This is a genomic window from Kribbella sp. NPDC056951 (assembly GCF_042674205.1).
In the GTDB taxonomy this organism is placed as follows: Bacteria; Actinomycetota; Actinomycetes; order Propionibacteriales; family Kribbellaceae; genus Kribbella; species Kribbella yunnanensis.
The window spans coordinates 167,614-223,621 of sequence record NZ_JBHUQZ010000012.1; the positions used below are offsets into that span (position 1 = coordinate 167,614).

The 56,008-nt window shown below is 68.2% G+C and carries 53 protein-coding genes (2 of these 53 running past the window's edge); 21 read left to right on the forward strand and 32 right to left on the reverse strand.

What is annotated here, in order from left to right; genetic code table 11:
• Window positions 1–1,320, forward strand: the final stretch of a protein-coding gene (locus ACFTSF_RS33960) for a BTAD domain-containing putative transcriptional regulator (RefSeq protein WP_380158752.1). Its footprint begins 1,533 nt before the window's first position; 1,320 of the gene's 2,853 nt are visible here — the last part of the coding sequence; its start codon lies beyond the left edge, outside the window; the stop codon is at window positions 1,318–1,320.
• Here ACFTSF_RS33960 and ACFTSF_RS33965 read toward each other — a convergent pair.
• Window positions 1,317–1,835: a hypothetical protein gene (locus ACFTSF_RS33965; RefSeq protein ID WP_380158754.1), complete on the reverse strand. Its 519-nt coding sequence runs from the start codon at window positions 1,833–1,835 to the stop codon at window positions 1,317–1,319. The genes ACFTSF_RS33960 and ACFTSF_RS33965 overlap by 4 nt on opposite strands.
• Window positions 1,832–4,297: a hypothetical protein gene (locus ACFTSF_RS33970; protein WP_380158756.1), complete on the reverse strand. Its 2,466-nt coding sequence runs from the start codon at window positions 4,295–4,297 to the stop codon at window positions 1,832–1,834. Before ACFTSF_RS33970 ends, ACFTSF_RS33965 begins: the two co-directional genes overlap by 4 nt.
• A gap of 214 nt (window positions 4,298–4,511) precedes the next feature.
• On the opposite strand from ACFTSF_RS33970, the gene ACFTSF_RS33975 reads away from it, so the two are divergent.
• Entirely contained in the window at window positions 4,512–6,593 is a 2,082-nt protein-coding gene (locus ACFTSF_RS33975; protein WP_380158758.1) for a kinetoplast-associated-like protein, read from the forward strand.
• 72 nt (window positions 6,594–6,665) lie between these two features.
• Window positions 6,666–7,616 carry a DivIVA domain-containing protein gene (locus ACFTSF_RS33980; RefSeq protein WP_344150027.1) on the forward strand — a complete coding sequence of 317 codons (951 nt, stop codon included), beginning with the start codon at window positions 6,666–6,668 and terminating at the stop codon, window positions 7,614–7,616.
• A 49-nt stretch (window positions 7,617–7,665) separates the two neighbouring features.
• Here the strand turns inward: ACFTSF_RS33980 and ACFTSF_RS33985 are convergent, their stop codons facing one another.
• Entirely contained in the window at window positions 7,666–8,559 is an 894-nt protein-coding gene (locus ACFTSF_RS33985) for an A/G-specific adenine glycosylase (RefSeq protein WP_380158760.1), read from the reverse strand.
• Window positions 8,560–8,582: 23 nt separating this feature from the next.
• Between ACFTSF_RS33985 and ACFTSF_RS33990 the strand changes: the two genes are divergently transcribed.
• Entirely contained in the window at window positions 8,583–9,221 is a 639-nt protein-coding gene (locus tag ACFTSF_RS33990) for a hypothetical protein (RefSeq protein ID WP_380158762.1), read from the forward strand.
• Here ACFTSF_RS33990 and ACFTSF_RS33995 read toward each other — a convergent pair.
• From ACFTSF_RS33995 to ACFTSF_RS34045, 11 genes are all read right to left on the reverse strand, one after another.
• Window positions 9,192–10,691 (reverse strand): DHA2 family efflux MFS transporter permease subunit, encoded by a 1,500-nt coding sequence (locus ACFTSF_RS33995; RefSeq protein ID WP_380158764.1) that lies wholly within the window; start codon window positions 10,689–10,691, stop codon window positions 9,192–9,194. The genes ACFTSF_RS33990 and ACFTSF_RS33995 overlap by 30 nt on opposite strands.
• The gene (locus tag ACFTSF_RS34000) at window positions 10,667–11,239 is read right to left on the reverse strand and encodes a PadR family transcriptional regulator (protein ID WP_380158766.1); all 573 of its coding nucleotides are present in this window, start codon (window positions 11,237–11,239) and stop codon (window positions 10,667–10,669) included. The genes ACFTSF_RS33995 and ACFTSF_RS34000 overlap by 25 nt, the downstream gene beginning before the upstream one ends.
• 86 nt (window positions 11,240–11,325) lie before the next feature.
• Window positions 11,326–12,381 (reverse strand): DNA integrity scanning diadenylate cyclase DisA, encoded by a 1,056-nt coding sequence (disA, locus tag ACFTSF_RS34005; protein ID WP_380158856.1) that lies wholly within the window; start codon window positions 12,379–12,381, stop codon window positions 11,326–11,328.
• A gap of 219 nt (window positions 12,382–12,600) precedes the next feature.
• Window positions 12,601–13,539, reverse strand: coding sequence for a beta-ketoacyl-ACP synthase III (locus tag ACFTSF_RS34010; protein WP_380158768.1), 939 nt, complete (start codon window positions 13,537–13,539; stop codon window positions 12,601–12,603).
• Between the two features lie 156 nt (window positions 13,540–13,695).
• A complete protein-coding gene (radA, locus tag ACFTSF_RS34015; RefSeq protein ID WP_380158770.1) occupies window positions 13,696–15,093 on the reverse strand; it encodes a DNA repair protein RadA in 1,398 nt (465 codons plus the stop codon).
• Between the two features lie 42 nt (window positions 15,094–15,135).
• Complete coding sequence (locus tag ACFTSF_RS34020; RefSeq protein ID WP_380158772.1) at window positions 15,136–16,419, reverse strand: hypothetical protein; 1,284 nt, start codon at window positions 16,417–16,419, stop codon at window positions 15,136–15,138.
• Window positions 16,416–18,188 (reverse strand): sugar ABC transporter permease, encoded by a 1,773-nt coding sequence (locus tag ACFTSF_RS34025; protein WP_380158774.1) that lies wholly within the window; start codon window positions 18,186–18,188, stop codon window positions 16,416–16,418. The genes ACFTSF_RS34020 and ACFTSF_RS34025 overlap by 4 nt, the downstream gene beginning before the upstream one ends.
• Entirely contained in the window at window positions 18,188–19,426 is a 1,239-nt protein-coding gene (locus tag ACFTSF_RS34030) for an ABC transporter substrate-binding protein (RefSeq protein WP_380158776.1), read from the reverse strand. Before ACFTSF_RS34030 ends, ACFTSF_RS34025 begins: the two co-directional genes overlap by 1 nt.
• Complete coding sequence (locus tag ACFTSF_RS34035) at window positions 19,416–19,976, reverse strand: hypothetical protein (protein ID WP_380158778.1); 561 nt, start codon at window positions 19,974–19,976, stop codon at window positions 19,416–19,418. The genes ACFTSF_RS34030 and ACFTSF_RS34035 overlap by 11 nt, the downstream gene beginning before the upstream one ends.
• Window positions 19,977–20,068: 92 nt before the next feature.
• Window positions 20,069–20,764, reverse strand: a complete 696-nt coding sequence (locus tag ACFTSF_RS34040; RefSeq protein ID WP_380158779.1) for a class I SAM-dependent methyltransferase — start codon at window positions 20,762–20,764, stop codon at window positions 20,069–20,071.
• Window positions 20,761–21,969, reverse strand: coding sequence for an MFS transporter (locus tag ACFTSF_RS34045; RefSeq protein ID WP_380158780.1), 1,209 nt, complete (start codon window positions 21,967–21,969; stop codon window positions 20,761–20,763). Before ACFTSF_RS34045 ends, ACFTSF_RS34040 begins: the two co-directional genes overlap by 4 nt.
• Before the next feature lie 86 nt (window positions 21,970–22,055).
• On the opposite strand from ACFTSF_RS34045, the gene ACFTSF_RS34050 reads away from it, so the two are divergent.
• Entirely contained in the window at window positions 22,056–23,480 is a 1,425-nt protein-coding gene (locus ACFTSF_RS34050; RefSeq protein ID WP_380158781.1) for a beta-N-acetylhexosaminidase, read from the forward strand.
• An 84-nt stretch (window positions 23,481–23,564) separates the two neighbouring features.
• Window positions 23,565–24,998 carry a wax ester/triacylglycerol synthase family O-acyltransferase gene (locus ACFTSF_RS34055; RefSeq protein ID WP_380158782.1) on the forward strand — a complete coding sequence of 478 codons (1,434 nt, stop codon included), beginning with the start codon at window positions 23,565–23,567 and terminating at the stop codon, window positions 24,996–24,998.
• Here the strand turns inward: ACFTSF_RS34055 and ACFTSF_RS34060 are convergent.
• The 6 genes from ACFTSF_RS34060 to ACFTSF_RS34085 all read right to left on the reverse strand — a co-directional run bounded on the left by ACFTSF_RS34060 (window position 24,969) and on the right by ACFTSF_RS34085 (window position 31,072).
• Window positions 24,969–28,163 (reverse strand): BTAD domain-containing putative transcriptional regulator, encoded by a 3,195-nt coding sequence (locus ACFTSF_RS34060; RefSeq protein WP_380158784.1) that lies wholly within the window; start codon window positions 28,161–28,163, stop codon window positions 24,969–24,971. The genes ACFTSF_RS34055 and ACFTSF_RS34060 overlap by 30 nt on opposite strands.
• A gap of 70 nt (window positions 28,164–28,233) precedes the next feature.
• Window positions 28,234–28,716 carry a peptidase inhibitor family I36 protein gene (locus ACFTSF_RS34065; protein WP_380158785.1) on the reverse strand — a complete coding sequence of 161 codons (483 nt, stop codon included), beginning with the start codon at window positions 28,714–28,716 and terminating at the stop codon, window positions 28,234–28,236.
• A 54-nt stretch (window positions 28,717–28,770) separates the two neighbouring features.
• Complete coding sequence (locus ACFTSF_RS34070; RefSeq protein ID WP_380158787.1) at window positions 28,771–29,247, reverse strand: SRPBCC domain-containing protein; 477 nt, start codon at window positions 29,245–29,247, stop codon at window positions 28,771–28,773.
• Window positions 29,234–29,584: an ArsR/SmtB family transcription factor gene (locus ACFTSF_RS34075; RefSeq protein WP_380158789.1), complete on the reverse strand. Its 351-nt coding sequence runs from the start codon at window positions 29,582–29,584 to the stop codon at window positions 29,234–29,236. Before ACFTSF_RS34075 ends, ACFTSF_RS34070 begins: the two co-directional genes overlap by 14 nt.
• 49 nt (window positions 29,585–29,633) lie before the next feature.
• A complete protein-coding gene (locus ACFTSF_RS34080; protein ID WP_380158791.1) occupies window positions 29,634–30,266 on the reverse strand; it encodes a VOC family protein in 633 nt (210 codons plus the stop codon).
• Window positions 30,267–30,328: 62 nt separating this feature from the next.
• Window positions 30,329–31,072, reverse strand: coding sequence for a hypothetical protein (locus tag ACFTSF_RS34085; protein WP_380158793.1), 744 nt, complete (start codon window positions 31,070–31,072; stop codon window positions 30,329–30,331).
• Between the two features lie 87 nt (window positions 31,073–31,159).
• Here ACFTSF_RS34085 and ACFTSF_RS34090 point away from each other — a divergent pair, with 87 nt between their 5' ends.
• The 6 genes from ACFTSF_RS34090 to ACFTSF_RS34115 are packed head-to-tail and all read left to right on the forward strand — an operon-like array spanning window position 31,160 to window position 35,630.
• Window positions 31,160–32,092, forward strand: a complete 933-nt coding sequence (locus ACFTSF_RS34090) for a Ppx/GppA phosphatase family protein (protein WP_344150067.1) — start codon at window positions 31,160–31,162, stop codon at window positions 32,090–32,092.
• 5 nt (window positions 32,093–32,097) lie between these two features.
• Complete coding sequence (locus ACFTSF_RS34095; RefSeq protein WP_344150069.1) at window positions 32,098–32,967, forward strand: sugar phosphate isomerase/epimerase family protein; 870 nt, start codon at window positions 32,098–32,100, stop codon at window positions 32,965–32,967.
• A complete protein-coding gene (locus ACFTSF_RS34100; RefSeq protein WP_380158796.1) occupies window positions 32,964–33,581 on the forward strand; it encodes a TetR family transcriptional regulator in 618 nt (205 codons plus the stop codon). The genes ACFTSF_RS34095 and ACFTSF_RS34100 overlap by 4 nt, the downstream gene beginning before the upstream one ends.
• Window positions 33,578–34,144, forward strand: coding sequence for an HD domain-containing protein (locus tag ACFTSF_RS34105; RefSeq protein WP_380158798.1), 567 nt, complete (start codon window positions 33,578–33,580; stop codon window positions 34,142–34,144). The genes ACFTSF_RS34100 and ACFTSF_RS34105 overlap by 4 nt, the downstream gene beginning before the upstream one ends.
• A gap of 41 nt (window positions 34,145–34,185) precedes the next feature.
• On the forward strand, window positions 34,186–34,908 hold the full coding sequence (locus ACFTSF_RS34110; protein ID WP_380158800.1) for an ABC transporter ATP-binding protein: 723 nt from the start codon (window positions 34,186–34,188) through the stop codon (window positions 34,906–34,908).
• A complete protein-coding gene (locus ACFTSF_RS34115; RefSeq protein WP_380158802.1) occupies window positions 34,905–35,630 on the forward strand; it encodes an ABC transporter permease in 726 nt (241 codons plus the stop codon). Before ACFTSF_RS34110 ends, ACFTSF_RS34115 begins: the two co-directional genes overlap by 4 nt.
• Here the strand turns inward: ACFTSF_RS34115 and ACFTSF_RS34120 are convergent, their stop codons facing one another.
• The 4 genes from ACFTSF_RS34120 to ACFTSF_RS34135 form a co-directional block, all read right to left on the reverse strand.
• Window positions 35,631–36,671 carry a hypothetical protein gene (locus ACFTSF_RS34120; protein ID WP_344150077.1) on the reverse strand — a complete coding sequence of 347 codons (1,041 nt, stop codon included), beginning with the start codon at window positions 36,669–36,671 and terminating at the stop codon, window positions 35,631–35,633.
• Between the two features lie 11 nt (window positions 36,672–36,682).
• The gene (locus ACFTSF_RS34125) at window positions 36,683–37,186 is read right to left on the reverse strand and encodes a SigE family RNA polymerase sigma factor (RefSeq protein ID WP_344150079.1); all 504 of its coding nucleotides are present in this window, start codon (window positions 37,184–37,186) and stop codon (window positions 36,683–36,685) included.
• Window positions 37,187–37,249: 63 nt separating this feature from the next.
• Window positions 37,250–38,647: a M1 family metallopeptidase gene (locus ACFTSF_RS34130; protein WP_380158804.1), complete on the reverse strand. Its 1,398-nt coding sequence runs from the start codon at window positions 38,645–38,647 to the stop codon at window positions 37,250–37,252.
• 1,360 nt (window positions 38,648–40,007) lie between these two features.
• Window positions 40,008–41,042, reverse strand: a complete 1,035-nt coding sequence (locus ACFTSF_RS34135; RefSeq protein WP_380158806.1) for a DUF695 domain-containing protein — start codon at window positions 41,040–41,042, stop codon at window positions 40,008–40,010.
• Between the two features lie 163 nt (window positions 41,043–41,205).
• Between ACFTSF_RS34135 and ACFTSF_RS34140 the strand changes: the two genes are divergently transcribed.
• The gene (locus ACFTSF_RS34140) at window positions 41,206–42,135 is read left to right on the forward strand and encodes a proline dehydrogenase family protein (protein WP_344150085.1); all 930 of its coding nucleotides are present in this window, start codon (window positions 41,206–41,208) and stop codon (window positions 42,133–42,135) included.
• 3 nt (window positions 42,136–42,138) lie between these two features.
• Here ACFTSF_RS34140 and ACFTSF_RS34145 read toward each other — a convergent pair whose 3' ends face one another.
• Complete coding sequence (locus tag ACFTSF_RS34145; RefSeq protein ID WP_344150087.1) at window positions 42,139–42,579, reverse strand: hypothetical protein; 441 nt, start codon at window positions 42,577–42,579, stop codon at window positions 42,139–42,141.
• 104 nt (window positions 42,580–42,683) lie between these two features.
• Here ACFTSF_RS34145 and proC point away from each other — a divergent pair, with 104 nt between their 5' ends.
• The 3 genes from proC to ACFTSF_RS34160 are packed head-to-tail and all read left to right on the forward strand — an operon-like array spanning window position 42,684 to window position 45,025.
• Complete coding sequence (gene proC / locus ACFTSF_RS34150) at window positions 42,684–43,487, forward strand: pyrroline-5-carboxylate reductase (RefSeq protein WP_344150089.1); 804 nt, start codon at window positions 42,684–42,686, stop codon at window positions 43,485–43,487.
• A gap of 34 nt (window positions 43,488–43,521) precedes the next feature.
• Window positions 43,522–44,100: a hypothetical protein gene (locus tag ACFTSF_RS34155; RefSeq protein WP_344150091.1), complete on the forward strand. Its 579-nt coding sequence runs from the start codon at window positions 43,522–43,524 to the stop codon at window positions 44,098–44,100.
• Window positions 44,101–44,122: 22 nt separating this feature from the next.
• On the forward strand, window positions 44,123–45,025 hold the full coding sequence (locus ACFTSF_RS34160) for a TIGR03560 family F420-dependent LLM class oxidoreductase (protein ID WP_380158810.1): 903 nt from the start codon (window positions 44,123–44,125) through the stop codon (window positions 45,023–45,025).
• Here the strand turns inward: ACFTSF_RS34160 and ACFTSF_RS34165 are convergent.
• Window positions 45,022–45,765, reverse strand: coding sequence for an endonuclease/exonuclease/phosphatase family protein (locus ACFTSF_RS34165; RefSeq protein WP_380158812.1), 744 nt, complete (start codon window positions 45,763–45,765; stop codon window positions 45,022–45,024). The two genes, ACFTSF_RS34160 and ACFTSF_RS34165, sit on opposite strands and share 4 nt — an antisense overlap.
• Window positions 45,762–46,727 carry a tryptophan--tRNA ligase gene (gene trpS, locus ACFTSF_RS34170; protein WP_380158814.1) on the reverse strand — a complete coding sequence of 322 codons (966 nt, stop codon included), beginning with the start codon at window positions 46,725–46,727 and terminating at the stop codon, window positions 45,762–45,764. The genes ACFTSF_RS34165 and trpS overlap by 4 nt, the downstream gene beginning before the upstream one ends.
• Before the next feature lie 325 nt (window positions 46,728–47,052).
• Between trpS and ACFTSF_RS34175 the strand changes: the two genes are divergently transcribed.
• Window positions 47,053–47,547: a GNAT family N-acetyltransferase gene (locus ACFTSF_RS34175; protein WP_380158816.1), complete on the forward strand. Its 495-nt coding sequence runs from the start codon at window positions 47,053–47,055 to the stop codon at window positions 47,545–47,547.
• On the opposite strand, the gene ACFTSF_RS34180 is transcribed toward ACFTSF_RS34175, so the two are convergent.
• Window positions 47,544–48,680 (reverse strand): GDSL-type esterase/lipase family protein, encoded by a 1,137-nt coding sequence (locus ACFTSF_RS34180; protein WP_380158818.1) that lies wholly within the window; start codon window positions 48,678–48,680, stop codon window positions 47,544–47,546. The two genes, ACFTSF_RS34175 and ACFTSF_RS34180, sit on opposite strands and share 4 nt — an antisense overlap.
• A 119-nt stretch (window positions 48,681–48,799) precedes the next feature.
• Between ACFTSF_RS34180 and ACFTSF_RS34185 the strand changes: the two genes are divergently transcribed.
• Window positions 48,800–49,975 carry an acetoin utilization protein AcuC gene (locus ACFTSF_RS34185; protein WP_380158820.1) on the forward strand — a complete coding sequence of 392 codons (1,176 nt, stop codon included), beginning with the start codon at window positions 48,800–48,802 and terminating at the stop codon, window positions 49,973–49,975.
• A gap of 136 nt (window positions 49,976–50,111) precedes the next feature.
• Complete coding sequence (locus tag ACFTSF_RS34190) at window positions 50,112–50,327, forward strand: helix-turn-helix domain-containing protein (protein WP_012923942.1); 216 nt, start codon at window positions 50,112–50,114, stop codon at window positions 50,325–50,327.
• A 47-nt stretch (window positions 50,328–50,374) separates the two neighbouring features.
• On the opposite strand, the gene ACFTSF_RS34195 is transcribed toward ACFTSF_RS34190, so the two are convergent.
• Window positions 50,375–50,854 (reverse strand): MarR family winged helix-turn-helix transcriptional regulator, encoded by a 480-nt coding sequence (locus tag ACFTSF_RS34195; RefSeq protein WP_380158822.1) that lies wholly within the window; start codon window positions 50,852–50,854, stop codon window positions 50,375–50,377.
• A 65-nt stretch (window positions 50,855–50,919) separates the two neighbouring features.
• On the opposite strand from ACFTSF_RS34195, the gene ACFTSF_RS34200 reads away from it, so the two are divergent.
• Complete coding sequence (locus tag ACFTSF_RS34200; RefSeq protein WP_380158824.1) at window positions 50,920–52,173, forward strand: amidohydrolase family protein; 1,254 nt, start codon at window positions 50,920–50,922, stop codon at window positions 52,171–52,173.
• A gap of 194 nt (window positions 52,174–52,367) precedes the next feature.
• Here ACFTSF_RS34200 and ACFTSF_RS34205 read toward each other — a convergent pair whose 3' ends face one another.
• Window positions 52,368–53,228, reverse strand: coding sequence for an alpha/beta fold hydrolase (locus ACFTSF_RS34205; protein ID WP_380158826.1), 861 nt, complete (start codon window positions 53,226–53,228; stop codon window positions 52,368–52,370).
• 55 nt (window positions 53,229–53,283) lie between these two features.
• Here ACFTSF_RS34205 and ACFTSF_RS34210 point away from each other — a divergent pair, with 55 nt between their 5' ends.
• A complete protein-coding gene (locus ACFTSF_RS34210; RefSeq protein WP_380158828.1) occupies window positions 53,284–55,167 on the forward strand; it encodes a BTAD domain-containing putative transcriptional regulator in 1,884 nt (627 codons plus the stop codon).
• Here ACFTSF_RS34210 and ACFTSF_RS34215 read toward each other — a convergent pair.
• Both ACFTSF_RS34215 and ACFTSF_RS34220 read right to left on the reverse strand, forming a co-directional pair.
• On the reverse strand, window positions 55,164–55,376 hold the full coding sequence (locus ACFTSF_RS34215) for a hypothetical protein (RefSeq protein WP_380158830.1): 213 nt from the start codon (window positions 55,374–55,376) through the stop codon (window positions 55,164–55,166). The genes ACFTSF_RS34210 and ACFTSF_RS34215 overlap by 4 nt on opposite strands.
• Window positions 55,377–56,008, reverse strand: the 3' portion of a protein-coding gene (locus ACFTSF_RS34220; RefSeq protein ID WP_380158831.1) for a class I SAM-dependent methyltransferase. The gene runs 43 nt beyond the window's last position; the window shows 632 of its 675 coding nt (coding positions 44–675); the start codon falls outside the window, past its right edge; its stop codon occupies window positions 55,377–55,379. It abuts the gene before it with no gap.

Sequence of the window (56,008 nt, forward strand, 5' to 3'; positions counted from 1 at the left end):
GCGTGTCTTGGGTTGTTCCCTGGCAAGGATTTCGATACGAAGGCAGCGGCGGCGCTCGCCGGGATCGACGTGCCGGCGGCTGAGGTGCTGCTGGAGAAGTTGGTGGATGCGAGCTTGTTGCTGGCGCCGCGGCCGGGGCGGTACGAGTTCCATGACTTGTTGCGTGGGTACGCGGCCGAGGTCGCTGATGACGCGAAGGCAGTGAGTCGGCTCGTTGAGCACTACCTAGCGATGGCTGGTTGGGAGGACTCTGAGCGGCCGAATTTGCTTGCTGCGTTGGAGGTTGCGGAGGATGCGGCCGCGGTGCGGTTCGCGTTGGTGCTGGCTCCTTACCTGCACGACCGGAGCCGGTTGGACGAACTGGACGCCGTGCTGACGATCGGGCTGGCTGCTGCGGTCCGGCGGCAGGATGCGGTCGGTGAGGCGCGGCTGCTGTTCCTGCGTGGGAACTTCGGGCAGTTCCGTTGCGGGCCGCAGAAGGGATTGTGCGATCTGCGCCGGGCCGCGGAGCTGGCGCCGGAGGACGAACCGGGGTTGCGGGCGCGCATCCTGGGATCGTTGGGCTACACGCAGGGCACCCTGGATCCGTCGTCGAGTCATGCCGACCTACTCCGTACGTCGTTGCGTCTCGCGCACCTGGCCGGGGATCGCGAGGCGGTCGTCGAGACGCTGGGGCGGCTTGCTGCGTTGGCGGTTCGGCAGCACGGGTTCGCGATGGCTTTGGAGTACTACGAGCGGGCGTTGGAGCTGGCGCGTGAGATCGGTGATGAGCGGCTCGAACCCGAACTGCTGAACGGCATCGCGGTCTGCCGTCTCGCGGCGGACGACCCGCTGCCGGCTCTCGAAGCGACGCGCACCGCGCAACGCCTGGCCGCCATTCACGAGCTGGACTTCTCGATGAGCTACGCCTTGTGTCATCAAGGTGAGGCGCACCGCCGGCTCGGCCGCACGAAGCTGGCTGTCGAGATTCACGAGCAGGCGCTTGTGCTGGCGATCGGCAACTGCACCCACCTCGATGAGGTCGACGCTCGACTCCACCTGGGTCGCAGCCTGCTCAGTGCAGGTCGTGGCGACTCAGCCGCCGAGCAGTTCGATCTGGCGCTCCGCCTCAGCCAGGACCGCGATCACGCCCTGGGCATCGTCGAAGCCCTGACTGGCTTGGCGGACTGTGCGCCGGAGCCAGCCAGGGCTGACCGTCTGCTCCGCCGAGCCCGCGACGTGGCTACCGAGGCTGGGTACGACGCTCTGGCCGCCCGCTTGGTGTATTGCCTCGAGCACCGAGGTCGGGGCGTAGCAACGCGCTACACGCCGGCGATCTAGGGTTCGCGGCGCCGGAGCCGGCTGATGGTGCGGGTGATGGTTGCCGGGTCCGGTGTGTGGTGGCTGGTGCATTGGGCCAGCAGGTGGGCTGCAGTGGTCGCGAGCCAGCAGACTGTGGTCACGAGGGCGATGGCTGGGCCGGGTCCGGGCCAGGTGTTGCCCAGGGCTTCCACCTGACCTGCTTGGTAGGCGCCGGCCAGCAACAGCAGAGTGATGACGGCAACGATGCAGGCCGCGGCCTGGGCCTTGTGACCGGGTTTGAGAACCAGCAACGCGGCGGTGGCGAGCAGACCGACCAGCCAGGTCAGGGCTAGCTGTGGCTGGGTTTCTATGCCCAGTTGCCAGACAGAGAGACCGAGTCGGCGGCTGTAGGTCCACGGCAGGAGCAGTGTGAAGCCGGTGACCAGTGCGGCCAGCAGTCCGGCTCGGGCGAACCACCTGTGCTCGTTGACGGCCAGCTTCTGCTCGGCAGCCGTCAGACGGATCGGCAGCTCTTCATCCGGGAGTGCGCTCATCGGGCGACCTCCAGACGGACCAAGTCGTTGCCCAGTTGGAAGTACAGCGCTTGGCCGATCACAGTCACCTGATCCGCAGCCTGTGGCACACCTTGGGCCGGACCGGCGAGCACAGTGACCCGGCCGGCATCCACTCGCAGGAGGCGCAGCGCGTCGTACCCCCAGAGCTTTCCGTCGGGTCCAACGAACCAAGTCCCGGGCGCATCACTCAGCGGCCGTAGCTCACCGTTGACCACAACTCGTCGTACGCCGTCTGGTCCGTAGAGGTTCAGATCTGGGTGCACTGTGGTCCGGCCACGCAGCAGATGTACGGCACGTTTGGGATCCGCAAGGGTCCACCACACTCCGCCCTGGCCGTCGGGCGCCCAAACGTGGGCAGCGAGCGGCAGCCGGATCCGCACCAGCTTCCCGGTGGCATCGAGTCCGAGTTGCGTACCCACACCGGACGAACCAACCGTCTCGACGGGCGGCAGTACGGTCGCGCGGAAGTTCGTCGTACCGCGGACTGGTGTCCGTCGATCGCAGCGGGGCTGCGGATCCGGTGCGGGTGGGTAGGTCGAGGCTGCGCTGGCCGCATCGGGGATCTGCAGGATCTGACCACCACCGCCCGGCGAAGTCCCCAGCAGTACCGATCCATCCGGTCGCGCCTCGATACTGCTGACTCCGTCGGCGCCACCGGGCAGCTTCCGCAGTACGCCGTCCGGTGTGATCACCGAGGTCGGCGCGCCACCACCGAGCCAGACGTTGCCGCGCACATCGACCGCGAACGCATCGACCGTCATCGACGAGCTGGCAGCGTCCCTGCTCAGCAGGCAGCCGGCCGGAGCCACCCCGGTCAGCTGCTGAGTCGCTCCGCCTCGACGCGCCATCGCCAGACCCGTCTCGCTCGTCCGCCAGACCGTCGTACCGTCCGGGCCACTGGACACCGCATTGCCGGGCGCACCCGCTCCTGGGTTGAACGTGAAGTCCTGCAACCGCATCCCAGGACGCAGCTGGTTGGCGGGGATCTGCCAGGTGGTCGAGCCACCCCACACCACGATCGAGCGGTCGGCGTTCCGATGGCTGAGCGCCGGGCCGACACCGGAGGCAAGGACCTCCACCCCAGGAGTCACGTAGTACTTGCCGTCGGGGTCCTTGTGGCTGAGGCTGATGTCCGCCTGCGGCAGGTCGAGAGGGACGGACAGGACCGCCCACGGCTTGCCGCCTGCTCCACCGGCCAGCAGTACGAGGCGGTTGTCGGTGACACCCCACAGAGCCGGTGCGGTAGGACCGTGGTTCAGCGTCACCTCGGGGAGCGCGACACCGTCGTCGTACGCGAAGACTGTTGAGCTCTCCGACCCTGTCCGCCCCAACAGCCAGTGCCCGGGTGAACCGTCCAGGGTGCTTGCAAACGAGTCGAGCGGATCAGATGTGCCGATGGCGACCCGCATCCCGAGCCGGTCGACAAGCTGACCACCATGGAGGTCCAGCATCCGATGCGGCACACCCACAGTCGTCTCAGGCCCGTACGTCGTACCTGTCGCGGCCGGAACGAGTAGTCCGGCCACTGCGCCGCCGCAGCCGAGCAGAACCAGCAGGCGGCCACCGATCAGCGCAGTGGCAATCAGAAGAACCGCAAGCACCAGTGCGGTCCACGCGCCAACACCCGGGCGATACCCGACGCCGTTCGGCAGTATCGGTGGCAGCCACAGCAGGTGCGCGGCCAGCCCGGCCACGGTCGCCGTACCGCAGCCGACGGCCGCGAGACGTCGTACCAGACCGCTAGTGGCCAGGGTCGCGACAGCGAGGGCGCAGATGATCAGCGCCCAGATCCGGGCCGACGGGATCTCCCAGAGCTGCACCCGGATCAGCCCGGCGTCCGCGAGCCCGACCGCGACCGGATCCCGGAGCTCACGCCACGGCAGCACGGTCGAGAGCAGAATCAGTACGGCGAGGATGCCGGTCATGAACGGCATGATCCGGCCCCGGACCGGAGTCCACTTCGCGGTCTGGTCGAGCATTCGGACAAAGAGTGCCCGCAATTCGGACTGATTCAGCGGTTCAGCGGACGGGTTCGGCGAGTCGTTCCCAAGTGTTGGTTCAGGCGTCATCGGGCGCCGGAACAACTGGGTAGCCCAGTAACCGGCCACTGCTGTTGCGATGGTTCCGCAGACCAGTGTGCCGATCACAGCCGGTGAGAAAGAACAGCTCGGCCGACCCTGCTGGACGAATCCGGTCCAGGCCACCATGGTGACCACGGCGACCGCCGCCGTACCCCATCCGCGGACCGGCCGGCGAAGCTCGAAACGCTCGGCACACAAGCGATCCGCGAGGATCAGCAGCGCGATAACGACCGGCAGCAGGAGGGCCGCGGACCGGCCGCCGACCGGCTGGATGCTGGCCCGCCAGAGGTAACAGCCTGTGCCGGTCCGCCCTGGTAGCAGGACTGCGAACAGGGCTCCGACCGCAAGACACGCAAGCACTACACCGGGTTTGCCGGTTCGTCGTATGGTCCTACGATGCGTGAGCGATTCGATACGGATCAGTGCTGCCGCCGCCTGCGATTCGGTGGGCAGATCGCGCAGCGGCATGAAAAAGAAGTTACCTGGCACCCATGTATCGCGTTGTAACCCTGTGACCACGTTGATGGGACCCGGACTGTCGGAAAGGGGGCCGAGGATGGAATCATCTCGTCGCATGGACGCGCCGCGTCTGCCCCTGACCCAGGAACCGGTCGTCGACACCGGTTCCTTTGGTGTGCGGCAAGCGGGCGGAGTGCTCGAGCGCGCCCAGCGAATCGCCGACACCCTGCGCGAACAGGCGGAGTACGAGAACGACCTGGCTCGCGAGGAAGCCGAGCGCGCCCGGACCGAGACCGAGCAGCTCCGGGCTGCGGCCGAGGCGGCGGCGCAGAAGCTGCGGTCCGACGCCACCTCGTCCGCGCAGCGCCTGCTCAACGACGCCGAGCGCGCGGCCGAGCAGCTGCGCGTCGAGTCCGAGACCGAGGCGGAGCGCGTCCGGTCCGAGGCCCAGGAGATCGCCGAGCGGCTGCAGGCCGAGTCCACCGCGGAGGCCGAGCGAGTACGTCGGGAAGCGGCCGAGGCGGCTGAGAAGCTCCGCGCGGAGTCGACGGCCGAGGCGGAGCGCGTTCGTACCGAGGCGACGACGCTCGCCGAGCGGATGACCGCAGGTGCTGAGCACGCCGCCGAGCAGTTGCGCGTGACGGTCGCGGACGAAGTGGCCAAGCGGCGCAGCGAATCCGAATCGGCCGCCGAGCAACTGCGCAACGAGACCCAGGCGACCGCCGATCGGGTCCGCGCCGAGTCGCAGGCCGCGGCCGATCGCCGGATCCAGGGCGCCGAGACCGAAGCCGCCCGGGTGAAGGCAGAGGCAGAAGCCGAGGCCGATCGGGTCAAGCAGCAGGCCGAATCCGCGGCGTACCGGTTGCGGGAAAGCTCCGAGGCCGAGGCCAGTCGGGTCAAGGAAGAGGCCGACGAGCTGCTCGTCGCCGCCCGCGAGGCTCGTGAAGCGGCCGAGCTGATGGTCGACCGGGCCGGCCGCGAAGCACAGCAGCTGGTTGCCGATGCCGGTGAGCAAGCCGCGCTGGTGTCGCAGGCCGCCGTACAGAATGAAGCTGAGCTGATCGCTCGCTCCGAGACCGAGGCCGCCGATCTGCGGGCCGCGGTCGAGCTCGAGGTCGAGGCCGCCCGGGAGAAGTCGCGGGCCCAGATCGCCGAAGCGCATGCCGAGATCGAGCGGTTGCGCGGTGAGAACCGCGCCGAGCTGGAGCGCCGGACGGCCGAGCTCGAGGAGACCGAGCGGGCCAAACTGGCCGCGATCTCGCTGGAGATCGACAAGCTTCGGGCCGAGGCCGTGGCCGAGATTGCCGAACGCAAGGCCGAGGCCGAGCTGTCCAACGAGCGGCTGATGGCCGACGCGCGGGCGCAGGCCAAGCTGGTCGTCGACTCCATCGAGGCCGACCGGCGGAACGCGACCGGTGAGGCCCAGCGGATCGTCGAGGACGCGAACAGGGCGGCTGAGACGGCGATGGCCGAGGCCGAGAAGCAGACGCTGTGGAGCAAGAAGACTGTCGACGACCTGATCGGTACCGCCGAGGCCGAGGCACAGGCGATCCGCGAGCAGGCCGCCGCCCAGGCGAGTGAGCTGCTGCTCCAGAAGCGCGCGCACCTGCGCCGCGTGGTCGGCCGCTCGACCAGCCGGCTCAAGCAGACCCAGGAAGCGATCGCCAAGGAGAACGCCGAGCTCACCGCGCTCGCCGAGCACACCTTGGAGACGGCCTCCACGCAGGCCGAGGCGACCCTGTCGACGGCCCGGCACGAGGCCGAGAAGGTGACCGCGCAGGCGCAGGCCCGGGCCGATCGGGTGAAGGCCGCGGCCGAACTCGAGGCCAAGGAGATCGTCGACCGGGCCACCCGGCGCGAGACCGAGGCCCAGTCCAGCACCCAGGTTCTGCGCGAGCGCGCGGCCAAGGATCTGGCCGACGCCCAGCGCCAGTCCCACGAGCTGATCCGCAAGTCCCGTGCCGAGGCGCAGCAACTCGAGGCGCAGGCCCGCGAGCATGCGGACGATCTGCGCTCGCAGGCCCGTAAACTACTCGCCGATGCCGAGGCGAGGGTCGCGGCTTTGAACCAGCGCCGCGACGAGATCACCAAGGAGCTCACCCAGCTTTCGGGTGTGATCGAGGCACTCGCTGTACCGGGGTTCCGCCCAGGTGGTGGAATGTCCTCCAGTGAGGGTTCCACGGGGGAATCAGGATGAGGACGTGACAGTCAGATCCTTGTCAGTGACAATGTGTGATCCACCCACCCAATTAAGTGAGTATCGGAAAACATGAGCAGTGAAAGCCCAACCCCGTTCCGTACCGTTCTGCGTGGCTACGAGCCCGCTCAGGTGGACCAGCACATCCGTGAGCTGACCACCTCGCTGACCGCGCTGCAGCAGCAGTCCGAGCAGCTCCAGCGGCACGTCCAGGAGCTCCAGCAGCGCACCGACGCCGCGGAATCGGCCGTGATCTCCGCCCAGGAGGACCACAAGGACCGTGCCCCGACGTTCACCGAGTTCGGTGAGCGGGTCGCGAAGATCCTGTCGCTGGCCGATGACGAGGCCCGTGACCTGGTGACCCGTGCGCGTACCGACGCCGAGGCGATCGTCGCCGACGGTGAGGCGCACGCGAAGAAGGTCCGCAAGGAGGCCGAGCAGTACTCCCTGGACTGGAAGAGCGAGGTCGACGCGGAGGCGGCTCGCATCCTCGAGGAGGCCCGCACCCAGGCCGACGACATGCGTGACGAGGCCGAGCGCGACGCGACCGCCCGCCGGTCCGAGGCGCAGGCTCTCTACGAGCAGGAGCGGGCCAAGTCCGCTCAGGCCGCGGCCGCCTTCGAGACCACCCTGGCCGAGCGCCGGGGCAAGGTCGAGCAGGAGTTCGCTGCCCGCACGGCGCTCGCCGAGCAGCAGCTGGCCGCCGTCACCGACCGCGCCGCTCAGGTGCAGCGCGAGGCCGACCGGTCGCGTTCCGAGGCCGAGCGGTTGTCGCAGCAGCAGCTGGCCGACGCGAACCGTCAGGCCCAGGAGATCGTCGCCGCCGCGAAGGACAAGTCCGAGCGGATCCGCGCCGAGTCCGAGCGCGAGCTCGCGGCCGCGACGCAGCGCCGGGACAGCATCAACGCGCAGCTGACCAACGTCCGCCAGATGCTGGCGACGCTGTCCGGCCAGCCCGCGATGCCGCTCGACCTGCTGGCCGACGACGATGCCGAAGCCACCACCGGCAGCAAGAAGAACTGAAGTACGACGTCAAAGGGCCGGCTCGTGTTTGCGAGCCGGCCTTTGCGCGTTACGCAGGTAGCCGATAGCGGTTGCGGGGGAGCGGTTCGACGAGGCCGTCGGCGACCAGGCCGTCCAGGGCGCGTTCGCGTTGGACGTGGTCCTGCCAGCACGCGTCGAGTGCCTTCTTCGGTACGGCGCCGTGCTCCGACCGCAGTACGGCGAGCAGTCGGCCGCGCACCTGTCGATCCGTGCCCTCGTAGGTCTGGCCCTTCCGCGGCGGACCCTCGTACGGCGGACTCCCGGCCAGCACCCACGCGCACTGGCTGCGGATCGGGCAGTCGCCGCATCTCGGCGTACGGGCTGTGCAGATCAGCGCACCGAGCTCCATGGACGCCACTGCCCAGCGGGATGCGGTGCGGACGTCGTCGGGCAGAGCTGTGACGGCCAGGCGCTGGTCGGCCGCAGTGGGGGAGATAGTCGGCTGCGCGACGCCGGTGAGGGCTCTGGCGAGCACCCGGCGCACGTTGGTGTCCACGACCGCGTGGCGCTGACCGAACGCGAACGAGGCGATCGCAGCGGCGGTGTAGGTGCCTACACCCGGCAGAGCGAGCAGTGCGGCGTGGTCGTCCGGCACCTCTCCACCATGGCGCTCCACAATCGCCTGTGCTGCCGCGTGCAGCCGCAGGGCGCGCCGGGGGTACCCGAGCCGGTCCCAGGCCCGCACAGCCTCACCTGGCGGCTCTGCGGCCAGGTCTGCCGGTTTCGGCCACCGCTCCAACCACCTCTGGTACGCCGGGAGCACGCGTGCGACCGGTGTCTGCTGCAGCATGAACTCGCTGACCATGACTGCCCACGGTCCCGCAGCGGGGTCCCGCCACGGCAGTACGCGCGCATTGGCGTCGTACCACTGCAGAACAGAGGTGTGGAGAGAGGTGAGCGGCGAGCCTGACTGGTCGAGCACAGAGCCGATATTAAGGTGCCAGCATGAGCAGCCTGCTCCATCCGGTCGGGCACCTGCCCGCCAGCGTGTACTGGTTCCGTCGGGGACTGGTGCTGTTCGTCTTGGCGCTGCTGTTCTTCCTGATCTTTCAGCTGGTCCCTGGTGGCGGCGACCCGCAGAAGTCCGCGGCGGTCAACGACCCACAGCAGACCCCGACGCCGACCCCGGCCGCCAAGCCGTCGAAGACACCCACCCCGAAGCCGAGTGAGAAGCCGTCCAAGACGACCCCGCCCGAGGACGTGAAGTGCTCCGCGTCGAACGTCCGGGTCGAGGCGATGCCGGCCTCCCGCCGGATCACCTCCGGTGCGGCGCTGAACTTCGTGGTCCGGTTCGAGGCGGTCTCCGACGAGTGCAAGGCGACCATCGACCCGGATTCGCTGACCGTCTCGGTCACGTCCGGTGCTGATCTGATCTGGACCACGAGCCATTGTGGGCAAGCGATTCCGAAGGCCACGCTGGTCGTTGCCAAGGGCAAAGAAGCTGCCAGCACGGTGGTCTGGAACGGCCATCGGTCCGGCCCCGGCTGCCTGCCTGGACAGCCGGTGGCCAAACCGGGGACCTATGTGGTCAAGGCCGAGTTCTCCGGCCGCGAATCAACCTCGCAAGCCTTCACGATCGCCTGACGCCGCAGTCGCATCCGACTGCCGACGTACCGGCGAGGCGAAGAGAAGTGCGGCGATCAGACCGATCACCAGGACGGCGGCCGGCAGGATCATGGCGTCCGCCATCGCGTCGCTGAAGCCCTGATGCAATGCCTCCGGCAACTTCCCACCGGACGCAGCGCCCTCGCCACCGGCCATCGCTGGTAGGTAGTGCGCGAGCCGCGACTCCATCAGTACGGCGATGCCCGCGCTACCGAGAACCGCGCCGACCTGGCGAGTTGTGTTGTAGACGCCTGCGCCGGCTCCCGCTTGGTGCATCGGGAGGTTCCGGGTCGCGGTGCTGCCGATCGGGGCCCACATGAAGCCGTTCGCGACACCCATCAACGCCATCGGCAGCAGGAGCTCCCAGATCGGCAGGTCGGGGGAGATGATCTGGCTCAGCCAGAAAAGCGCCACCACATTGCAGGCCAGACCGAATCCGGCGATGAACCGGGGTGGCGTGGTGTCGACCAGTCGGCCGACGAACGGCGCGAGTACGCCGGAGATGATTGCCATCGGCGCCAAGAGCAGCGCGGCCTTCGTCGGGCTCAGGCCACGAACGGCCTGCGCGTAGAGCATCAGCGGGAAAGCCATCGCCGTCACAGCGAAGCCGACCGTGGTGATGGACACGTTGGCCAGTGAGAAGTTGCGATCCCGGAAAAGGGCCAAGGGCAACAATGGCTCGTTGCGGTTACGGGACTGCCAGAACACGAACAGCCCGAGCAGGACGAGACCCGCGATGATCAGCGACCAGACCGAGATCGGCCCGGTAATCTTGCCCCAGTCGTACTTCTGGCCTTCCTGGATCCCGAACACCAGCAGGAAAAGACCGATCGTGCTCAGCGCGACTCCGAGCAGGTCGAACTTGTGCTCGTGAGTCGGCAGGTCTGGCACGAGCCGCATCGCCAGTGCGAAACCGATCACGCCGACCGGGATGTTGACGAAGAAGATCCACTGCCAGCCCAAGCCGTCGACCAGGACTCCACCGAGGATCGGGCCGACCAGGATCGCCACACCGGCGGTCGCACCCCACAGGCTCATCGCCCGACCGCGCTGGTCCGGCGGGAAGATCCGCGTGATGACCGCCATCGTCTGCGGCGTCACCATCGACGCACCGAGCCCCTGGACGACGCGAGCCACGATCAGCATCGCGATCGACGACGTGAGTCCACACCACAACGAGGCGAGCGTGAACACGGTCAAGCCGGTCAGGTACATCTTCTTCGGACCGATCCGGTCGCCGAGACGACCGGTCACCAGCAACGGAACGGCGTACGCGAGCAGGTAGGCGCTCGTCACCCAGATGACGTTGCCGACATCAGTACCGAAGTCGTTCAGGATCGACGGGGTCGCGACCGACACGATCGTCGAGTCGACCAGGATCATGAAGAACCCGACCACCAGCGCCCACAGCGCCGGCCACGGCCTCACTTCTTCTCGCGGGGTTGCCATTCCAGGTCCTTGCTCTCTATCCGTCCGATGGTGGTCGCCAGCCAGTCGCGTTCAGCCACGAGCTGACTCTGCAGGTACCCGATCGCAAGCCAGTAAGGCTCCGGAACCTCGCGGGAGCGGACGTTCTCGACGGCGTCGTCGAGCTCCTGGATGAAGTCGTCGAGGTGGGCGATCCGGCGCCGGAACCGCAGTACGGCGTCGTCCTCGGCCAGGTTGTGCGCCTCACTCAGCACCGCGGGGAACAGTGGGTATTCGTAGACGTAGGTCTCGATCGCACTCTCCACCCGCCGCCGCAACGCCTCCGCGCCGGCCGGGGTGATCTCGTACGTCGTTCGTTCGGGGCGGTTACCGGCCCGTTCGGTGCCGGTCGCGCGGATGAATTCCTGCCCGGCCAGCCGCTCCACCGTGTGGTACAGCGAACCCGGCCGGGTCTTCACGATCCGGTCGTTCCGGCGGCTCTTCAGCAACTGGAACATCTCGTAGGCGTGCATCGGGCTCTCGTGCAACAAAGCCAGCACCGCCATCGCCAACGGCGTCAGCTCCGCCATCATCCTCCACCCGGATTGTTCCGTGCTGAATGTTCCAAGTGGAGTATTACGCGGTCAGGCCAGAAAACACAACCTGCGGCCTGGGGTCAGACGTAGCGTTCGAGGATGCTGGATTCGGCCAGGCGGGAGAGGCCTTCGCGGACGGTGCGGGCGCGGTTCTCGCCGACGCCCTCGACGGTTTGCAGGTCGTCGATGCTGGCGGCCAGGAGCTTCTGCAGGTGGCCGAAGTGCTCGATGAGGCGGTCGATGACGGCACCGGGCAGGCGGGGGACCTTGGCGAGCAGGCGGTATCCGCGCGGGGTGACCGCGGCGTCGAGCTGCTCGGCGCCGCCGAGTTGCAGGGCGCGGGCGACCTGGCCGATGTCGAGCAGGTCGGTCGGGCTGACCGCGTCCAGCTCGAGCAGTACGTCGTCCGCCGTCTTGGCGCGGCGGCCGCTGGCCGGCGGGAGGTAGTCGCGGACGACGAGCTCGCGCTCACCGGCGACCCCGGCGACCAGTTCGTTGAGCTGCAGGGTGAGCAGGCGACCGTCGGTGCCGAGCTCGACCACGTAGCCGTCGATCTCGGTGGCGATCCGGCGGACCATCTCGAGCCGCTGCGCGACCGCGGCCACGTCGCGAACCGTCACCAGGTCCTCGATCTCCAGCGCGGACAGCGTGCCGGAGACCTCGTCGAGGCGCAGCTTGTACCGCTCGAGGGTGGCCAGCGCCTGGTTCGCCCGGGACAGGATCGCTCCGGAGTCCTCGAGTACGTAGCGCTGGTCGTCGACGTACAAGGCGATGATGTGCATCGACTGCGACACCGAGATCACCGGGAACCCGGTCTGCCGGGCGACCCGGTCGGCGGTGCGGTGCCGGGTACCGGTCTCGTCGGTCTGGATCGACGGGTCCGGCATCAGGTGCACGGCGGCCCGCATCAGCTTGGTGGCGTCGCGGTCGAGCACGATCGCGCCGTCCATCTTGCTCAGTTCCCGCAGACCGGTCGCGGTGAACTCGATGCCGATCTCGAAACCGCCGGTCGAGATCGAGTCCACGACCTTGTCATGTCCCAGGACCAGCAGGGCGCCGGTGCGGCCCCGCAGGATCCGCTCCAGGCCTTCACGCAGTTCGGTACCGGGTGCCACCGCCGCGAGGGTCGCGCGCATCCGGGCGCCGGTGCTGTTTTTGTCGGTGTTCGGGGCCACGGAAGGTGAGTCTATGCGGTTGTCCGGCGGTCATGGGTGCTAAGTCCCCGCCGACCGCACTCGCGGGGACCCTCGGTCCGATTGAACTTGCACCTGCGCGTGCACGCGCCCGTGCATCTGGACCGTGCAGTACCGGATTCCCGCGTGAACGGGTTGCGGAAGCCGAGGACGCCTGTCGCGTCAGGGGGTGCGGACGACCTGACCGGCGTACGAGAGTCCGCCGCCGAATCCGAACAACAGCACCGGCGCGCCGGACGGAATCTCGCGCTTCTCGACCAGCTTCGACCACGCGATCGGGATACTCGCCGCGGACGTGTTCCCGGACTCGACCACGTCCCGCGCGATCACCGCGTTGACCGCGCCGAGGCGCTTGGCCAGCGGCTCGATGATCCGCAGGTTGGCCTGGTGCAGGATGACCCCGCCAAGCTCCTCCGGGGTGACGCCGGCCTTCTCACACACCTGACGCGCGATCACCGGCAGCTGCGTGGTCGTCCACCGGAAAACGCTCTGCCCTTCCTGGGCGAACTGGTTCGTCGGCGCCTCGATCCGGACCGCGTCCGACATCTCCGGCACCGAGCCCCAGACGACCGGTCCAATCTCCGGCTCGTCACTCGCGACGAGCACAGCCGCACCGGCCCCGTCGCCGATGAGTACGCAGGTCGTGCGGTCGGTCCAGTCGGTGAAGTCACTCAACTTCTCGACCCCGATCACCACCGCCTTGGTCGCTGCACCCGCCCGGATCGCGTGATCCGCAGTCGCCAACGCATGCGCGAAACCGGAGCACGCAGTGTTCATGTCGATGGCGGCCGGGCTGCTCAGCCCGAGCCGGGCGGCGACCCGGGCGGCCATGTTCGGTGACCGATCCAGCGCCGTACAGGTGGCGACGATGACGTAGTCGATCTCGGTCTTGTCGATCCCGGCGTTCGCGATCGCCTTGTCGGCAGCCCGCCAAGCCATCTCGTCGACCTGCTCATCAGGCGCCGCGATCCGGCGCTCCTTGATGCCGACCCGGCTCTGGATCCACTCGTCATTGGTCTCGACCATCGTCGCCAACTCGGCGTTGGTCAGCACCCGCTCCGGCTGATAGTGGCCGAGCGCGACAACTTTGGATCCGCTCATCTGATGCTCCTGCGGTCATCCGGCGGACGCCGGGCGGGGGCGCGGGGTTCGGCACTGAACCCAGCCTGGGGGGCTACCCCAGAGTACGTTCCTCGGTCACCCCGTGGGCATCCCTGGTCTCACGCCGCACGTAAAGGTGTGGTCAGGAACACAGGATCAGGTGAGGCCGGCGGCTATCAGAGCTGAGCGGAGGTCGGGGGCGGCGAAGGTGCGGAGGCCGTATTTGGCTTGGATGTCCATGGGTTTGAGGTCTTTGCTGCGGTTGGGGATGTCGGCGGGGATGATCGCCTTGGTGAAGCCGAGGCGGGCGGCTTCGGCGAGGCGTTTCTCGAGGCCGCCGACGCGGCGGACCTCGCCGGCCAGGCCGACTTCGCCGATGGCGATCAGGCCGGGGTGGATGGGTTTGTCCATCATCGAGGAGGCGACGGCGATGGCGACTGCGAGGTCGGCGACGGGTTCGGTGATCTTCACGCCGCCGACGGTGGCGACGTACACCTCTTGGTCGTGCAGTTTCAGGCCGGCGCGGTTGCCCAGGACGGCGAGGACCATGGCGACGCGCTGCGATTCGAGACCGGACGTCGTACGGCGAGGTTGGGGTGCGGCGGATGGGCCGACCAGGGCCTGGACCTCGGCGAGTAGTGGGCGGCGACCCTCCATCATCACTGTGACGCAGGTGCCGGCGACTGGTTCGGCGTGCTCGGAGACGAACAGGCCGGTCGGGTCGGTGACCTCGACGATGCCGGTGTCGACCATGTCGAAACAGCCGACCTCGTCGGACGGGCCGAATCGGTTCTTGGTCGCACGAACCATCCGGAACCCGGAGTGCCGGTCACCGTCGAACGCGAGCACGACATCGACCAGGTGCTCGAGCATCCGCGGACCGGCGATTGCGCCTTCCTTGGTGACGTGACCGACCAGGACGACCGCGATGTGCCGCTCCTTCGCCAACCGCACGAGCGCGCCGGTGACTTCGCGAACCTGCGTGACACCACCGGGCGCCCCGTCGACCTCCGGATGCGCCATCGTCTGCACCGAGTCGATCACCAGGAACGCCGGCTCCACCGCATCGACCTGACCGACCACCGCACCCAGGTCGGTCTCCGCCGCCAGGTACAACTCGTCGACGAGAGCATCCGTCCGCCCGGCCCGCAACCGCACCTGGGCCGCCGACTCCTCACCCGACACATACAACGTGCGTTGCCCACTGCGCGCGGACTGCGCCGCAACCTCCAGCAACAACGTCGACTTCCCGACGCCGGGTTCACCGGCCAGCAGGATCACCGCACCCGGTACGACGCCACCCCCGAGCACCCGGTCGAGCTCCCCGATCCCGGTCGGCCGCGACTCGGCCTCTATCGCGGACACCTTGGCGATCGGCATCGCCGGCGAAGTCACCGGCCCAGCCGAGATCCGCGCCGCCTTCGCCGCCCCGACCTCCTGCACCGTCCCCCAGGCCTGGCACTCACCACACCGCCCGATCCAGCGCGCCGAAGTCCACCCGCACTCCGCGCACGCGAACGCCGACTTCCCCTTAGCAGTGACCACCTTCGCCATACCGCTCAACCTATAGCCGGCCGCCGACAAAACCGCAGAACCTCAGTGTGAGCGACGATCGCGGAGCCACCTGCGGACCCGGGCCGGCCAGGGCAGGTGCGGGGGCGGTCCCGGGCTCGGCGGTGCGGACGACGTGTCCCCGACCTCCTTCAAGTACCTCGCGAGAAGCGGGCTCTCCGACGTACGGAGACCGGCGCTGTCCTCGAGATACTCAGCCGCCTTCTTCAGGTTGCCGGCGACGGCCTGCGCCGAGCCGAGGTGCTGGAGACAGCGGGCCTGCGCCTCCCGATCGTCGATGTCGGCGTTGAGGTGTGCCGCATGCCTCCACCAACCCTCGGCTTCGCGCGGGTTCTTCCGCATCCACGCCGCCACCCCGATCAGTTCCGAGGCGTGCGCCTCGCCGCTGACGTCGCCGGCGGCAGTGGCCCGGGCGATGGCCGCGTGCAGATGGTCCACGGCACCTTCGGCGTCGTGCCGGTACAACTGAACGACCGCGAGGTTGACGAGAATCGTGATCTCGGCCGTCAGGTCCGGTCCGGGCCGGCGCAACCGCGCGTCGTCCAGCCGGTTCCGTGCGGTCTCCAAGGCTTCGTCGCGATCGCTGCCCGCGGACGTCCCGGCTGCCCGGTGCAGACTCGACAGCGCTCGCTCCACGTGCCGGCGAGTTGTCATCGCGGCCGCCGTGCGGCCATTGGGCGCCAGCTCGCTCGAGATCCCGAGCCACAAGGTGGCCGACCGCAGATCGCCAATCATCCGGTACGCCGTCGCCGTCCGGGCCGCCGCGAGTTCTTTCAGGTCACTCCGCCCGCATCCCTCACCGACCGTCCTGAGGAATTCGCTCAGCTTCAGCAGCGCGTCCGGATCGGCCTGCCGGACGTACCAGAGCTCGAGTGCGTCGCAGATTCGGGCTAGGTCATCGGCGTTCTCCGGTCCCGGCTTGTCGGATTCCAGCACCGCGCGCAGCCGGTCCGCGTTCATGGTGTACCACTCGGCCGCGTCCATGCCGCCGCTCTTCGACCCGAGCGCGACCATCCACCGCTCGGCCTCCTCTGCTGCCAGGTGCAGCTCCGACGTGGTGACCACTCGCCCGCTACGGGCCCGGCGGATCGCGTTCAGCACGGCCGGTGCGTTGTAGACGATCGCGATGACGCCGAGAACCACAGTGAGCGCTATCCCGATGCGCTGGATCCAGCCGCCGCTGTCAAGGCTCTGCGTCAGCAGTTCCGATGCGAGCCCGGACAGCAGACCGGTGGCGAGTGCACCGATCGCAAACCCCAGCCGACGTCCCAAGGGCGCCTGCTCAGGCTTCTGCTCGGCTTCCGTCACGGCTTGCTCCCAGTGGTCAGACCGCGCACCACTGTCGACCAGAACGACAGCAGCAGTACCACCGGCAGCACAGAGGCGACGACGGCTGCTGCTGCGACTGTCCCGCCCGACGCGGCGAACTGACGAGCCTCACCCCACAACACCAGCGACAACGGCGTCGTACCCGGACCACTGATCAGGAACCCGACGATGAAGTCGTTCCACACCATCGAGAACTCCAGGACCGCAACGGCAACGAGTGCAGGCCGATAGGTCCGCTGCACCGTTGCCAGTACGGCGCTCTGTCGCGCAGACCCCTGCAGTGCCTCGGAGACCAGCGCCGGCGGTGCGGCCGCGAACGCGGATCGCAGCAGCAACACAGCGAACGGCAGACCGGCAGCCGCGTGCACCAGAGCCAACGCGACCCGCGACCCGGCGAGCCCCGCAGCCTCGATCGCGTCGCGCAAGGGAGCGGCGTACATCTGCACCGGCGTCACCGCGAGGACAACGAACACCGACATCACCACGCGCCCCAACCAGGTCGGCAAGCCGCCCCACGCGACCAGATAGGCAGTCGGTACGGCGATCGACAGCAGGACTGCCGTGGCTGCGGCGGCAATGAGCGCTGTGGACAGCAAGGCGCGGAGCAGGCCTGCGTTCGCGGCATCGGCGAACGACGAGAACCCGAGACCCGACAGCGACCACCAACCGCGCAGACCGGCCTCCCGTGGCGAGTGGAGCGCAGTGGCGACCAGCACCACGGCCGGGAAGATCCAGACCAGGCTGACGACGAAGCCGGCAGTCCACCCGATGCGCCGCGCTCGCTTGCTGGGCTTCGGCCGGCCCAAGGCCGGGTCCTGGCGGGTCACCGGTACCGGCATTGCCCAGCGCCGCCGGCGCAGCCCGCGGACCCCGATCAGCCCAACGGCGGCCACGATGGCGAACAACACGACGCCGAGTGCCGCCGTACGTCCGGAAGGGTCGCCACTCGTGGTGGCACGCCACCAGTTGAGGCCGAGTACGTCGGCGGACTGCTGCATCGGCCCCGGGACGGCGATCAGCACCAGGTCGAAGATGCGGACTGCCGCGACCACTACTGTCAGCGTGACGACACCGGTGATCGGCCGGAGCAGTGGGATCTCCACGGCCCACAGGCGGCGCCATCCGGTGACACCTTCCGCAGCGATCGTCCGGGTGACGTCGTCGGGGATCGCGTCCAGGCCGGCGCGGAACAACGAGACGATGTACCCGAGCCAGGTCCAGCCGAACGCAGACACCAGCACCAGCCAGAACAGGCTGGGCCCGAGCCATACCGGACTCGATCCGAACAGCGCGGACCACACCGCGGTCACCGTCCCGCGTTCAGGCGCCGGGTCGAAGAGCAGCCGGAACGTCACGCCGGACACCAGGACCGACACGGCGAACGGGACCACCAGCGCAGGTTGCAGGAACGGTGTCAGTCCGGGCAGCCGATAGCTCAGCAGTGCAAGGAAGAACCCGACGACGACGAGCCCGAACGCAACGAGCACCCAGAGGAGGCTGTTGCGCACCGCATGCAGTGCGGCCGGGTCGCCCATCACTGCGAAGTTGCCGAAGCCGAAGCCGCCCGGTGTGCGGAACGCTGTCACCACGGTGACACCGATCGGAATCAGCAGAACGCAGCCGAGCAGCAGAGCCGGCAGACCCAGGAGATACGGGCCGGCCGGTCGCCGGGGCCGTCCGGGGACCGGCCGTCCGCTGACCCCGCGACCGACGACCTCAAGCGTCAGGTCGTTCGTCTCCAGACCCATCAGCCCTCGACCTCCCGCATCTCGTTGACAGCCGCGTCCACTGCCTCCGGCAGCACGGCGGCGCCGCGACCGCCGACCTTGACGAGGAAGTCCGTCAGTACCCGCCGCAGCCCGTTGGTGTCGCCGAGGCGGCCGAGCCGATCGGACAGGTCGAACTGCAGCAGTTCGCCGGGAGCGGCCAGCTGTTCGGCGAGGCGGGTGAGCTCAGGGGAGTAGCCCTTGACCCGTGCGTCGCTCAGGAACCCGCCCTCCTTGATCCATGGGTCCACGGCTGCTGGTGCAGCCAGTCGTCGGACGAGATCGCGGGCGTCGTCGGTGGTGGGCTTCTGCAGCACCATCACGTCGGCGCCGACCACTACGGGTGCATGGGCGCCCGGGACGAGGGGCGGGAAGGTGAAGAGCCCGACGTCCTTCGGGTCCGCCGCGAACTGCCGCACCACCGGCTCGGCGAAGTCGGATGCCAGGACCATGGCGGCTCTGCGGTGACCGAACACCTCGATGATCGCGTCCGGGAACTGCTGCACGAGCGAACGCTGCACCCCGCCCGCGAGACCGCCAGGAGCCGACCACATCGTCCCCAGCAACCGCAAAGCCGCAGCGAACTGCGGCTGTCGCGACGGACGCGGATCGGCGGCTGTCGCAAGCCCTGCGTAGACAGCGGGCGCAATGCCCAACAGCACGTTCTCGAAGAAGTCGGTGAGCACCCAACCGTCCCCGGCAGCCAGCGACAGTGGCCTGATACCGGCCTGGGCCAGGGTCCGGTTGACCGCCAGCCAGTCCGGCCACGACGTAGGTGGCTGGAGGCCGGCCGCCCGGAAGACCGAGGGCCGGTACCAGACCGCGGACTTGTGCGCTGTCTTGAACGGGATGCCGTACGTCGCCCCGTCGTGCACCAGGAGCTCGTCCCAGAGCGCGGACCGCCTGGCGAGGTCCGCAGGCATCGGCTCCAGATCGCGCAGGTGACGTGGGACCAGACCGGGCTGCGGCAGCATCACCAGATCCGGGGGCCGCGTGCTGCGAGCGCCGAACGCGCTGGAGATGTCGTCACCGAGTGGCACGACCTCGACCGTGTAGTCGAGGTCGCCGAGACTGTCGAGCACTCTGTGGAACGCCCGGAGCTCCTGTCCACCCCAGCTCACGGCGACCCGGACGCTGCGACGCAGGCCGAGCACATCGTTCGAGCAACCCGCGACCAGTAAGGCAGCGGCGCCGACGAATGCTCTGCGGCTACTCCTCATAGCGAAAGCCCGCTGTGCGCGCGGCGCTGGTCGTGATCAGCAGGACTGCGCTGGAGCGGAGATCTGGGTTGCTGCTGATCGCCAGCAGCGATCCCCAGGTCGGCAGACCGTTCGCGTCCTCGAGCAGGAGTACGCGTGGGTGCGCGCCGAGCGCACGAGCCACACCGGCCAGTCGGCGGCGACCTGGTGTCAACTGGTGCGGGTAGCGATCCAGCAGGTTCTCGACGCCGCAGTTGGTCGCCCTGGTGTGGCTTTGTTGCCGAGCCTCTCTCGTGGTGAGGCGGCGGGCCGCCTTGTGCCCGTGCACGATGTTGCCCAGCACCGTCAGATGCGGCAACAGGCCCCCTTCGGCCGGCACCAGTCGCACCAGTCGCTGCGGTCCACCCGCTCGCACGACGACCCCCTCGGGCGGGTCCTCTGCCCCGGTCACGAGGTCGGCGAGCCGACGACGGTCCGCCGCCGACGGCATCACGACCGCTCGCAGCTCGCCGATGTCGACCCGAAGCTGCGCCGGCAGCCCTGGCACATGTTCGAGCAGCAGACCGTCCATGTCGTTGCTGACGCCTCCCGAGCTGGTCCGTCAACCCTTCTGCAGTCATCGGCGATCGCGCAACTCCAACGGGGTGTCGTTTCAGAACCGGTTCAGAAGGTCTTGCTCCAGAGGTTGATCGCGTAGTCGACCTCGACGCCTGAGTGCTCGGCGATGAAGCGGTCGGCGTCCGCAGGGGTGAACTCGATGCGGATGACGGCCTCGAAGTCGGCGCGGGTCTCGAAGCGCCAGCCCATGTCGAGTGGGGTGCGCTGCCAGCCGTGTCCGGCCCAGAACCGCTCGACCACGGGGGCCTTGATCATCGGGTACGCCGAACTGAACCAGCGACCGAACGTCGACCGGCTGCCGTCGTTGTCGATCACGAACGCCGTACCGCCGCGCCGCATCACCCGGTCGAGTTCGGCGAGGCCCGGCTCACAGCCCGGCCCGAAGAAGTACGCCCAGCGCGCGTGCATCACGTCCACCGACGAGTCCGGCACCGGCAACTGCTGTGCGGTTCCCTGCCGGACCTCGACGTTCGCCAAGCCCTCGGTACGACGACGAGCCGCATCGGCCAGCGCACCATGCGGCTCCACGCCGACCACCCGCGCTGCGGTCGCTGCGAACCGCGGGAGGTGGAAGCCGGTTCCGCAGCCGATGTCGAGGACGGTGGAACCGGCCCAGTCGCGGATCGCTCGCATGGCCGGTTCGATGACGCCGTTCGGGTCGACGGCGTGGTTCTCGATCTCGTACACCTTCGGGTGGTGCCAGATGTTGGGGCTCGGGATGCCGCCCTCCGCAATGCTCACGCTGTAGAGCGTATTGACTGCTTGGTCGTAGCGGCGAGCAGGGCGACCGGGATCAGCAGCAGACCGCACAGTACGGCGAGCCAGTGGAACCCCAGGTACGCCAGAACCGGCCCGGAGCCAGTACCGGACACCGAAGCGAGCACCCCCATCGTGAGATCCGACAGCCCCTGAGCAGACGTGCGGATGTCGTCGGGGACCGAGCGCGACAGCAGAGTGGACCCAGCCACCAGGCAGGCGGACCAGCCGAGCCCCAGCAGGATCAGCGCCACAGCGGTCAGCCCGTGCGCGCTATCCGGCGCCAGCGCGGCCACTGTCATCGCCATGGCGAGGATGGCCAGTCCGATGCCGATGGTGGGGATGCGGCCGAGACGGTCCGCCAGCCAGCCCATCACTGGGGACAGGGCGTACATCCCGGCGACATGTGCGCTGATGACGACGCCCACGATGGTCAGTGAAGCGCCATGGTGCTGCAGGTGGACCGAGGTCATCGACATCACCCCGACCATCACCGCATGCGCAGTAGCGATCGCCAGCAGACCCAGCCGGGCATGCGGGATCGCCATGACCAGGCGGAACGTCGCAACCAGCGGCTGCCGTTCCAACAGAGCAGTCTGCGGACGCGGCAGGCTGCGGAGTCCGAACCAGACAGTGACCAGGCTCAGTGCCAGTGCGACCACCGAGAACAGATACGGACCAGCCAGCGGCAGTACGCCGAGAGAGTCGCCGACACTGCCACCGACACCAGTCAGGTTCGGCCCGATGACCACACCGATGGTTGTCGCCCACACGACCAGCGACAGGGCTCGTGCGACATGGGCTGGGTCGGCCGCGTCAGTGGCGGCGTACCGGGACTGCAGGTTGGCGGCGGAGCCGCTGCCGAACAAGCAGCCGGCAGCCAGCAGCAGTGCGAGCGAGCCGATCTGCGCAGCGACGATGCTGAGCACCGCACCGGCCGTAGCGATCACATAGCCGATGGACAGCGACACTCGTCGACCCCGGGACCGAGCCAGCCGAGCCAGCGGTACGGCGAGGATCGCGCCACCCAGCGTGGTCGACGTGGCGACCAGACCGGCCATCGACGTGGAACCGGAGATCCGCTCGGCCAGTAGCCCGGCGACTGCGAACCCGCTGGCCACCGCCACTCCGCCGAGCACGTTGCTCGCCACCAGTACCCGGACGGTCGTTCGCTGCAGGTCGGCGGTCACCCGACCACTCTCTCATCTACCTGACAGCGCAGGCGCAATATTAGAATAGGGTTGCATAAATACCCCTGCCTGGTTTGGAGCCACGGATGCCCGACATCGCGATCGTCCCTGCGCCGCGCGAACTCACCGTCGACGAGGGTCGCTGGATCACCGCGGATCCGGTCGCCGAGGCGATCCGCGACGTGGTGGAGAACCTTGGTGAGACCGAGTACCGGATCGACGTGACCGCGGAGGGTGCGCGGCTGACGGCCGGCTCCGAGGATGCGCTTCGGCACGCCGAGACGACGTACGGGCAGTTGCTGGACGCGGCTGAGCCGGCCGAGGACGGGAAGGTCGCCGTACCGGCGGTGCGGATCGCGTACGCGCCGCAGTTCGCCTGGCGCGGGGTGATGCTCGACGTGGCGCGGCACTTCATGCCGAAGGACTTCGTCCTCAAGGTGATCGACGTGCTCGCCCTGCACCGGCTGAACACGCTGCACTTCCACCTCACCGACGACCAGGGCTGGCGCGTCGAGATCGAGGCGTACCCGCGGCTCACCGAGGTCGGTGCGTGGCGCGACGAAACCATGGTCGGCAAGATGTCGCACCTGCAGACCGACTTCGAGTACGACGGCACCCGGCACGGCGGTTTCTACACCAAGGCCGACCTGCGCGAGATCGTCGCGTACGCCGCCGAGCGCGGAATCACCGTGGTCCCGGAGATCGATCTGCCGGGTCACATGCAGGCGGCGATTGCGGCGTACCCGGAGCTTGGCAACTTCCCCGAGAACCAGTTGACGGTTCGGCAGGTCTGGGGGATCAGCGACGACGTCCTGAACGTGAACGACGAGACTGTCGAGTTCGTTCGGACCGTGCTGCGGGAGGTGCTGGACATCTTCCCGAGCCCGTACATCCACCTCGGCGGTGACGAGTGCCCGTCGGTGCAGTGGCGGGTGGCGGACGACGCGCAGAAGCGGCAGGCCGACCTCGGTCTGGAGGACGCTGCGCAACTGCAGGGCTGGTTCACCGAGCAGGTCGCCGTCGTGCTGGAGGAGGCCGGCCGGCGGATCGTCGGCTGGGACGAGATGGTCGAGACCGACTGCCCGAAGGACGCCGTCATCATGGCGTGGCGCAGCGCCGAGCGCGGCGAGGTCGCGGTCAAGGCCGGCCACCAGACGGTGATGACGCCGTGCGAGTCGGTCTACTTCGACTACTACCAGGGCGACCCAGCCACCGAGCCGCTCGCGATCGGCAACTTCATCCCGCTGGAGAAGGTGTACGACTTCGAGGTGATCCCGGCCGGCCTGAGCGAAGCGGAGGCCGCGCTCATCATCGGCACCCAGTGCAACGTGTGGACGGAGTACATGGAGGGCCCGGAGCAGGTCGGCTACATGCTGCTCCCGCGACTGTCCGCCCTGGCCGAGCGCGCCTGGGGTTCCCCCAAGATCTCGTACGACGAATTCCTCGGCCGGCTGCGTCCGCACCTGGCGCGCATCGAGTCGTTGGGTGTGAACTACCGTCCGTTGGATTGATCTTTCCTGACCTTTCAGATGCTGAGGGGATAACAAAAATCCCCTCGGCACTGTTAGCTGGGATAGACGGGGAGCGGAGGCGAAATGACCGCAGTAGGCCCACTGGATGCGATGTTCCTGCTCGGCGAGAGCCGGGAGCAGCCGATGCATGTCGGCGGGCTGATGTTGTTCGAGCTTCCCGAAGGTGCTGGGCGGGATCATGTTTTCCCGGAGGGGACGCGAGATTTCGTGTCCCGGCTGTACCACGACATTCTCGATGCGCCTCAGGTGAATCCAGTGTTCACGCGGCGGGTGCGCAATCGGGCACTGGACCTCGGCTACTGGTCCTGGGAGCAGGACGATGCGATCGACCTCGAGTACCACGTTCGGCTGTCCGGACTGGCTCGGCCGGGACGGTTCCGCGAGCTGTTCGAGCTCACCAGTCGGCTGCACGGCACCCTGCTCGACCGGCATCGGCCGCTCTGGGAGATCCACCTGATCGAAGGGGTGGAGGGTCGCCGCTTCGCGGTCTACAGCAAGATCCACCACTCGATGATCGACGGCGTGACCGCGCTGAAGTGGATGCAGGACACCCTCACGACGGATCCGACGCGGACAGAGATGCCGGCCACCTACGCACTGCCGTCGAAGGAGTCTGTGTCGGGAAGCAGCGGTGGAGTTCCGACTGCTACCGAACTGTTGACTGCAATTGGCCGTACGCCGGGTCGTGTCGCCCGTTCAGTAGGTGATGTCGGGAAGATGCTGGCGAATGTCGCCGGGCTCACGCCCGTTGGATTGAAGAGTTTGTTGCACGAGCACTCGTCCGTGGCGTTCCAGGCGCCGCGGACGATCTTCAACCAGGGCATTACCGGGGCTCGGCGGTTCGCGGCGCAGTCGTGGCCGCTCGAGCGGTTGGAGAAGGTGCGGGCGATCACCGGTTCGACGCTGAACGACGTACTGCTCGCGATGTGTTCCGGTGCCTTGCGCAACTATCTGCTGGAGCAGAACGCCTTACCTGACAAGCCTTTGACGGCGATGGTGCCGGTGTCGCTCAGAGGTAAGGATGACGCACCCGGTGGCGGGAATGCACTGTCGACGCTGATCGCGGACCTCGCGACTGACGAGGCTGATGCCGAGCAGCGGATCAAGCGGATCACCGCGTCGACGACGTACAGCAAGGGTGTGTTGTCCGAGCTCAGCCCGTTGCAGAACCTGATGGTCGGCGCGCTCGGGTTCGCGGCGGCGGGTCCGTCCGCGGTGCTACCGGGGGTCGCCGGGCTCACGAATCCGCCGTACAACCTGGTGATCTCGAACGTGCCCGGCCCGGCCGAGAGCCCGTTGTACTGGAACCGTTCCCGCCTGCTCGGCATGTATCCGGCGAGCATCGTGATGAACGGTCAGGCGCTGAACATCAGCGTCACCAGCTACGACCATCAACTGCACTTCGGCCTGGTCGGCTGCCGCCGTACCGTCCCGCATCTGCAACGCCTGCTCGGACATCTCGAGACGTCATTGGCCGAGCTGGAGAACATCCACTAGTTCTCCGAGCAACCGAAACCCGCAGTCCGAGGCGATCGACGCGGCCTGTACGGCGGCCTCGGTCGCGGCCGCTTGTTCGCCGATCGCGCGCCGCGCCCGGGACAGCGTGATCAGCGCCTCGGCTTCGAGGTACGGGTAGGTCCCGCGCGCGAGCGGGAGGCAGGTCTCGATCCATCGCACGGCGGCGGGAGCGTCGCCGAGGGCGAGCTGGACCTGGGCGACCGTCGCGGCAGTCTTGGCCTGGGCTGCCGGATCGTGGATGGCGATCGCGAGTTCGTAGGCCCGGTGAGCGGCCTGCAGTGCGGCCGGTCCGTCGCCGCGCTGGACGTACAACCTGGCCAGCTCGTCCAGGGTCGACAGCTCACCGCGAGGGTACGAACGGCGCTGGTGGGCATCCAGTACGTCGCTCAGCAGCACGGCCGCGTGGTCGGACTCGCCCAGCTGCCGCACCGCGCTCGCCAGGTTCCCGCGGATCGCGAGCGTCGCCATGTCGGGCCCGGTGTCGCTGACCTGCAGGGCGGCCCCGAACAGGTCGGCTGCCTCCTGCAATTCGCCCTGATACAGCCGGATCATCCCGAGACTGTTCAGCACGATCGCGCGGAGGTGGCCGTGCTGGTCGTTCTCGGTCAGCTCGAGCGCGCGATGGGTCCACAGGTCCGCGTCGGCGAGTTTGCCGCGCAACTGGTGAAGCCATCCGATCAGGTAGGCCAGGTAGGCGGTGGCTGCGGGCCAGCCGATGGCCAACGCGAGCGCGTAGCCGGACAGACCGTCGGACAGTGCTTCGTCGTCCCGTCCGATGGCGCCGACGGCCTGGCTGCGGCTGATCAGCATCGCCACCCGGGCGACATCGTCGCCGGCCGCCTCGGCAGCCGCCAGTCCGGTCTCGGTTACCGGGAGCCAGCCGTCGACATGCCTGCGGAGCAGGAAATATCCCCGGAGTTGGTCGACGATCCGCCAGGACAGCGACCGGTCGTCGGAGTGCGCCGGGTTCTGCACGACCGCCAGCAGAGCGGTGACTTCTTCGTCGAGCCAATCGAGCGCGTCGGCTCGCGACCCGAAGACGGTTTCCGGCGCGGGATGGACAGCGAGCCGTACGAGTTCCGGGTGCACGAGATCCATCGCGGCCGTCGTCACCTCGAGGTACCAGGCGTACAGCCGGGCCTGGGCGGCGGTGCCCTCGGCGTCGTCGGCGAGCAGCCGGCGCGAGTAGAGACCGAGCAGGTCGTGGAACCGGAAACGGTTCTTCGTGTGCTGCAGGAGCATGTTGGCCTCGAGCAGCACTTCGAGGACCCGATCCGCCGCCGCTGTCGGGATGCCGAGCAGCACTCCGGCGCTCTCGGCACTGAAGTCGTCGCCAGGGTGCAGGCTGCACAGCCGGAACGCACGCTGGGCGTCGGCGCTCAGATCTGCGTAGCTCAGGTCGAAACTGCTGAGCACACTGGACTCTCCGAGGCTGAGCTCGGTGAGCCTTCGGTTGCCGTCCTCCAATCGGTGCGCCAGATCGGCAACCGTCCACTGCCGCCGGGTGGCGAGTCTTGCGCCGGCGATGCGCAGGGCGAGGGGGAGCCGGGCGCAGGCCTCCGCGAGCGCACTCACCCCCGACCGATCGTCATCGAGCCGTCGAGGGCCGGCGGTAGCGGCGATCAGCAGGACCGCGTCGTCGTGCGTGAGCGGCTCGAGGTCCACGGCATGGGTGGTGGCGAGGTCCGGCAGCCGCCGCCGGCAGGTGATGATCACGTCGCTGCCACCGGCGCCTGGGAGCAGCTGCCGGATCTGCGCCGCGTCCTGGGCGTTGTCGAGCAGGACCAGCATCCGGCGGTCGGCGAGTTCGCTGCGCAACAGCGCGGCCGCTTCGGCGGCGTCGGTTCCGATCCGTCGTCCCGGTATGCCGAGCGCGCGGAGAAAGCGGCCGAGGATCTGCAGCGGTTCCGGGGCCACCGCGTCGGCGCCGCGCAGGTCGGCGTACAGCTGGCCGTCCGGGTACTGCGAGCGGAGGCGATGGGCGGCGGCCAAGGCGAGGGCGGTCTTGCCGACACCGGGGATCCCGCTGATCAGGACCGCTCGCGACGACAGCGCGCCGGGCCGGGCGAGCGCCGTACAGATTGCTGTGAGCTCGTCCGCGCGGCCGACGAAGTCCGGAGGTGCGGACGGCGTCTGCTGGACAACTGCTCGTTCTGGCGGCGCCCCACGCCGGAGCACCTCGAGGTGGGCCGCGCGCAGCCCTTCGCCGGGGTCGATGCCGAGCTGGCAGGCGAGGGCGGACCGGATCCGGTCGTACGCCGCGAGCGCCTCGGCCTGGCGATCCGCAGCCGCGAGGGTCTGGATCAGCTCGACATGGAGTGGCTCATCGAGCTCTTGCTGCCCGGCCAGATCGCGCAAGGGACGCAGTGCCAGCTCCGGCTGATCGGTCTCCCGCGCCAGCCTGGCGAAGGTTCGGACGGCGGCGGCGTACTCGTTCGCGATCGCGACGTAGAGCGGGCTGGTGTCGATCAGCTCGACATCGGTGCTCCCGCGCCACAGGCCGATGGCCTCGGCAAGCTTGGCCAATGGGGCCGGCTCGTCTGCTTCGGTGGTGAGAGCGCGAAACGCCAGCAAATCAAGGCTTTCGGCGCCGACTGCCATCCGATAACCGGCCGGGCCACCGACGATCACCTCGGGCGCCGGACTGCCGGTCTCGAGCAGTCGCCGCAACCGGGCGACGCGGGTCTGCAAGAGGCTCACCGCATTGCCGGGGACGTCGTGCGGCCAGAGCAGATCGATGAGCTCCGCCTGACCGACCGTCGTACCGGCACTGAGAGCGAGCCGGGCCAGCAACACGCGCTGCGGACCACCGATCGGTACGGCGACCTCGCCACGCCAGACCTCGAGCGGGCCAAGCACCCGAATGCGCAGCGGCCCGCCGACCTCGGTGGCGGGAGTGGTGACGGCTCGACCGGCCTTGGCAGCCGCCCGAAGCTTCTCGACGTCCGTGGTATTCAGCGCGAGGGCCGCGGCGAGGGCGTCGATCGAGTCCGGCTTCGGACCGCGACTCCGGCCTTGTTCCAGATCACGGATCGCCCCGGTACTGAGGCCGGCTAGGTCCGCGAGCTCCCGCTGGGTCTTGCCCGCGTCCTGACGGAGATTGCGCAGCAAGTCACCGAAGCCGCTCTCCCGGGGCGTGGGCACAACGAGCATCCTACGCACCAGCGGTGGTCCGGGCGGCCGGTCAGTCGACCGGCCGCCCGTCATTCATTGCTCAGCCGCACGCTCCGGTGACCCACTGGTGGGAGCGGAGCTTCTCCGGAGTGACGAAGGTTCCGCGGGTACCGCGCCGGGTGCACCCAGCGGTGTTGTCGAAGTTGGGCCGTGAGTAATAACGAACACCGGTGAAGCTGGTGTTGGTTCCGTTGTTGCGGACCGATTTGGGGGCGATGGTGTCGGCCCAGGAACAGACCCCCGGGGAGGCCAGCCATTCGACGTCATAGCTCGGCCACTTGCACCTGTCGCCGGTGCCATCGCGCCCGGTGTAGAAACAGATCTCGCCACTGGGGCAGTCATAGGCGGCCAGGAGCTCCTGCTTCTGTGCGTCCCAGACCCGGCCGGTCTGCTCGGCGAACTGCGCCATCTCCGCGTTTGTGGCCTTCTCCTCGATGGGTGCCGCGTTGGCCGGCGCGGACAGCACCAGTACGGTCGCAACGGCGCCCAGAACGGCGATCAACGATTTCCGGAAAGTATTCATGCGCCAGACGCTACGAACCGCGCTCGCCGCGTCACTGCCCGTACTGCGCCCGTACTAGGGCAGCAGTGCGTCCATCTGGCCGATGGAGGCCTTCAGCCCCTCGTCCATGCCCATGCTGATCAGTTGCTCCATCTGCTCACGGGTGTCGAAGACCGACCGCAGCTCCATCCGGGTGCCGCCGTCGTACGGGCTGAAGTTCACCGTGGTGGTGTTCGTCGGCATCGTGTCGACCGGCTTGCCGTCGGCGTCGGCGAACCCGTCGATGAACTCCAGCGACTTGGGCTCGTCCACGGCGGTCATCCGCCACCAGGCGTGGTGCTTGTCGCCCTCGGGGCCGGTCATGTAGTACGTGACCTCGCCGCCCGGTGTCAGGTCGTGGTCGACCACGGTTGCCGGGTACGTCGGCGGGCCCCACCACTGCTCGAGCTTCCGCGGATCGGCCCACAGGTTCCAGACCTGCTCGGTGGTCGCGCTGAACTCCGCCACCAGCGTCAGGGTCAGTGCGTCCAGGTCCTTGTCAACGCTCTTCACGCTCATCGTTCTCGTTCCCTTCGTTCAGGAGATCCGACATCCGGTCCACGCGGGCGCGCCAGACCGCCTCGAGCTGATCGATCGCCGCGCGGGCCTCGCGGACGGCGCCGATCTCGGTCCGCACGAGTTGCTCGCGTCCGCTGCGCTCCTTCGTCACGAGCCCGGCCTGTTCCAGTACGGCGACGTGTTTCTGCACGGCCGCGAAGCTCATCGGGTACTGCTCGGCGAGCCGGGACACGGACGCCTCGCTGACCAGACAGCGGCGCACGATGTCGCGGCGCGTGCTGTCGGACAGCGCGTGCAGCAAGCGGTCGGCGACTTCTTCACGTACAACCATTTGGTTGTACGTTAGTCCGGACGGAAGACCGGGTCAAGGCCAGGGTGATTCAGATCCGTACGACGCCCGCCGGGGTCTCGAACCGGGCGGCGATCAGGCCCGGCTGACCGTTCGGCCCGGCCCACTGCACGTCCAGGTCGTCGAGGAGGTGGTCGGCGGGGTGGCCGATCCAGTCGGTGACGCGGACTGGGTCGCCGGCGATTTCGAGGGCGGTCAGGCGGAGGTCTTTGCCGCCGACGGAGGGGTGCTGGGTGAGGTCGTCCCAGTGGATGAAGAAGGGGAGTTGCGGGTCGGCGATCAGGCCTTTGACGCCGATCTGGCGCCAGGTCAGGTTCACGCCGTCTGGGCGGTGGCGGTTGCCGGGGACGGACTCACGGCCGAGGCGACGTTCCATCCGGACCATGTCGCGGATCGCGACCACCCAGCCGAGCCAGCCGCCGCCGAGTTCCTTGCGGGCGCGGACGGCCTGGCCGAACGGCGCCTTGTCGGAGGCGGGGTGGTCGAGGACATCGACGACCTCGATGTAGCGGTCGTTCTCGAGCGGGAGGATGTAGTTGATCGTCCCGAACCGTGGATGGACACCACCGTCGACGAACTCCGCACCGAGCAGCGCGGACAGCCGTTCGACAGTCGCCAGGCACCCATCGGGGCCGGCTGCGTACGACAGATGATCCAGACGCATGCCAGCATTCTTGCCCCAAATTCCGCCGGTTGGGGCGGAATGGAGTGTCGGTTGCGTGTCGGTCAGCGGGATGCGGGGTGCGGCAGCACCGGGCGGGCCGCCTCGAGACGCTGCCGGCAGAGGTCGGCGAGGACGTCGTACGCCTTCAGACCCATCAGGGTCTGCAGCTCGACCTTGCTCGACTCGAAGACCGCCTCGACCCCGATATGCGCCTCGGTGTTTCCGGTGCAGTACCAGTTCAGGTCGTGGCCGCCGGGGCCCCAGCCGCGGCGGTCGTACTCACCGATGCCGACCTCCGTGTACGTCGTCCCGTCGGGGCGCTCCACCTCGCGGAACGTGCGGCGGATCGGCAGCTGCCAGCAGACGTCGGGCTTGGTCTCGACGAAGTGCACACCCTTCTTCAGGGCCAGGCCGTGCAGTGAGCAGCCGCCCATGCCGCCGTTGAAGCCGGGGCGGTTCAAGAAGATGCAGGCACCCTCCCAGACCCGGGTCTTGCGGTCGCCCTCGTCGTCGGTCTCGACCCAGCCGTTCCGCTTGCCCTCCTTGCGGAACTGCCAGTCCTCCTTGGTCAGCTCCTTCACGTACTCCTTGACGCGGTTCTCGTCCTCGTCGTCGGAGAAGTGCGCGCCGAGCGTGCAGCAACCGTCGTTCGGCCGGCCTTTGTAGATCCCGGCGCAACCACCGCCGAAGATGCAGGTCCAGTTCGACGTCAGCCAGGTCAGGTCGCAGCGGAACACCTGATCCGGATCGTCAGGATCGGTGAACTCCACCCACGCACGCGGAAAATCAAGAGAAACCTCAGGCACCTGTGAAGCGTACGCGCCTGTTGCCGCGAACTGCGAACGGCAACTCCGAAACAACTCCTCCACCTCTGGTCGAGTACTTTGTGAGGTATGCGGCTCGGCGTACTCGACGTAGGTTCCAACACCGTCCACCTGCTCGTGGTGGATGCGCACCGCGGTGCCGCACCGCTGCCGGCGTACTCGCACAAGACCGAGTTACGGCTGGCCGAGCACCTCGACAAGGACGGCCGGATCGCGGACGCGGGCGCCGACGAACTGGTTGCGTTCATCTCCGAGGCCGCCGAGCTGGCCGAGGACAAGGGCTGTGAGTCGGTGATGGCGTTCGCGACCTCCGCGCTGCGGGAGGCACCGAACGGCGAGAAGGTGCTGGCGCGGGTGCGCGCCGAGAGCACGGTCGACCTCCAGGTGCTGAGCGGGGTCGACGAGGCCCGCCTGACCTTCCTCGCCGTACGGCGTTGGTTCGGCTGGTCGTCGGGTCGGCTCGCGGTGTTCGACATCGGCGGTGGTTCGCTCGAGATCGCGGCCGGTTCCGACGAGGAGCCGACGGTCGCGGTGTCGGTGCCGCTCGGCGCCGGCCGGTTGACGCGGGAAGGCGTTCACCAGGATCCGCCGGACAAGGACGAGGTCCGCGCGCTCCGCAAACGGATCCGGATGGAGATGGCCGCGGTCGCGGGCGGCGTACTGCGCGCCGGTAAGCCGCAGCGCGCGGTGGCGACCAGCAAGACCTTCCGGTCGCTGGCCCGGATCTGTGGTGCGGCGCCGTCCGACGACGGGCCGTACGTACCGCGCACACTCAACCGCAACGACCTGGCCGAGTGGACGCCGAAGCTGATCAAGATGTCATCGGCCGAGCGCGCCGCGCTGCCTGGAGTGTCCGCCGGTCGCGCGTCGCAGCTGGTCGCCGGTGCGCTGGTCGCGGACGCCGTGATGGACCTGTTCGACCTGTCCGCACTCGAGGTCTGCCCGTGGGCGCTGCGTGAAGGCGTCATTCTGTCCGAGCTCGACCAGCTGCAGCCCCGGTGAGCCCGATGCCCGGCACCGCTTCCGCCAAGATTGGCCTGTCGACCGCCTCGGTCTACCCCGAGACGACCGCGAGCTGTTTCGAGCTGGCCTCCCGACTCGGGTACGACGGGGTCGAGGTGATGGTCGGGATCGACCCGCTGAGCACCCAGATCGATGCCATCCAGAGGCTGGTCGACTACCACCAGCTGCCGGTGCTGGCGATCCACGCGCCCTGTCTGCTGATCACACAGCGGGTCTGGGGGACCGATCCGTGGGGCAAGCTCGAGCGGTCGGCCGAGGCCGCGAAGGACCTCGGGGCGGACGTCGTCGTCGTACACCCGCCCTTCCGTTGGCAGCGCGACTACGCCCGCGGATTCGTCGACGGGATCGCGCGGCTCGAGGACGAGACCGGCGTGATCTTCGCGGTCGAGAACATGTACCCGTGGCGCGCGCCCGGCAAGGGCCTGCAGGCGTACGCGCCGAGCTGGGACCCGACCGAGCAGACCTACGCGCACACCACGCTCGACCTGTCGCACTCGTCGACGGCCGAGCAGGACTGCGTCGAGCTCGCCGAGACGATGGGCCGCACGCTCAAGCACATCCACCTCACCGACGGCACCGGCTCGGCCAAGGACGAGCACCTGGTGCCCGGCCGCGGGACGCAACGCGCCGCCGACCTGCTCAGCACGCTGGCGAACCAGGACTTCCGTGGGCACATCATCATCGAGATCAACACCCGGCGGGCGACCAGCCGGTCCGAGCGTGAGGTCGACCTGATCGAGTCGCTCGAGTTCACCAAGAAGCACTTCAGCACCGACAAGCAGAGCATCCGCGGCAGCCGCCGGTCCTCCTTCGCGGTCACCCCGGAGGGGGAGATCTCGGAGCTCACTCCGTGACAGCCCGCCGTACGACGGAGGGTCCGGCGGCCCGCTCCGGCCGGCCCGGGCGGCGTCCCGGCGGACCGGACACCCGCGGCGAGATCATCGGCGCGGCCCGCAAGTCCTTTGCGGACAAGGGATTCACGGCCACCTCGATCCGCGCGGTCGCCCGCGAGGCCGGGGTCGACGCAGCGCTGGTGCATCACTATTTCGACAGCAAGGACGAGCTGTTCATCGAGGCGATGTCGCTACCGGTCGACCCGCGCCAGGTCGCGGCCACCGTCATCGACGGCCCGCGGGACGAGATTGGCCGGCGGATCGCGACCGTGTTCCTCGGGGTCTGGGAGTCGCCGGACGGTCAGCAGCGGATGCGGGCGATCTTCCGCAGCATCGCGGGCAGCGACGAGGTCGCGCGGGTGATGCGCGAGGGCATCACCCAGCTCATCCTGCAGCCGGTCTCCAAGGTGCTGGACGTCCCCGACGCTGCACTGCGGGTCAGCCTGGTCGCGACTCAGTTGATCGGGCTGGCGATGGTCCGCTACCTGATCGAGCTGGAACCAGTCGCCTCTGCAGACATACAGACCCTCATAGACCGCCTGGCCCCCGTCCTGCAGCACCATCTCACCGGGTGATCCCGACCGACCGCGAGATCCTCGCGATCCACCGGGACGCGGCGCCGACCCGGGCCGACTTCGAGTCGGTCTACACGCATTGCCAGGCCGTGTGCACGCTGGCCGAGCAGTTCTTCGCTGGTCTGGACATCGACACCGATCTCGTCCGCGCCGGCGCGTTGTTGCATGACCTCGGCGTCTACCGAGTTGACGGTACGGCGTATGTCCGGCACGGCGTCCTCGGCCACGAAACCCTTGCTGGGCTGGGATTCCCGGACACGATCTGCCGGTTCGCGTCCTGCCATACCGGCGTCGGGATCACGCGATCCGACGTACTGAGTCAGCAGTTGCCGATCCCGGTGGCGGACTACGTGCCGCAGACGCGGGAGGAGGAGTTGGTGATGTACGCCGACAAGTTCCACAGCAAGCGGATGCCGCCGGTGTTCGTGAGCGGGGACAGTTACGAGGTGATCGTCAGCCGCTGGGGCGTGGACAAGGCCGCCACCTTCGCGGACCTCCGGCGCCGGTACGGCGACCCGGCGCTCGACGGGTTGAGCGCAGCGACCGGACACGCCGTGGTCTGAGGTCTTGCCAACCGGGCGGTTGTGGTGCGTTAATTCATCACATGTTGAATAACGCGGTGAGTTGCCGTGACGTCGTGGTGGTCCGCGGCGACCGGGAGGTCCTGCACGGGGTGGGATTCGGGCTGCCGACCGGGTCGGTGACCGGGTTGCTGGGCCCGTCGGGGTGTGGGAAGACGACGCTGATCCGCGCGATCGTCGGGTTGCAGGCGCGCGTTTCGGGCGAGGTGTCGGTGCTCGGATCGCCTGCCGGTTCCGCGGGTCTGCGCGGGCGGATCGGGTACGTGACCCAGGAACCCAGCGTGTACGGCGATCTGACGGTGACCGAGAACTTGCGGTTCTTCGCGGCGGTGCTCGGGGTGCGATCGGACGACGTACAACGGGTTATCGACGCAGTGGACCTGCGGTCGCATGCCGACGTACGGGTGGATCGATTGTCGGGCGGGCAGCGGTCGCGGGCGTCGCTGGCGGCCGCGTTGCTGGGATCGCCGGAGTTGCTGGTGCTGGATGAGCCGACGGTGGGGCTGGATCCGGTACTGCGCCGGGATCTATGGGAGCTGTTCCACCGGCTGGCTGCGGACGGGGCGACGCTGCTCGTGTCCAGTCACGTGATGGACGAGGCCGTGCGCTGCGATCGGCTGTTGCTGATGCGGGACGGCGAACTGCTGGCCGACGACACCCCGCAGGCGTTGCTCGACGCGGTCGGAACCGACGATATCGAGCAAGCATTCCTGACCCTGATCGACCGGAAGGCAGGTGCGCGATGAGTCCGCGGGTGACGTTCGCGGTCGCGGCCCGGGTGCTGTCGCAGTTGCGGCGGGACCACCGCACGGTCGCGATGCTGATCGTGATGCCGGCGTTGCTGGTCACGCTGATGTGGTGGATGTTCCACGATTCGCCGACGACCTTCGACCGAGTCGGCGGTCCGCTGCTGGCGGTGTTCCCGTCGATCATCATGTTCATCGTGACCTCGGTCGCGACCCTGCGCGAACGATCGAGCGGCACGCTCTCGCGGTTGTTCACGATGCCGATGGCCAAACTCGACTTCCTGCTCGGCTACGCCGTCGCGTTCGCCGTGATCGCCGTCGTACAGGCCCTCGTCGTGGTCTCGATCGCCTTGTATGCCTTGGATCTGGACATCCAGGGCGCCGCCTGGCAGCTGGGCGTGGTCGCGGTTCTCGACGGTGTCCTCGGTACGGCGCTCGGTCTGTTCGCGAGCGCCTTCGCCGCCACCGAGTTCCAGGCGGTCCAGATGATGCCGGCCGTGATGATCCCGCAACTCCTGCTCTGCGGACTACTGCTCCCGCGGGACCAACTGCCCGACGTACTGCACGCCGTCAGCACGGTCCTGCCCCTCTCGTACGCCGTCGACGCGGTCGTCGGAGTTGCCCGAGGCAACAGTCCGGTCGGCGACATCCTCGTCGTACTGGCGTTCATCGTCGCGGCCCTCGGCCTCGGAGCCGCGACGCTGAAACGCCGTACCGCCTGACTACACGAGCTTCTTCACGACCTTGCCGTCCTTGTCGTAGGCGGTGACGGTGAAGCTCTTCATAGGGGCCTTGGTCGGCCCGGTCTCCCAGCAGTAGGCGAACCAGCCGTCGGTGACCGGGATGTCGAGTTTGGTCTTGTCGTCCATCCGCAACTGGATCCTGGTCACCCCGCCGTTCAGCCGGCCCCAGGCGACCGGGTCGTAGCCACCCTCGGCATTCCCGCCGATGTTGTTGCCGGTCCAGTGCTGGGCGGGCTGGGTCTTGGTCGCCGGGGTGAGGATGTTGCTGTCGTAGCGCAGCTTGTCCAGCACCAGCAAGGTGGTGCCGTTCCGCATGTGGCCACCCTCGATCGAGCGATCGCCGATCTCACAGGCGATGGCCACCCGCCCGCTCGGCGACACCGCGATCACCATCGCCTGCGCGATCTCTCCGTAGCCCTTCTCGATCCGCGACGACCGAGTGGTGGCCTTCACCGACCAGCCCGTCATGTCGACCCAGGCCTGTACCGAGCAGTTGCGCAGCTGGGCGGCGGGGTCCTTCGGCACCCCGTCCTTCTTGACCTGGTCGAGGAGCGCCTGGGTCGGCTTGTCGCCGCCGGGGACGATACAGGTCAGCATTCGCTGACCGACCTCGGGTTTGGGGGTCAGTGCCTGCCCGGAGAAAGGCCCGTCGTACGGCGTCGACAGTTTGATCTTGGGATCGTTGAACTTCACGCCGCACCGGCGGTTCGCCTCGGCCGCCGTGAGCCGCTGACCCACCGATGCCTCGCCCCGCGGAACGCCGGGGACCGCCTCGAACCAGACTTCCTTCTTCTGCTCGCCCGCCACCGGCGGTTCACCGGCCTGGCTGTTCCCGGGCAAGAGTGTCGCCGCAAGCGCGATCGCGGCCACGCCGGCGATGGATCCGCCGACGGTCAGGTAGCGACGGCGTCGTACACCGCGCTGGCCGCGAGTCAGTACGGCGGTGGTGTCGAACGGGGCAAGCGGTTCGGCGTCGGCGAGGCGGTGGAGTTCGGCGCTGACTTCTGGGTCGTTGTACATGGGGTTCTCCTTCACAGCGCCGGGCTCGGTCGCCGGGTCATGGCTTGGCGGAGCGTGTCGAGGCCGCGCGACGCCTGGCTCTTGACGGTGCCTTCGGAGCAGCCGAGTACCTCGGCGGTCTGTTCGACCGACAGGTCCTCGTAGTACCGAAGGACCACGCAGGCGCGTTGTCGTGGCGCGAGGGTGCGCAGCGCGTCGAGGACCTCGTCGCGTCTCGCATGTCCCGCGGTGAAGTCCTCGCTCGCCGGCCGATCCGGTACGTCGGCGATCGTCACCTCACGCCGCCACGGTCGCCGACCGCCGTCGTACGCGGCGTTGACGACCATCCGGCGCGCATAGGCGAACGGATTGCCGACCCGGTGGATCTTCGGCCAGTGCAGGTACAGCCGGTACAGCGCGTCCTGCACGATGTCGTCGGCCTTGTCCCGATCCCCACTGATCAGGTACGCCGTTCTTCGCAGCGACGGATTGGCCGTCTCCACGAACTCCACAAACGCCTGGTCCCGCTCGCTCATCCGTGCCCTCCCGCTCTCAGGTCCCCCTCAAGACGGAAGGGCCGTTCTCCCGGGTTGCATGCGTCAGAGTTTTGGTTTGCCCGGCTGGTAGACCCAGGCCTGGAAGAACGCGTCGAGGTCGCGATGGGTCTGCCGCTCGACGAAGCGGATGAACGTCTCGGTCGTGACGTTGCTGTGCCGATGGGTGGTCGGCCACTGCTTGAGCAGCCGGAAGAAGGCGCGGTCGCCGATCTTCAGCCGCAGGGCGTGCAGGGTCATCGCGCCGCGCGTGTAGACGAGGTCGTCGAAAATGTGGTCGCGGCCCGGGTCGGCGACCTTGCCGCTCCAGTCCCGATCTTCGGCGTACGCCTCGTCGAAGGTCTTCTGGGCGGGAACGCCGTTGAACTTCTCCTGGTACAGCCACTCCGAGTAGGTCGCGAAACCTTCGTTGAGCCAGATATCCGACCAGCGCGCCGGAGTGAGGCTGTCGCCGAACCACTGGTGACCGAGCTCATGGGCAAGCAGCCCACCACTGACGTTGCTGCTGCGCTGGTCATACACCGGCCGACTCTGCGTCTCGAGCGCGTAATGAACGCCGACATCAGCCATGATCCCGCCGGTCCAGTCGAACGGGTACCGCCCGTATAGCGACGACTCCCACTGGACGATCTGCGCGGTAGTCCGGTTGAAGAGTTGACCCTGACCGGCCTTGGTGTCGATCGACTTGCCGATCGCCGTGATGTTCTCCAGGCCGTCACTCGTCCGGGTGCGGGTGACGTTGTAGTTCCCGATCGCGATCATGCCCAGCTCACTGGCCATCGGCTTGTTCATGTGCCACCGGAACGTCGTCTTACCGCCGTGCTTGGTCGTCGGACCGGGTTCCCCATTGGCCAGCACGGTCAGCCCGGTCGGCACCGTGACCGTCTGGCTGTACGTCGCCTTGTCAGCCGTCGTGTCATTCACCGGGTAATAGGTCGCCGCACCAATCGGCTGGTTGAGCGCCACCGCGCCGTCCTTCGTAGCTGCCCACCCCGAGATCCCCAACGCCGGATCATCAATCTTCTGCGGCACCCCCGCATACGAAACCGACACCACAAACCTGCTCCCACGCCACAACCCACGCGCCGGAGTAATCACCAACTCCTGCGCCCCACTCCGGCTGAACGAAGCGACCCGCCCGTTAACCGTCAACCTGCTGATCTTCAACGACCCCAGGAAATCCAGATTGAACCGCGAAAGATTCTGCGTCGCCTTCGCCACGATCGTCGTCGTCGCATCAATCGCCTTGCTCTTCGGATCAAACCCGAGCCTGATGTCGTAATGGCTGACGTCGTATCCCCCGTTCCCCATATCCGGGAAGTAGGAGTCCCCAGCCCCACTCGCCCCCGGCGAAAACACCGGCGCAGCATTCGCCGTCAGATTCGACGCCCCCACCAACCCCAACGCCAACACGACCGACACAAACCCGCGACGAAGCCCCACAAGTCCTCCTGTGTTCCCGAATAGCGGCCCTCCGCAGACTAAGCCAGCCGCAGTCCCCGGACCCCAACCCCATCACAACTGCACCGCACCCACCGCCCCCACGCTCACCCGTTGCCCCAACGCACGATTGTGATGGCCCTGGAGTCCGCATCCCCCCGGCGGCGCTCCCCAGTGCCACTTGGGGAGCGCTGCCCCACCGACACACCCCGAAAACGACGGCGAGAACTCCCCAGCTCCCGCGACGCTCGACCCGGCGTCCCCAGCTCGGTGGTTATCCCCTCAGTCGGGGGGTTGCCCATCGAGAAACTCAGTGGCCAACCCCCCAACTCGATGGGCAACCCCGAAGACCTCCGGCCGAGGCGGACCGGTCTCCGGACGTTCGGACGCTGGGGAAGTCAAGGGGACGCCGCTGTCGAACCCCCTCCCCAAACCGGATCGGGGTGGATCCGCGACGGATTCGGGCGGTGGATGCTCCCCAGATCCCTTCGTGAGGGGAGGCAGTTCTCCCCGAACCGGTTTGGGGAGGAAGCTGGGCCGCTCAGGGCGAACATCCACCCCAACCTCCAGCAACGGTCACTGCCAGGCGACGGAACCTCAACATCCCCAGCCACAGCCCGGCAACCCCAGCCAACGCGAAGCCGCGGTCACCGGACCTCGCCATCCACCCCAGCCACCGCGGCGCCCAGCCACGCTGTCTTTCAGATCGGCCGGAAGCGGTGATCAGCCACAGCGCACGTCCCCGGCCGAGAATCTTTCGGCCTGCACCCCCACTCGACCGCCAAAGGCGGCCGACAAAGCAAGAGGGCGAGCCGAGCAGATGGCTGAGCCGGATGGCGAGGTCGGCGACCGCGGTTCCACGCTGCTTGGGGCTGACGGGCTGGGGCTGAGGTGAGTGATGCCCGAGCTGCGTTATCCGCGGGATTTTGGGGACTCGGTGACGAAAACCCATCGGATAACGCACCCGAGCAGCCCCGGGGAGTCGAGATCGCGGGCGGAAGTCACCTTGAGCACCCATCAACCACGCGAGCCCCGCCGAAACGGTTGAACCGTGCTCAAGGCCGGCCGGCCGACTCACCTTGAGCACCCGTCAACCACCGTTCGGCCGCGCACGTGGTTGAACCGTGCTCAACGTCGTACCGGATCAGCTAGCGAGCCCTCACCGACCGGCGGTTCCCACCTCATGGGCGAACCCACCCACGCGCCCGCCACTCCCCAAACCGGTTCGGGGAGCGCCACCACCACGCTGCGCGCGACCGGGGAGCGGTACCTGCCGATTCGGTGGGGTAGCGCTCCCCAGCGGCGCCGTACAGCACCGCTGTTGACGCCAACGCCGAACCGCTTGACCCAACGGGCTTTGGGGCTAGCCCGAGAGGTGGGAGACGTTGTCCCAGGCTGGGTCTTGGGTGGTGGTGACGGCGACTTTGCCGTGGGTCCAGCCTGGGGTGGCGGCTTCGAGTTGGGCGGCGGCGGGGGTGGTGCCGTCGGTGTAGTAGTGCAGAAGGCGGGTGCCGGCGGAGGTTTCGTGGGCCAGCAGGTTGCCGGAACCGCCGAGGCGGGCAGTCAAGTGATCCTCGAAGGCCCGGAGTTCGTCGAGCATGTCCGACTCGGGCAGACCGTCTTCGCGGACCACCGGATACCCGACGGAGATCTCGACATGAGTGTCGAGGTGCGGCCGCCGGATCGACCGCAGCGGGTACTCGGCAGTCGCGATCAACCGCTGCCCGTTCCGCGTACCTTCGAGCATCTTCCACGCGGGACTACCGTCCTCAAGCGTGTGCTCAGCCGCGAACCCCGCAACAGCGGGCAGCAGAGTATCGATCGGCCGAGCATCCACCGGCCGCCGATCGAGCGTGTCGATAGCACCGATCCACGTCTCCACCATCTCCTCACCCAGCACGAGATCGAGGATCAGGAACGTGACCCGCTGCCGAACCTCCACCGGCAGCTCAGGAAACGCCGGGTGAAACACCCCGACATGAATCGCCGACGCATCCGGATCGACTTCAACGACAGCCTGCTCAATCGGTACGGCGGGCAGTCCCTCGAACTGGATCGTGCTGATCGGCCCCGGTCGGCGCAGGTCGGCGTACTCCCACAGCTCGCCGGAGACCGGCGCGGAGCGGAGCCAGCGACGGGCAGTTGCACGGCGGCTCGGGTTCCCGGCGGCGGTGACGATGAGGGCGTGTTCGGCGTGCAGTCCCGGGCCTAGCTCCCAGTCGAGCTCGGGGTGGACGCGGTTCACCCACTCGCTCAGGGTCGCGCCGATCGCGGCGGGTTCCTTGCGGGCGATCGCGTCGGCGACGAGGGTCGCACCGGTCGAGGTCCACCAGGTCCAGAACGCGCCGATCGGGTCGGCCTCCACGACGGCCGTCTTGCGACGCTTGAAGATGGGCATACGTCCCATCCTCCCTCGCCAGAGGTGCGGATACGTTCCGTGACCAAACCAGTACCCCACTGGTGTGGTCCCGGCCACACGATTATGGAGCGTCTGGTTCAGGCGCGTAACCTGCAGACACCACTGGCATATGGGGCCGGGTGGCTTGAGGAGGAGAACAGAAGTGCTTCGGCGAGTCCTGCTGGGCATGTCCCGCAGCCCCCAGATCAAGAAGGCCGTCTCGGCCATGCCCGTCTCCAGTGGCATCGTGGCCAGGTTCGTGGCCGGCGAGACCGCTCCGGAGGCCGTGCTGGCCACCGAGAAGCTGGTCAGCAACGGCCTGAATGTCACGCTCGACCACCTCGGTGAGGACGTCACCGACGTCGCCGCCGCGACGGCCACCGCCGACGCGTACCTCGAGCTGCTCCGCAAGCTCTCCGAGGCCGGCCTGACCAAGAACGCCGAGGTGTCGGTCAAGCTGTCCGCGGTCGGCCAGGCGCTGGGCACCGACGGCGAGAAGATCGCCCTCGAGAACGCCCGGACGATCTGCCATGCCGCCCGCAACGCCGGGACCACGGTGACGCTGGACATGGAGGACCACACCACCACCGACTCCACGCTGGGCATCCTGCGCGAGCTGCGCCAGGACTTCCCGGAGACCGGTGCGGTGCTGCAGGCCTACCTTCGTCGTACCGAGGCCGACTGCCGCGACCTCGCGCATGCCGGTTCTCGGGTCCGCCTCTGCAAGGGCGCCTACAAGGAGCCCGAGTCGGTCGCCTTCCAGGACAAGCGCCAGGTCGACAAGGCGTATGTCCGCGCGCTGAAGATCCTGATGAACGGCACCGGCTACCCGATGATCGCCTCGCACGACCCGCGGCTGATCGCGATCGCCGGCTCGCTCGCCGACCGCGCCAACCGCCAGCCGGGCACCTTCGAGTACCAGATGCTGTTCGGCATCCGCCCCGAGGAGCAGCTCCGGCTGGCCGGCCTCGGCCACACCATGCGGGTCTACATCCCGTACGGCGAGGACTGGTACGGCTACCTGGTTCGCCGCCTGGCCGAGCGCCCGGCCAACCTGCAGTTCTTCGCGCGCTCCCTGATCAGCAAGAAGTAGGGATCAGCAAGGCGACCCGTACTCGGTGCCGTACCAACGGCTGAAGTCACTCATGTTGCGGACCAAGTCGCCCTTCAGCTCGTACAGCCGGAACCGCACGCACTTGCCTTCTTCGTGGTTGTAGTTGCAGGTTCCCCAGCCGTCGGCCGACGGCAGGGCCTGGCAGTACCGGTCCTTGCCGTAGTTGGTCTGCACGTGGACCACGGCTGCCCAGCCGTTGGTCCAGCCGTCGAACACCCACTGGACGTCGCCGACCCACTGGAAGCAGGTGGAGCCGATGTTTGTCCCGGCGAACCGGCAGTTGTCGTAGTTGGGCGGGCCGGCCGCCTTCGTGGCCTTGTCCGGGGTCAACCAGGGCGGGTCCGCGGCGGCGGCCGGACTGACGGTGCTGCCGAGCAGCAGCAGCGCGGCGGCAACAGCGGTGAGGGTACGGCGAAGTCGCATGGGCGTTCCTTTACAGGGGCGGAGAGGGACGGATAGGACATCCTATGTCCTGTTCCGTGGACAAATGATCGGAGCGCGTGGCGGATCGTCAGTACTGTGTGGGCATGACTGACCAGGTGGCCATTCTCGGGGCCGGTGTGATGGGCGAGACGTTGTTGTCGGGGCTGATCCGGGCCGGGCGACGACCGGAGCAGTTGCTGATCACCGAGCGACGGGCTGAGCGTGCTGCCGAGCTGCGCGAGCGGTACGGCGTGGATGTCCTGTCCAATCTGGATGCCGCCGCGAAGGCGGACACCCTGGTGCTCGTGGTGAAGCCGCAGGACATGCCGGAGTTGCTGGCCGAGATCGCTCCCGTGGTGAAGCCCGAGCAGACCGTGGTGTCGCTGGCCGCGGGTATTTCCACCAGCTTCATCGAGTCGCGGCTGCCCGAAGGTGTCGCGGTCGTCCGGGTCATGCCGAACACGCCGGCCCTCGTCGACGAGGGCATGGCGGCCATCTCCCGCGGTGTGCACTGCGACGAGAGCCACCTCGCGCTGGCCGAGGGACTGCTGTCCGCGACCGGCCGGGTGATCCGGGTGCCGGAGAAGCAGCAGGATGCGGTGACCGCGATCTCCGGGTCGGGTCCGGCTTACATCTTCTTCGTGGTCGAGTCGATGATCGAGGCCGGTGTCCACATGGGGCTCCCGCGCACCACGGCGACCGACCTCGTCGTACAGACGCTCTTCGGTTCGGCGAAGCTGCTGCGGGAGACCGGTGAGCACCCGACTGTGCTGCGGGAGCGCGTGACGTCACCGGGCGGTACGACGGCGGCCGCGGTCCGTGAGTTGGAGGACCACAAGGTCCGGGCCGCGTTCCTGTCTGCGATCGAGGCGGCCCGCAACCGCTCGCGGGATCTCGCCGCCGAATAACACCTCTAGTGAGGCTGGCGTTACGCTGACGCCCATGGGTAATCGTTCGGAGCAGCAGAGCCCCGAGCAGCTGAGCCCTGCCCCGGAGCCGGTGGCCGAGCTGCCGGCCTTGCCGTGGCGGGTCCCGCTGGATCCCGCGCCGTGGTGGGCTTGGGCGTTGTTCGTGACGCCGTTCATCGCGGTCCCGGCGCTGAACTCGTGGCTCTGGATGGGCGCTCGCGACATCCTCGCGGTGTTCCTGCTGACCATCATCGGCGCCTCGGTGGTCCGGATCGCCGGCGGCGTCGTGCTCTACCGGGTGATGCTGACCCCGACCGCCCTCAAGGCCCGCACGAGCATGCTGATCCGCAGTCTGCGGTGGCAGGACGTGGACAAGATCGAGGTCGGCGACGACAACGTCGTACTGACTCGTGGCAAGGACGAGAACGAGATCAACGGCATCCCGGTCGACCGCACCGCCGAGGTCGCCGCCGTGATGGAGGCCCTGCGCCGCCAGGCCGCCGGCCGCCCGGCCCGCCGCGCCACTCCGCGTCCCGGCATCGGCGCCCTGCTCGTCCTGCTCTACCTGGTGCTCTCCATCGGCTCTTTCCTGATGCGCTGGCACCTGGTCTGACGACCGACATAGGGTCGAGGCCATGGACTTTTCCTTTTGGCCGAACGCCGGTCGCACCTGGACCGAGATTCTCGAAGGTGCCGAGTACGCCGAACGCACCGGCTGGCACGGGGTGTGGATCGCCGACCACTTCATGAAGAACGACAACGACCTGTCGGTGCCGGTGAACGAGGCGTTCGCGCTGCTCGCCGGTCTCGCAGTCCGCACCGAGCGGGTGCGGATCGGCTCGATGGTGCTCGGCAACACCTACCGGCATCCGGCCGTCGCCGCCAACGCGGCCGCGACGATCGACCAGATGAGTAACGGCCGGTTCGTGTACGGCATCGGCGCCGGCTGGCAGGTGAACGAGCATGAGGTCTACGGCATCGAGCTACCGCCGACCAAGGAGTTGCTGGCCCGTTTCGAAGAGGCCTGCCAGGTGCTGAAGGGCCTGCTCACCGAGGAGCGGACGACCTTCGACGGCAAGTACTACCAGCTCACCGGCGCTCCGCTCGAGCCGAAGCCGGCCAAGCTGCCGGTGCTGATCGGCGCAGCCGGCGAGAAGGTTGCCTTGGGCATCGTTGCCAAGTACGCCGATGAGTGGAACCACTGGGGTCGCCCAGAACTCGCCGCCCATAAGGGGAAAGTCTTCGCCGAGCATTGCGAGCGCATCGGCCGCGACCCGAAGACTGTTCGCCGCTCCGCCCAGACCTTCCTCGAGGTGATCGCCCCGGGCGACATCGAGGCGGTCGCGCGCAAGGAGAACTTCGAGTCCCGCGGTCTGCACGTGATCATGGGATCGGCCCAGGAGGTCCTCGACGTCGTCGCCCAGTACCCCGACGCAGGCATCGACGAGGTCCTCGTTCCGGACCACTGGTTCGGATCCGGGGCCAAGCGCTTCGAAACCCTCGAACGCCTGCGCGAAGAGGTCTTCGCCAAGATCTAGAGCGTCAAGGTGGCCAACACAGGCCAGTGATCGCTGGGCAGCCGTCCACCGGGACGGAAGTGCGAGACGGCTGCCTCGGTCACAGTCCACCCAGGGCTGATCAGGATGTGGTCGATCCGTTCGTCGTCCTCGGCGCCGGTGAAGTCATGCCAGCTGCCACCAGCATCAGCGGGTACGGCGTACCGCAGCCCGGCGTCCGTCAGCGCCTTCAGCGGCGGCGAGTCCGGGGTCGCGTTCAGGTCGCCCATCACGATCCACGGCAGGTCGCCGGTGGTCCACTTCGCGACCAGTCGCGACGACTGCAGTTGCGCGACCTCGCCCGCGTGGTCGTAATGCGTGTTCAGTACGCCGATCGTCGTACCGCTGCGGTGTCGCAGCCACACCAGCGTGGCCACGCGAGTCAGATGCGCATCCCAGCCGACCGATCCCGGCGTACCGGGGTCGTCGGACAGCCAGCGGGTCTCGGACCGCTCGATCCGCCAGTCACCGGGCCGGACCAGCACGGACGAGTGCTCGCCGGCACTCATCCCGTCGTCCCGCCCGGCGCCGACGATCTCGTACTTCGGGAACCGGAACCGCAGGTAGTCGAGCTGGTCGGGCAGCACCTCTTGCAGCCCGACCACGTCGGCGTCCAGGAGTTCGATCGCCGCCACGGCCGCAGCTCGCCGCTTCGGCCAGGCGTTGTCGCCGTCCGGGGCGGAGGAGTTGCGGAGGTTGAAGGTGGCGGCCCTGATCTTCATGGCATTGATCCTGCCAAACCCATGGCTACGGTCGCCGCCCGGAGTCGCGGAGTGCTCGCTTCCAGCGCCCGGTCCCGTCCTTCAGCCAGCAGCCCATCGATCGCGCCAGGATCGGTCGCCAGCCGCGCGTACTCCTTCTGCAGCGGCTCGATGACGGCCAGTACGGCGTCGGCGACATCCCGCTTGAGCTCGCCGTACGACGAGTAGGCAGCGGCCAGCTGGATGGGATCACCGTCCGTACACGCGGCCAGGATCTCCAGCAGGTTGGTCACCCCGGGCTTCTCGGACTCGTCGTGGCGGATCTCGTTGTCGGAGTCCGTGACGGCCCGCATCACCTGGCGCCGGATCACGTCCGGCGGGTCGAGCAGCCGGATCGTCCCGACCGCATCGTCGGAGTCGGACTTGCTCATCTTGGCGGTCGGGTTGGCCAGGTCCTTGATCCGCGTGGCCAGCGCCGCCTTGTGCAACTCCGGTACGACGAACGTCTCGCCGTACTCGCGGTTGAACCGGATCGCGATGTCCCGGGCCAGCTCGACGTGCTGATCCTGATCACCGCCGACCGGGACCCGCTGGGCGCCGTACAGGAGGATGTCGGCGGCCATCAGGCACGGGTAGGTGAACAGCGACGCCCGGGTCATCGGCCGGCCGCCCTTCTGTTTGTACTGGATCATCCGGGACAGCTCGCCGACGTACGAGGTGCACTCGAGCAGATACGCGAGCTGGGCGTGCGTCGAGACGTCGGACTGGACGAAGACCGCCCCGGGCGGGATCCCGGCGGCGAGCATCAGCGTCGCGCACTCGCGGGTGAGGGTGGCGAGCCGCCGTGGATCGTGCTTCGTGGTCATCGCGTGCAGGTTGGCGACGAAGTAGAACCCGTCGGGGTCGGTGAACCGCCGCAGCGCGCCGAGGTGGTTGCCCAGGGTCAGGCGGCCGGACGGGGTGATGCCGGAGAGCGAAGTCATGTCAGTACCTTTCGGTGAGTGGTGTGGGTCCCACCGAGGGCACAAAGAAAGAGGCCGTCTCGGCGAGACGGCCTCATGGATGCGTGTGAACGCTGGGTGACCGCCCTAGACGGCCCACCACAGCTGCAGATTCGTGTTCACGAGTCAAGATTAGCTCACTGTGGGCGATCGGTCTGCACTTGTTCTGCAAATTCTGTAACGCTTTGCAGTCCGGCAGCGATGAACCGGCTGTTGGACCCGCTGCTGACCCAGCGCTCGGGCGGGCCGGCGCAGCCTGGGAGGGGTGTTGCGCCGCCCGCCCCAATCGGTTTGTCAGGATGAGGTCATGACGGTGCAGGTACGGCGACTTGCCGAGGACGACTGGGGAATCCTGCGCGAGGTCCGGTTGCGCGCCCTGCTCGAGGCCCCGGACTCCTTCTACCAGACGTACGGCGGCTCGGTCGCGCTGACCGAGGAGGACTGGCGGTCCCGGTTGCGCGCCACGGACAAGGTTTCGATGCTGGCCGAATCCGACGGCCGACCGGCCGGGATGGTCGTGGGCGCCCCGGCGGGACCGGATGAGCGCGACCCGGACGCCGCGCTGATGCTTTCGATGTGGGTCGACCCCGAATTCCGCGGTCAGCGGGTCGCTGACGCGCTGACCACCGAGTTGCTCGCCTGGTCCCGGGAGCAGCAGTACAAGCGCTTGCTGCTCTGGGTGTACGCCGCCGCGCCGCGGGCGGCGGCGTTCTACCGCCGGGCCGGCTTCGAGCCGACCGGACGCGTCGAGACGTTCTACGACCCGACGCGTCCGCTCACCCTGATGTCCCAGACGCTCTAGGCGGTCGGCACCAGGCTGAAGTCGATCGCGTCCAGCTCGGTGTAGCACTCACCCTTGGCGAAGGTGATCGTGTTCTTGCCCGCGTTCAGCGGCAGGTCGATCTTCACGGTGCCGGGCAGCTCCCAGCCGTACGACGGGTACACGAGGACGGTCTGCGGTCCGCCGTTCGCGCTGACCTTGTGCGAGCAGTTCGTGCCCATCCCGTTCGCGTACCGGACCCGGATCCGGTAGTTGCCAGCGGCACCGACCTCGAAGTTGAACTTGACGAAGCTGGTCTCGGCGTCGATGTATCCGATCTTCGCCCCACCGGAGTTGGTGACGTTCGGGACGCGCCTGGTCGGCGCCCCGCTGATCGACGCGTTCGCGCTCTGCTCCGCCTCAAGCCGGGTGGTCTGCACTCCGGTCAACGCGTTGTACCAGCGGATCGCGGCCTTGGACGCACCGCCGTAGTACGGGTGCCACATGTCGACGAACTCGTAGGGCTGAACGATCGGGATGTTCGCGTCCAGCGCCGTGACACTCTTGCCAGCGGCAACCTTTGCGGCGGCGATGCCCGGGATGGTCGCGTTGAAGGCGGCGACGCGGCTGTAGTGGTCGGCGTTGGCGAGCTGCGGGATCGTCGTGACGAACACCTTCACGCCCGGCCGGGTGTTCGTGATGGTGTCCAGCAGAGTCGACAGTCTGCCCGGCGCGGTGCCGGCCGAGGCGTCGTCGTACATGTCGTTGGTGCCGATCTGCAGCGTGATCACGTCCGGCTGGTACGTGTTCAGCCAGCCGACGATGTTGTCCTGGATCCCGGTGATCGTCCAGCCGCCGTGGCCCTCGTTGTCGGGGTCCATCAGCGTCGTCGGACCGCTGACCATGGAGCCGACGAAGTCGACCGGCCGGCCGTCCGCCTTCAGCAGCTGCCACAGGTCGGCCCGGTAGGACCCCTCGCGGGCGCCGGTGGAGGCGGCCGTGTTCGAGTCGCCGAGCGGCATGATCTTGGTCGGCGTCGCCCGCTCGATCGGTACGGCGGGACCGTCGGCGGCGGGCGCGGTCGTGGCGCCGGTGACGGTGGCGGCGGTGACGGCGCTGCCGATCAGGGCCGCGGTACCGAGCAGGGCGGGCAGTGCGCGAGTGATCGCACGCATGAGGTTTCTCCTCGAGGTGGGCGGGCCTTACGTGGCGCATCGATCCTGAGCCGGTGCCGAGGCCCCGGCAAACCTTTCGACCGACCCTGAACATCTGGTGGACCGCTATGGTCGGATCCATGAGTGGTGAGGCGAGACTGGTCTTCGAGGATGCTCTGACGAAGTACGACTTCGGGCGCGGGCATCCGATGAGTCCGATCCGGGTCCAACTGACCATCAAGCTGGCGCGGGAGCTCGGCATCCTGGACCAGCTCTCGGTGGTCCCCGCGCCGGTGGCGAGTGACGAGCTGTTGCGCACCGTGCACACGGCCGAGTACGTCGAGGCGGTCAAACGGGCCGGCGAACATCCCGACGTACCGGATCTGGAGCACGGTCTCGGCTCGGACGACACCTACAACTTCGCCGGGATGCACGACGTCAGCGCCCAGATCGCCGGGGCCAGCGCCGAGGCCGCGCGGTCGGTCTGGTCGGGGGAGGTGCTGCACGCGGCGAACATCGCGGGCGGCCTGCATCACGCGATGCCGAACCGGGCCAGCGGGTTCTGCGTCTACAACGACCCGGCGGTCGCCATCCAGTGGTTGCTCGACCAGGGCGCCGAGCGGGTCGCGTACGTCGATGTCGACGTGCACCACGGCGACGGCGTACAGGAGGTCTTCTACAACGACCCCCGGGTGCTGACCGTGAGCCTGCACGAGTCGCCGACCACGCTCTTCCCCGGGACCGGTAGCGCCGGTGAGATCGGTGGGCCGGACGCTCGCGGGTCAGCGGTGAACATTCCGTTGCCGCCGGGTACCGGGGACGCCGGTTGGTTGCGGGCGTTCCACGCGATCGTGCCGGATGTGGTTCGGGCGTTCCAGCCGTCCATCCTGGTCACGCAGCACGGGTGCGATTCCCACGTGGAGGACCCGCTGGCCCATCTGACCAAGACGGTCGACGGGCAGCGAGCGGCGTACTTGGCCCTGCACGACCTGGCGCACGAGGTGTGTGACGGGAAGTGGGTGGCCACCGGTGGCGGCGGCTACGCGATCATCGACGTCGTCCCGCGCGCCTGGAGCCACCTGCTGGCGATCGTCGCGGGCAAGCCGGTCGACCCGCAGACTTTGGTGCCAGAGGCGTGGCGCGAGGAGGTGCGCATCCGGTTCGGCCGGGTCGCGCCGCTGCGGATGACCGACGGGCGCGATCCCGAGTACATCGACTGGTCGGCCGGTTACAACCCGGACACCTGGCTGGACCGGTCGATCAAGGCCACCCGGGATGTCGCTTTCCCGTACCTCGGCCTTGACCCCACGTACTGACTTCGTCACAGGATCGAGTCACACGAGTCCCCCTCTTTCCCATTCGCACCAACAGCCACTACCCTCGACACATGCACGGACGGAGGTGCCGGAGGGGAAGCCGGCGCACGATCCGTGCTGGAAGTGCGGTGCGCAAATGGCATCAAAGAAGTCCGGTGGTGAGCAGCCGCTCGCAGAGGTGAAGTTCCTGACCGTGGCAGAGGTTGCCACGGCCATGCGCGTGTCCAAGATGACGGTGTACCGCTTGGTGCACTCCGGAGAGCTGCCCGCGGTGCGGGTAGGTCGTTCGTTCCGGGTGTCGGAGGACGCAGTGCACGACTACCTCAAGGGCGCCTTCTTTCAGGCCGGATAACCACGAGAGAGGCGGCCGGATCCCTAGTTCGGGGACCGGCCGCCTCGTCATGTCTTCAGGGTGCGCAGCAGCGCGGTGAGCTGCTCGATCGTCTCTTGTGGGACCCCGGTGAAGTGATCGTGGTGTGCCTGTGAAGTCGCGATGACCGCCTCTTCGGCCGCCTTCACACCCGCCTCCGTGAGGCGGATCTGGGTGCCGCGGCCGTCGACGGGATCCGGCTCGCGGTCGACGTAGCCCCGCCGTACGAGCTGGTTGATCACGTTGCTCGTGCCGCCGGAGGACAGGAACAGGTTGCGGCTCAGGTCCGACGGCTTCTGCCGGTACGGCGTTCCTCCGCGGCGGAGCGCGACGATCACGTCGTACTCGGCGCCGGTCAGGTTGAGCTCCCGGAGCACCGGCCGGACCGCCTGCCCCAGCCCGTCGGCCAGCAGCATCACCCGCTTGCCCAGCTCGCTGGTCGGGTGCAGCGCCTCGGGCAGCTCCTGCTGCCAGGCCGCGATGATCCCGTCCACCCGATCGGTCGTCATGGTTGACAGTCTAGATGCCTTTGGTGATAGCTTTTGAGAAAGCTTTCCACTGAGGGGATTTTCTGATGCGCATGCTCGTCCAAGGCGGCCTGGTGATCGACACTGCGCCGGAAGTGGTGGTGCGGCCGGAGACCGACGTACTGATAGAGGACGGCCGGATCGCTGCTGTCGGACCGGGGCTGTCCGCGTATGGTGCGGAGGTGATCGATGCGCGCGGGCGGATCGTGCTGCCCGGGTTCGTCGACACCCACCGGCATCTGTGGCAGACCGCGCTGCGGGGGATCGGGGCTGCGGGGGATCTCGGGTTCTATTTCGACAAGGTGATGCAGGCGCGCGGGACGCGGTACCGGCCGGAGGATGTTGCCGCGAGCAACCTTGTCGGCGCGCTCGAGTGCCTCGACGGCGGTATCACCACCGTGCAGGACTACTCACACGTGCAAGGCTCGGCAACCTTCGCCGAGGCCGCCATCGACGCCTTGGACCGCAGCGGCATCCGAGCCGTCTTCGGCTTCGGCCCCTCACCCCTCGTCGGTGGTCCCGTCGATCCCCTCGAGATGCGCCGGGTCGCTGCCTTGGCCTCCGACCGCATCACCATCGCACTCGCCTCCACCGGTCCCGCCTACGCCCCGCTCGACGTAGTCCAAGCCGACTGGGCCCTGGCCGCTTCACTCGGCCTGCCCATCGTCACCCACATCGACCGCAGTCACCTGACTGAGACGCCGATCACTGACCTGTCCTCGGCAGGCCTACTACGCCCGGACACCGTCTACGTGCACGGCAACAACCTGTCTGATGTGGAGCTCAAGCTGATCGCCGAATCCGGCGCCTCAGTCTCCGTCACCCCCGCCGTCGAGTCCCGCCTGGAAATGGGCGCCCCCACAGCCGCCCGCCTGAAAGCCCTGGGCGTCCCCCTCAGCCTAGGCATCGACACCGTCACCAGCGCCGCCGGCGACATGTTCAGCACCATGCAACAAATCCTCGCCCTGGGCCACAACGCCTTCACCACCGCCGAAGTCCTCCAACTAGCCACCATCGCCGGCGCCCAAGCCCTCAACCTCCCCGACATCGGCTCCCTTGCCCTAGGCAACCAAGCCGACCTCATCCTCCTCCGCGCCACCGACCTGAACCTCGCCGGCGGCTTCCAAGACCCAGTAGCCACCGTCGTAACCTCCGCCCACCCCGGCAACGTAGAAACAGTCCTAGTAGGAGGCGCGGTGGTAAAGCGCAACGGCCACCTACAAACCACCCCGCCCCAAGCAGCCCTAACCGCCCTTACCACCTCCACCACCCACCTCTTCCCTCACGTGGTCAGCGCGTAGAAGTCCCCTCCGACCACACCACCCCCCACTCCCCGAGACCACACGTGGGGTGGGCGGCTGCTGGGGGCTTGAACAGGAAGTGGTGGGCTGGGACAGGGCATAGCTTGTTCAAGGCCACGGCGTGGTGTTCTGGGCCACGTGAGCTGGCTCGATTCGGCTGCTGGGGTGCAGCGGGCTGAGGAACGAGTATGTGGTTAGCGTTTGAGGAGGTCCATCAGAGCGGTGACGACTTCTTCGGGGCGTTCTTCGGCGAGGAAGTGGCCGGCGGTTGTGGTTTGGTGGCAGAGGTTGGGGGCCCAGGCACGCCAGAGGGTGGCGGCGTCGAAGCCTAGGGCGGTGCCCCAGTCTTGCTGGATGACGGTGACGGGCATCTGGAGTTTGTTGCCTGCGGCAAGGTCTTCGGTGTCGTGGGTTACGTCGATGGTGGCGGAGGCTCGGTAATCGGCGACGATGGAGGGGATGGCGGCTCGGGAGGCGTCCAGGTATGCCGTTCTGATGTCGGCGGGGATCGCGGTGGGGTCCTCGGTCCAGGCGTCGAGGAAGTGGCCGAAGAAGGTGTCGGGGGCGCCGGCGATCAGCGTCTCGGCGAGGCCTGGGGGTTGGGCCATCAGGTAGAGGTGGAAGCCGACGGCTGCGGTGGTGCCGCGCATGACGTTCCACATGTCGAGGGTGGGGAGGACGTCCAGCGACAGGAGGTGCGTGACCACCTCGGGGTGGTCGAGTGCTACCCGGAAGGCGACCAAGGCGCCGCGGTCGTGGCCGGCTAGGGCGAAGGTGTCGTGGCCGAGGGCGTCAGCTATGGCGACGATGTCTGCGGCCATGGTGCGTTTGGCGTAGCCGTCTACTGGTTTGTCGCTGGCGCCGTAGCCGCGGAGGTCGGGGCAGATGACGGTGTGCTCGGTGGCTAGCTTGGTGGCTACGTGCCGCCACATCAGGTGCGTCTGCGGGAAGCCGTGCAGCAGGACGACCGGCGTACCGCTGCCGCCGACTGCGACGTTGAGTTTGACGCCGTCGACGCCAGGGAGTTGGTGGTACTCGAATCCGTTGATCTTCACCCGGCCAGCGTCGCGGGTGCGGATGAGCGCTGGATGAGCACGTTACGGTGAGCGGGTGGAGTTCGGGGTGCTCGGGCCGGTGGTGGCTTGGGACGATGCGGGGCAGCCGGTTGCGCTCAAGGGGCCGCGGCATCGGGCGGTACTGGCGCGACTGATCGTGGCGCGTGGCCGAGTGGTACCGGCGACGCGGTTGGTGGACGACCTGTGGCCGGATCCGCCGGATGGTGCACTGAGCGCCATACGGACGTTTGTGGCCGCACTGCGTCGTTCTCTCGAGCCGGATCGCGCACCGCGGTCCAAGCCGCAGTTGTTGGTGACCGAGGGGCCTGGGTATGCGCTGCGGACAGATGCGGTCGATGCCTGGCGTTTTGAGGAGGCTGTTGAGGCGGGGGAGTACGAGACTGCGCTGGGGTTGTGGCGCGGTCCTGCGTACGCCGACTTTGCGGATGAGCAGTGGGCGCAGGGGGAGCGTGCACGGCTGACCGAGCTGCGGTTGCTGGCGGTAGAGCGGTTGGCGTCGGCGCGAGTGACGGCGGGGCAGGCTGCGGCGGCTGTGGCTGAGCTGGACGCGCATGTGACCGACCATCCGTGGCGTGAGGAGGGCTGGCGGTTGCTGGCGCTTGCGCTCTACCAATCCGGTCGGCAGGGCGACGCACTCGCCGTACTGCGGCGTGCTCGCGCCATGCTGGTTGCGCAGCTCAGCCTCGACCCGGGGCCGGCGCTGGCGCGACTGGAGGAGGACATCCTCAACCAGGCCGCGCACCTGCAGCCGGCGTCGGTGTGGACCGCAACAGCTGCGGCCTATCAGCGGACTGCAGGCCCCCGGGCTCAGCTGGAATCAACGGTCGGATTGCTGCGCAGTCTCGCGGTGACTGGCGAGCTTGCCGAGGTACGGCGGCATCGGCTGGCCGCGATCACGGCGGCCGAGGAGCTCGGTGATGCGGATCTGGTGGCGCGCGTGATCGGGGCGTACGACGTACCGGCGATCTGGACGCGGTCGGACGACGAGGCGCAGGCCGCGGCGATCGTTCGTGCGGCCGAACGTGTCCTTCCGACCCAGGATCACCCGACGATGCGGGCACGGCTGCTGGCCACAATCGCCTTGGAATCAAGGGGGTCCAGTGCCTCGCGACCGTTGGAAGCCGCGAAGGAGGCTGAGCAGGTCGCGCGTACGCTGGACGATCCGTCCGTGCTCGCTTTCGCGCTGAACGGTGTCTTCATTCAGTCCTGTCGCGAGGCCGGTCAGTCGGTTGTTCGTGATGGGATCGGCGCCGAGTTGATCGCACTCGCCGAGCGGCACGCACTCCCGGCGTACGAGATCCTCGGGCACTTGATCCGCCTGCAGTCCGCGTGCGCCGGCGCCGATTATGTTGCTGCTGACAACCATTCCGCCGCGGCTGACGACCTGGCCGCTCGCCATGACTCGCCGCTCGTCGGCGTCTTCACCCGCTGGTACGACGCCCTCCGCGCCGACACCCCGGACGCCTACCTGAGCGCCGCCGCTCAACACCCCGCGACAGCCATGCCAGGCCTGGACGCCGGCCTTCTCACCCTGGCCCTAACCACCCAAGCCATCCGCCACGGAACTCCCCTCCCCGAACCCGACCGCGGCCCCCACGCACCCGACCGCCACCACGGCTCCCAGACCCCTCACCGCCATCACGATCCCCACAGCCCTCGCGCCAACCTCGATCCCCTCACCTCTCGCGGCGACCTCGATCCCCACACCGCTTACATCCACCCCGGTCCCCACACCCCCGACCCGGCCCCGGGCCTGTTCCTCGAACTGCACTGGACGCTGATCGCCCGCGCTGCGCGTACCCGCGGCGACGACGAGACGCTCGCCCGAGCGCGCGCCGTACTGGCTCCGGCCGCAGCCGAGCAAGCCGGCGGCCAATCCGGCCTGCTGACCCTCGGCCCGATCGCCGACTATCTCTAGAGGTCGGTGGGGGAGCCGGACTCGGATTGGCGGTCGGCGGCGGTGCGTTGTTCGTGGTGGGCGTGGTGTGAGGTGGGGCGGTAGGCCTCCTCGTACGCCGCGACTGCGCCGGCGAGGCCTGATCCGCCGCGGCCCTTGGCCCACCTGGCGAACCAGGTGAGTCCGGCCAGTACGACGAGCAGTCCGCCGACGAAGAGCGCGTACGCCACTCAGGCCCGCTTCCTCGCGCGTACGGCGAGGGAGTGGGGGACGCCGGGGCCTTCGGGCTCGATGAAGCGCTCGAGGACGAGGCCGGTGCTGAGGAAGGCGTTGAGGTAGTCGGCGAGGGGGACGTGGCTCATACCGATGTGGTGGCGAATGCCGTCCTCACCCCACCACGGTGCGGGCTCGTGCCAACCAGGTTGCCGGTACGTCGTGTGCGCCGTCCGGCTGCCGTCCTCCCCGTAGACGACATGCGGACCGTTGAAACACGGGTGCACGCCGTACTCGATCATGACCCCGCCTGGCCGAAGCACACGCGTCGCTTCGCGCAGTACGTCGCCGAAGTCGTCGACGTCGGTGGAGATCCACATCACCATCACGGTGCCGAACGACTCGTCGGGGAACGGCAGCGCGGCCGCGTCACCGACCATCAGCGGGCCGTCGGTGCGGGTGCGGGCCAGGCGAAGTTGGTCGGACGAGTAGTCGAGGCCGACCACCTCGCGGCCGCTGGCGCGGATGGTTTCGAAGTTCCGGCCGGTGCCGCAGCCGATGTCCAGGCAGGGGCCGGAGCCCTCGCCGAGCAGCTCGAGCAGACCGGGTTGATGCGGCTCCCCGCCGATCACGAAACGATCGTCGTACC

What these genes read in the sequence shown, in the direction of transcription:
- ACFTSF_RS33965 (WP_380158754.1), bottom strand. Translation starts at nt 1,835, where the DNA reads ATGAGCGCACTCCCGGATGAAGAGCTGCCGATCCGTCTGACGGCTGCC.
- ACFTSF_RS33975 (WP_380158758.1), top strand. Translation starts at nt 4,512, where the DNA reads ATGGACGCGCCGCGTCTGCCCCTGACCCAGGAACCGGTCGTCGACACC.
- ACFTSF_RS33980 (WP_344150027.1), top strand. Translation starts at nt 6,666, where the DNA reads ATGAGCAGTGAAAGCCCAACCCCGTTCCGTACCGTTCTGCGTGGCTAC.
- ACFTSF_RS33990 (WP_380158762.1), top strand. Translation starts at nt 8,583, where the DNA reads ATGAGCAGCCTGCTCCATCCGGTCGGGCACCTGCCCGCCAGCGTGTAC.
- ACFTSF_RS33995 (WP_380158764.1), bottom strand. Translation starts at nt 10,691, where the DNA reads ATGGCAACCCCGCGAGAAGAAGTGAGGCCGTGGCCGGCGCTGTGGGCG.
- ACFTSF_RS34000 (WP_380158766.1), bottom strand. Translation starts at nt 11,239, where the DNA reads ATGGCGGAGCTGACGCCGTTGGCGATGGCGGTGCTGGCTTTGTTGCAC.
- disA (WP_380158856.1), bottom strand. Translation starts at nt 12,381, where the DNA reads ATGCGCGCGACCCTCGCGGCGGTGGCACCCGGTACCGAACTGCGTGAA.
- ACFTSF_RS34010 (WP_380158768.1), bottom strand. Translation starts at nt 13,539, where the DNA reads ATGAGCGGATCCAAAGTTGTCGCGCTCGGCCACTATCAGCCGGAGCGG.
- radA (WP_380158770.1), bottom strand. Translation starts at nt 15,093, where the DNA reads ATGGCGAAGGTGGTCACTGCTAAGGGGAAGTCGGCGTTCGCGTGCGCG.
- ACFTSF_RS34025 (WP_380158774.1), bottom strand. Translation starts at nt 18,188, where the DNA reads ATGGGTCTGGAGACGAACGACCTGACGCTTGAGGTCGTCGGTCGCGGG.
- ACFTSF_RS34030 (WP_380158776.1), bottom strand. Translation starts at nt 19,426, where the DNA reads ATGAGGAGTAGCCGCAGAGCATTCGTCGGCGCCGCTGCCTTACTGGTC.
- ACFTSF_RS34035 (WP_380158778.1), bottom strand. Translation starts at nt 19,976, where the DNA reads ATGGACGGTCTGCTGCTCGAACATGTGCCAGGGCTGCCGGCGCAGCTT.
- ACFTSF_RS34050 (WP_380158781.1), top strand. Translation starts at nt 22,056, where the DNA reads ATGCCCGACATCGCGATCGTCCCTGCGCCGCGCGAACTCACCGTCGAC.
- ACFTSF_RS34055 (WP_380158782.1), top strand. Translation starts at nt 23,565, where the DNA reads ATGACCGCAGTAGGCCCACTGGATGCGATGTTCCTGCTCGGCGAGAGC.
- ACFTSF_RS34065 (WP_380158785.1), bottom strand. Translation starts at nt 28,716, where the DNA reads ATGAATACTTTCCGGAAATCGTTGATCGCCGTTCTGGGCGCCGTTGCG.
- ACFTSF_RS34075 (WP_380158789.1), bottom strand. Translation starts at nt 29,584, where the DNA reads ATGGTTGTACGTGAAGAAGTCGCCGACCGCTTGCTGCACGCGCTGTCC.
- ACFTSF_RS34080 (WP_380158791.1), bottom strand. Translation starts at nt 30,266, where the DNA reads ATGCGTCTGGATCATCTGTCGTACGCAGCCGGCCCCGATGGGTGCCTG.
- ACFTSF_RS34090 (WP_344150067.1), top strand. Translation starts at nt 31,160, where the DNA reads ATGCGGCTCGGCGTACTCGACGTAGGTTCCAACACCGTCCACCTGCTC.
- ACFTSF_RS34095 (WP_344150069.1), top strand. Translation starts at nt 32,098, where the DNA reads ATGCCCGGCACCGCTTCCGCCAAGATTGGCCTGTCGACCGCCTCGGTC.
- ACFTSF_RS34110 (WP_380158800.1), top strand. Translation starts at nt 34,186, where the DNA reads ATGTTGAATAACGCGGTGAGTTGCCGTGACGTCGTGGTGGTCCGCGGC.
- ACFTSF_RS34115 (WP_380158802.1), top strand. Translation starts at nt 34,905, where the DNA reads ATGAGTCCGCGGGTGACGTTCGCGGTCGCGGCCCGGGTGCTGTCGCAG.
- ACFTSF_RS34120 (WP_344150077.1), bottom strand. Translation starts at nt 36,671, where the DNA reads ATGTACAACGACCCAGAAGTCAGCGCCGAACTCCACCGCCTCGCCGAC.
- ACFTSF_RS34125 (WP_344150079.1), bottom strand. Translation starts at nt 37,186, where the DNA reads ATGAGCGAGCGGGACCAGGCGTTTGTGGAGTTCGTGGAGACGGCCAAT.
- ACFTSF_RS34135 (WP_380158806.1), bottom strand. Translation starts at nt 41,042, where the DNA reads ATGCCCATCTTCAAGCGTCGCAAGACGGCCGTCGTGGAGGCCGACCCG.
- ACFTSF_RS34145 (WP_344150087.1), bottom strand. Translation starts at nt 42,579, where the DNA reads ATGCGACTTCGCCGTACCCTCACCGCTGTTGCCGCCGCGCTGCTGCTG.
- proC (WP_344150089.1), top strand. Translation starts at nt 42,684, where the DNA reads ATGACTGACCAGGTGGCCATTCTCGGGGCCGGTGTGATGGGCGAGACG.
- ACFTSF_RS34155 (WP_344150091.1), top strand. Translation starts at nt 43,522, where the DNA reads ATGGGTAATCGTTCGGAGCAGCAGAGCCCCGAGCAGCTGAGCCCTGCC.
- ACFTSF_RS34160 (WP_380158810.1), top strand. Translation starts at nt 44,123, where the DNA reads ATGGACTTTTCCTTTTGGCCGAACGCCGGTCGCACCTGGACCGAGATT.
- ACFTSF_RS34165 (WP_380158812.1), bottom strand. Translation starts at nt 45,765, where the DNA reads ATGAAGATCAGGGCCGCCACCTTCAACCTCCGCAACTCCTCCGCCCCG.
- trpS (WP_380158814.1), bottom strand. Translation starts at nt 46,727, where the DNA reads ATGACTTCGCTCTCCGGCATCACCCCGTCCGGCCGCCTGACCCTGGGC.
- ACFTSF_RS34175 (WP_380158816.1), top strand. Translation starts at nt 47,053, where the DNA reads ATGACGGTGCAGGTACGGCGACTTGCCGAGGACGACTGGGGAATCCTG.
- ACFTSF_RS34180 (WP_380158818.1), bottom strand. Translation starts at nt 48,680, where the DNA reads ATGCGTGCGATCACTCGCGCACTGCCCGCCCTGCTCGGTACCGCGGCC.
- ACFTSF_RS34185 (WP_380158820.1), top strand. Translation starts at nt 48,800, where the DNA reads ATGAGTGGTGAGGCGAGACTGGTCTTCGAGGATGCTCTGACGAAGTAC.
- ACFTSF_RS34190 (WP_012923942.1), top strand. Translation starts at nt 50,112, where the DNA reads ATGGCATCAAAGAAGTCCGGTGGTGAGCAGCCGCTCGCAGAGGTGAAG.
- ACFTSF_RS34195 (WP_380158822.1), bottom strand. Translation starts at nt 50,854, where the DNA reads ATGACGACCGATCGGGTGGACGGGATCATCGCGGCCTGGCAGCAGGAG.
- ACFTSF_RS34200 (WP_380158824.1), top strand. Translation starts at nt 50,920, where the DNA reads ATGCGCATGCTCGTCCAAGGCGGCCTGGTGATCGACACTGCGCCGGAA.